General features: G+C 72.3%; 52 protein-coding genes, 1 tRNA gene and 2 pseudogenes (2 of these 55 running past the window's edge). 20 read left to right on the top strand and 35 right to left on the bottom strand.

Annotated features, from left to right (window positions below):
• A protein-coding gene (glmU, locus tag LRS07_RS03765; protein ID WP_260500674.1) for a bifunctional UDP-N-acetylglucosamine diphosphorylase/glucosamine-1-phosphate N-acetyltransferase GlmU crosses the window boundary here: on the top strand, nt 1-99 show its final stretch. The gene continues 1,266 nt to the left of window position 1, outside the view; the window shows 99 of its 1,365 coding nt (coding positions 1,267-1,365); the start codon falls outside the window, past its left edge; the stop codon is at nt 97-99.
• Between the two features lie 83 nt (nt 100-182).
• Here the strand turns inward: glmU and LRS07_RS03760 are convergent, their stop codons facing one another.
• Genes LRS07_RS03760 through tsaB form a run of 3 tightly spaced genes read right to left on the bottom strand, consistent with a single transcriptional unit; the run spans nt 183 to nt 2,348 of the window.
• Nucleotides 183-1,016 carry a uracil-DNA glycosylase gene (locus LRS07_RS03760; RefSeq protein WP_260500673.1) on the bottom strand — a complete coding sequence of 278 codons (834 nt, stop codon included), beginning with the start codon at nt 1,014-1,016 and terminating at the stop codon, nt 183-185.
• 22 nt (nt 1,017-1,038) lie between these two features.
• A complete protein-coding gene (gene rimI / locus LRS07_RS03755) occupies nt 1,039-1,596 on the bottom strand; it encodes a ribosomal protein S18-alanine N-acetyltransferase (RefSeq protein ID WP_312028351.1) in 558 nt (185 codons plus the stop codon).
• Nucleotides 1,593-2,348: a tRNA (adenosine(37)-N6)-threonylcarbamoyltransferase complex dimerization subunit type 1 TsaB gene (gene tsaB / locus LRS07_RS03750; protein ID WP_260500672.1), complete on the bottom strand. Its 756-nt coding sequence runs from the start codon at nt 2,346-2,348 to the stop codon at nt 1,593-1,595. The genes rimI and tsaB overlap by 4 nt, the downstream gene beginning before the upstream one ends.
• A 179-nt stretch (nt 2,349-2,527) precedes the next feature.
• On the opposite strand from tsaB, the gene dacB reads away from it, so the two are divergent.
• Nucleotides 2,528-4,123: a D-alanyl-D-alanine carboxypeptidase/D-alanyl-D-alanine endopeptidase gene (dacB, locus tag LRS07_RS03745; RefSeq protein ID WP_260500671.1), complete on the top strand. Its 1,596-nt coding sequence runs from the start codon at nt 2,528-2,530 to the stop codon at nt 4,121-4,123.
• Here the strand turns inward: dacB and LRS07_RS03740 are convergent.
• From LRS07_RS03740 to purE, 4 genes and pseudogenes are all read right to left on the bottom strand, one after another.
• Nucleotides 4,014-5,060, bottom strand: coding sequence for an SGNH/GDSL hydrolase family protein (locus LRS07_RS03740; protein ID WP_260500670.1), 1,047 nt, complete (start codon nt 5,058-5,060; stop codon nt 4,014-4,016). The genes dacB and LRS07_RS03740 overlap by 110 nt on opposite strands.
• Nucleotides 5,061-5,094: 34 nt before the next feature.
• Nucleotides 5,095-6,079 (bottom strand): annotated as a pseudogene (locus LRS07_RS03735) (L-threonylcarbamoyladenylate synthase).
• A gap of 10 nt (nt 6,080-6,089) precedes the next feature.
• Entirely contained in the window at nt 6,090-7,277 is a 1,188-nt protein-coding gene (locus LRS07_RS03730; protein ID WP_260500669.1) for a 5-(carboxyamino)imidazole ribonucleotide synthase, read from the bottom strand.
• Entirely contained in the window at nt 7,274-7,795 is a 522-nt protein-coding gene (purE, locus tag LRS07_RS03725) for a 5-(carboxyamino)imidazole ribonucleotide mutase (RefSeq protein ID WP_260500668.1), read from the bottom strand. The genes LRS07_RS03730 and purE overlap by 4 nt, the downstream gene beginning before the upstream one ends.
• A gap of 39 nt (nt 7,796-7,834) precedes the next feature.
• Here purE and LRS07_RS03720 point away from each other — a divergent pair, with 39 nt between their 5' ends.
• Nucleotides 7,835-8,776, top strand: a complete 942-nt coding sequence (locus tag LRS07_RS03720; RefSeq protein ID WP_260500667.1) for a tetratricopeptide repeat protein — start codon at nt 7,835-7,837, stop codon at nt 8,774-8,776.
• A gap of 7 nt (nt 8,777-8,783) precedes the next feature.
• Here LRS07_RS03720 and LRS07_RS03715 read toward each other — a convergent pair whose 3' ends face one another.
• Nucleotides 8,784-9,692, bottom strand: a complete 909-nt coding sequence (locus tag LRS07_RS03715) for a phosphoribosylaminoimidazolesuccinocarboxamide synthase (protein WP_260500666.1) — start codon at nt 9,690-9,692, stop codon at nt 8,784-8,786.
• 79 nt (nt 9,693-9,771) lie between these two features.
• Nucleotides 9,772-10,836: a class II fructose-bisphosphate aldolase gene (gene fba, locus LRS07_RS03710; RefSeq protein WP_260500665.1), complete on the bottom strand. Its 1,065-nt coding sequence runs from the start codon at nt 10,834-10,836 to the stop codon at nt 9,772-9,774.
• A 279-nt stretch (nt 10,837-11,115) separates the two neighbouring features.
• Between fba and LRS07_RS03705 the strand changes: the two genes are divergently transcribed.
• On the top strand, nt 11,116-12,135 hold the full coding sequence (locus LRS07_RS03705) for an STAS-like domain-containing protein (protein WP_260500664.1): 1,020 nt from the start codon (nt 11,116-11,118) through the stop codon (nt 12,133-12,135).
• A gap of 25 nt (nt 12,136-12,160) precedes the next feature.
• Here LRS07_RS03705 and pyk read toward each other — a convergent pair whose 3' ends face one another.
• The 7 genes from pyk to htpX all read right to left on the bottom strand — a co-directional run bounded on the left by pyk (nt 12,161) and on the right by htpX (nt 19,906).
• On the bottom strand, nt 12,161-13,591 hold the full coding sequence (pyk, locus tag LRS07_RS03700; RefSeq protein ID WP_260500663.1) for a pyruvate kinase: 1,431 nt from the start codon (nt 13,589-13,591) through the stop codon (nt 12,161-12,163).
• A gap of 102 nt (nt 13,592-13,693) precedes the next feature.
• The gene (locus LRS07_RS03695) at nt 13,694-16,000 is read right to left on the bottom strand and encodes an NADP-dependent malic enzyme (protein WP_260500662.1); all 2,307 of its coding nucleotides are present in this window, start codon (nt 15,998-16,000) and stop codon (nt 13,694-13,696) included.
• Nucleotides 16,001-16,167: 167 nt separating this feature from the next.
• The gene (locus LRS07_RS03690; protein WP_260500661.1) at nt 16,168-17,361 is read right to left on the bottom strand and encodes a phosphoglycerate kinase; all 1,194 of its coding nucleotides are present in this window, start codon (nt 17,359-17,361) and stop codon (nt 16,168-16,170) included.
• An 88-nt stretch (nt 17,362-17,449) separates the two neighbouring features.
• A complete protein-coding gene (locus LRS07_RS03685; RefSeq protein WP_260500660.1) occupies nt 17,450-17,788 on the bottom strand; it encodes an AzlD domain-containing protein in 339 nt (112 codons plus the stop codon).
• A complete protein-coding gene (locus LRS07_RS03680) occupies nt 17,785-18,531 on the bottom strand; it encodes an AzlC family ABC transporter permease (protein ID WP_260500659.1) in 747 nt (248 codons plus the stop codon). Before LRS07_RS03680 ends, LRS07_RS03685 begins: the two co-directional genes overlap by 4 nt.
• 37 nt (nt 18,532-18,568) lie before the next feature.
• Complete coding sequence (locus tag LRS07_RS03675) at nt 18,569-18,955, bottom strand: hypothetical protein (RefSeq protein ID WP_260500658.1); 387 nt, start codon at nt 18,953-18,955, stop codon at nt 18,569-18,571.
• Nucleotides 18,956-19,051: 96 nt separating this feature from the next.
• Entirely contained in the window at nt 19,052-19,906 is an 855-nt protein-coding gene (gene htpX / locus LRS07_RS03670; RefSeq protein WP_260500657.1) for a zinc metalloprotease HtpX, read from the bottom strand.
• Nucleotides 19,907-19,996: 90 nt separating this feature from the next.
• Here htpX and LRS07_RS03665 point away from each other — a divergent pair, with 90 nt between their 5' ends.
• Complete coding sequence (locus tag LRS07_RS03665; RefSeq protein WP_260500656.1) at nt 19,997-20,506, top strand: cupin domain-containing protein; 510 nt, start codon at nt 19,997-19,999, stop codon at nt 20,504-20,506.
• A gap of 3 nt (nt 20,507-20,509) precedes the next feature.
• Here LRS07_RS03665 and fmt read toward each other — a convergent pair whose 3' ends face one another.
• Together fmt and def are read right to left on the bottom strand one after the other, a co-directional pair.
• Complete coding sequence (gene fmt / locus LRS07_RS03660) at nt 20,510-21,463, bottom strand: methionyl-tRNA formyltransferase (RefSeq protein ID WP_260500655.1); 954 nt, start codon at nt 21,461-21,463, stop codon at nt 20,510-20,512.
• Between the two features lie 9 nt (nt 21,464-21,472).
• Nucleotides 21,473-21,991 (bottom strand): peptide deformylase, encoded by a 519-nt coding sequence (gene def / locus LRS07_RS03655; protein ID WP_260500654.1) that lies wholly within the window; start codon nt 21,989-21,991, stop codon nt 21,473-21,475.
• Between the two features lie 240 nt (nt 21,992-22,231).
• On the opposite strand from def, the gene LRS07_RS03650 reads away from it, so the two are divergent.
• The 3 genes and pseudogenes from LRS07_RS03650 to LRS07_RS03640 all read left to right on the top strand — a co-directional run bounded on the left by LRS07_RS03650 (nt 22,232) and on the right by LRS07_RS03640 (nt 25,033).
• Nucleotides 22,232-23,401, top strand: a complete 1,170-nt coding sequence (locus tag LRS07_RS03650) for a LysM peptidoglycan-binding domain-containing protein (protein WP_312028350.1) — start codon at nt 22,232-22,234, stop codon at nt 23,399-23,401.
• Between the two features lie 19 nt (nt 23,402-23,420).
• Nucleotides 23,421-24,532 (top strand): annotated as a pseudogene (gene dprA / locus LRS07_RS03645) (DNA-processing protein DprA).
• Between the two features lie 51 nt (nt 24,533-24,583).
• Nucleotides 24,584-25,033: a Smg family protein gene (locus tag LRS07_RS03640; RefSeq protein WP_260500653.1), complete on the top strand. Its 450-nt coding sequence runs from the start codon at nt 24,584-24,586 to the stop codon at nt 25,031-25,033.
• 118 nt (nt 25,034-25,151) lie between these two features.
• Here LRS07_RS03640 and LRS07_RS03635 read toward each other — a convergent pair whose 3' ends face one another.
• The 4 genes from LRS07_RS03635 to yajC all read right to left on the bottom strand — a co-directional run bounded on the left by LRS07_RS03635 (nt 25,152) and on the right by yajC (nt 31,077).
• Nucleotides 25,152-27,647, bottom strand: a complete 2,496-nt coding sequence (locus LRS07_RS03635) for a DUF1631 family protein (protein ID WP_260500652.1) — start codon at nt 27,645-27,647, stop codon at nt 25,152-25,154.
• A 43-nt stretch (nt 27,648-27,690) separates the two neighbouring features.
• On the bottom strand, nt 27,691-28,728 hold the full coding sequence (secF, locus tag LRS07_RS03630) for a protein translocase subunit SecF (protein ID WP_260500651.1): 1,038 nt from the start codon (nt 28,726-28,728) through the stop codon (nt 27,691-27,693).
• Between the two features lie 86 nt (nt 28,729-28,814).
• Nucleotides 28,815-30,686 carry a protein translocase subunit SecD gene (secD, locus tag LRS07_RS03625; protein ID WP_260500650.1) on the bottom strand — a complete coding sequence of 624 codons (1,872 nt, stop codon included), beginning with the start codon at nt 30,684-30,686 and terminating at the stop codon, nt 28,815-28,817.
• 61 nt (nt 30,687-30,747) lie between these two features.
• Nucleotides 30,748-31,077: a preprotein translocase subunit YajC gene (gene yajC, locus LRS07_RS03620; RefSeq protein ID WP_260500649.1), complete on the bottom strand. Its 330-nt coding sequence runs from the start codon at nt 31,075-31,077 to the stop codon at nt 30,748-30,750.
• Between the two features lie 161 nt (nt 31,078-31,238).
• On the opposite strand from yajC, the gene LRS07_RS03615 reads away from it, so the two are divergent.
• From LRS07_RS03615 to LRS07_RS03605, 3 genes are all read left to right on the top strand, one after another.
• Nucleotides 31,239-32,345, top strand: a complete 1,107-nt coding sequence (locus LRS07_RS03615; RefSeq protein ID WP_260500648.1) for a GGDEF domain-containing protein — start codon at nt 31,239-31,241, stop codon at nt 32,343-32,345.
• A 64-nt stretch (nt 32,346-32,409) separates the two neighbouring features.
• Nucleotides 32,410-33,597, top strand: coding sequence for an acetyl-CoA C-acyltransferase family protein (locus LRS07_RS03610; protein WP_260500647.1), 1,188 nt, complete (start codon nt 32,410-32,412; stop codon nt 33,595-33,597).
• A gap of 11 nt (nt 33,598-33,608) precedes the next feature.
• Nucleotides 33,609-35,978: an ATP-dependent DNA helicase gene (locus LRS07_RS03605; RefSeq protein ID WP_260500646.1), complete on the top strand. Its 2,370-nt coding sequence runs from the start codon at nt 33,609-33,611 to the stop codon at nt 35,976-35,978.
• Nucleotides 35,979-36,042: 64 nt separating this feature from the next.
• Here LRS07_RS03605 and LRS07_RS03600 read toward each other — a convergent pair whose 3' ends face one another.
• The 5 genes from LRS07_RS03600 to LRS07_RS03580 form a co-directional block, all read right to left on the bottom strand.
• Entirely contained in the window at nt 36,043-37,329 is a 1,287-nt protein-coding gene (locus LRS07_RS03600) for a spinster family MFS transporter (RefSeq protein ID WP_260500645.1), read from the bottom strand.
• A gap of 2 nt (nt 37,330-37,331) precedes the next feature.
• Nucleotides 37,332-39,797, bottom strand: coding sequence for a TonB-dependent receptor (locus tag LRS07_RS03595; protein WP_260500644.1), 2,466 nt, complete (start codon nt 39,795-39,797; stop codon nt 37,332-37,334).
• Nucleotides 39,798-39,872: 75 nt separating this feature from the next.
• On the bottom strand, nt 39,873-41,357 hold the full coding sequence (locus tag LRS07_RS03590; RefSeq protein ID WP_312028349.1) for an aldehyde dehydrogenase family protein: 1,485 nt from the start codon (nt 41,355-41,357) through the stop codon (nt 39,873-39,875).
• On the bottom strand, nt 41,357-42,481 hold the full coding sequence (locus tag LRS07_RS03585) for an amidohydrolase family protein (RefSeq protein ID WP_260500642.1): 1,125 nt from the start codon (nt 42,479-42,481) through the stop codon (nt 41,357-41,359). Before LRS07_RS03585 ends, LRS07_RS03590 begins: the two co-directional genes overlap by 1 nt.
• 17 nt (nt 42,482-42,498) lie before the next feature.
• Complete coding sequence (locus LRS07_RS03580) at nt 42,499-42,990, bottom strand: DUF3237 domain-containing protein (RefSeq protein WP_260500641.1); 492 nt, start codon at nt 42,988-42,990, stop codon at nt 42,499-42,501.
• 221 nt (nt 42,991-43,211) lie between these two features.
• On the opposite strand from LRS07_RS03580, the gene LRS07_RS03575 reads away from it, so the two are divergent.
• From LRS07_RS03575 to LRS07_RS03535, 9 genes are all read left to right on the top strand, one after another.
• On the top strand, nt 43,212-44,684 hold the full coding sequence (locus LRS07_RS03575; RefSeq protein WP_260500640.1) for a carotenoid oxygenase family protein: 1,473 nt from the start codon (nt 43,212-43,214) through the stop codon (nt 44,682-44,684).
• A 36-nt stretch (nt 44,685-44,720) separates the two neighbouring features.
• Entirely contained in the window at nt 44,721-45,290 is a 570-nt protein-coding gene (locus LRS07_RS03570; RefSeq protein ID WP_260500639.1) for a fumarylacetoacetate hydrolase family protein, read from the top strand.
• Entirely contained in the window at nt 45,287-45,634 is a 348-nt protein-coding gene (locus LRS07_RS03565) for a fumarylacetoacetate hydrolase family protein (RefSeq protein WP_260500638.1), read from the top strand. Before LRS07_RS03570 ends, LRS07_RS03565 begins: the two co-directional genes overlap by 4 nt.
• 55 nt (nt 45,635-45,689) lie before the next feature.
• The gene (locus tag LRS07_RS03560) at nt 45,690-46,517 is read left to right on the top strand and encodes a MotA/TolQ/ExbB proton channel family protein (protein WP_260502030.1); all 828 of its coding nucleotides are present in this window, start codon (nt 45,690-45,692) and stop codon (nt 46,515-46,517) included.
• Between the two features lie 24 nt (nt 46,518-46,541).
• Nucleotides 46,542-46,967 (top strand): ExbD/TolR family protein, encoded by a 426-nt coding sequence (locus tag LRS07_RS03555; RefSeq protein ID WP_260500637.1) that lies wholly within the window; start codon nt 46,542-46,544, stop codon nt 46,965-46,967.
• Nucleotides 46,968-46,971: 4 nt separating this feature from the next.
• The gene (locus tag LRS07_RS03550) at nt 46,972-47,409 is read left to right on the top strand and encodes an ExbD/TolR family protein (protein ID WP_260500636.1); all 438 of its coding nucleotides are present in this window, start codon (nt 46,972-46,974) and stop codon (nt 47,407-47,409) included.
• The gene (locus LRS07_RS03545; RefSeq protein ID WP_260500635.1) at nt 47,406-48,107 is read left to right on the top strand and encodes an energy transducer TonB; all 702 of its coding nucleotides are present in this window, start codon (nt 47,406-47,408) and stop codon (nt 48,105-48,107) included. The genes LRS07_RS03550 and LRS07_RS03545 overlap by 4 nt, the downstream gene beginning before the upstream one ends.
• A gap of 124 nt (nt 48,108-48,231) precedes the next feature.
• The gene (locus LRS07_RS03540) at nt 48,232-48,942 is read left to right on the top strand and encodes a TetR/AcrR family transcriptional regulator (protein ID WP_260500634.1); all 711 of its coding nucleotides are present in this window, start codon (nt 48,232-48,234) and stop codon (nt 48,940-48,942) included.
• Nucleotides 48,939-49,931 (top strand): MBL fold metallo-hydrolase, encoded by a 993-nt coding sequence (locus tag LRS07_RS03535; RefSeq protein ID WP_260500632.1) that lies wholly within the window; start codon nt 48,939-48,941, stop codon nt 49,929-49,931. The genes LRS07_RS03540 and LRS07_RS03535 overlap by 4 nt, the downstream gene beginning before the upstream one ends.
• A gap of 136 nt (nt 49,932-50,067) precedes the next feature.
• On the opposite strand, the gene LRS07_RS03530 is transcribed toward LRS07_RS03535, so the two are convergent.
• The 8 genes from LRS07_RS03530 to rpsM form a co-directional block, all read right to left on the bottom strand.
• Nucleotides 50,068-50,144 (bottom strand) — tRNA-Met (locus tag LRS07_RS03530).
• A gap of 44 nt (nt 50,145-50,188) precedes the next feature.
• Nucleotides 50,189-50,974: an ABC transporter permease gene (locus tag LRS07_RS03525; protein WP_260500631.1), complete on the bottom strand. Its 786-nt coding sequence runs from the start codon at nt 50,972-50,974 to the stop codon at nt 50,189-50,191.
• Nucleotides 50,975-50,994: 20 nt separating this feature from the next.
• Entirely contained in the window at nt 50,995-51,918 is a 924-nt protein-coding gene (locus tag LRS07_RS03520; protein WP_260500630.1) for an ATP-binding cassette domain-containing protein, read from the bottom strand.
• A 93-nt stretch (nt 51,919-52,011) separates the two neighbouring features.
• Nucleotides 52,012-52,413: a 50S ribosomal protein L17 gene (rplQ, locus tag LRS07_RS03515; protein WP_260500629.1), complete on the bottom strand. Its 402-nt coding sequence runs from the start codon at nt 52,411-52,413 to the stop codon at nt 52,012-52,014.
• A 72-nt stretch (nt 52,414-52,485) separates the two neighbouring features.
• Nucleotides 52,486-53,472, bottom strand: a complete 987-nt coding sequence (locus LRS07_RS03510; RefSeq protein WP_260500628.1) for a DNA-directed RNA polymerase subunit alpha — start codon at nt 53,470-53,472, stop codon at nt 52,486-52,488.
• A gap of 140 nt (nt 53,473-53,612) precedes the next feature.
• A complete protein-coding gene (gene rpsD / locus LRS07_RS03505; RefSeq protein WP_260500626.1) occupies nt 53,613-54,236 on the bottom strand; it encodes a 30S ribosomal protein S4 in 624 nt (207 codons plus the stop codon).
• A gap of 170 nt (nt 54,237-54,406) precedes the next feature.
• Complete coding sequence (gene rpsK, locus LRS07_RS03500) at nt 54,407-54,811, bottom strand: 30S ribosomal protein S11 (protein ID WP_260500625.1); 405 nt, start codon at nt 54,809-54,811, stop codon at nt 54,407-54,409.
• A 39-nt stretch (nt 54,812-54,850) separates the two neighbouring features.
• Nucleotides 54,851-55,147, bottom strand: the 3' portion of a protein-coding gene (gene rpsM, locus LRS07_RS03495) for a 30S ribosomal protein S13 (protein ID WP_260500624.1). The gene runs 69 nt beyond the window's last position; only the last 297 of its 366 coding nucleotides appear in the window; its start codon lies off the right edge, out of view; the stop codon is at nt 54,851-54,853.

The following is a 55,147-nucleotide window of genomic DNA, read 5'->3' as shown; positions in this document are numbered from 1 at the left end:
GGCGGCTCCACGATCGCCAAGGACGCGCCGGCCGGCGAGCTGACGGTGGCGCGGGCGCGGCAGGTGTCGCTCAAGGGCTGGAAGCGGCCGAAGAAATGAGGCCCCCGGCCCCGGAGTACCGGGACCGCCCCCCGCGGGGGCGCTCGGCCGGCTTGGGGCGGCCCGGCGCCGGCCGAGACACGCTAAGGGGCTGAGGCGCCCTGCTGTTCGGCGACCGCCGCCGCCAGGCACAGGTCGTCCCAGGCCTTCGCTTTCTCCAGCGGCGAGCGCAGCAGGTAGGCCGGGTGGTAGGTGACGATCAGCGGCACGCCCTGGTAGTGGTGCACCCGGCCGCGCAGGCGGCCCACCGGCTCGTCGGTCTTGAGCAGCGTCTGCAGGGCGAAGCGGCCCATGGCGAGGATGAGCTTCGGCCTCAGCAGCGCGATCTGGCGCTGCAGGTAGGGCTCGCAGCGCAGCAGTTCCTCCGGCGACGGGTTGCGGTTGCGCGGCGGCCGGCACTTCAGCGTGTTGGCGATGTAGACGCCACGGCCGGCCGGCGCGTCGGCGGCGCGGCTGCGGCCCAGCGCGGCCAGCATGCGGTCGAGCAGCTGGCCCGACGGTCCGACGAACGGCTCGCCCTGCAGGTCCTCCTGCTCGCCGGGCGCTTCGCCGACGACCAGCCAGTCGGCCTGGCGCGGGCCGACGCCGAACACCGGCTGGGTGCGGCTCTCACACAGCGCGCAGGCGCGGCAGCCGGCGACGGCGGCTTCGAGTTCGGGCCAGTCGAGCGAGGCGGCGGCGCCGGCCGGCACTGCCACCGGCGCCTCGGCCACCGCCGGCGTCGTGACGGGGGCCGACGGCCTGACGGTCGCCGGTGGCGGCGTGGGCCGCGTCGGGGCCTTGGCCGCGGGCCGGTCCGCGGCCGCGGGCGGCACCTCCACCGTCGGCACCGTCGGCACCGCGGCGGCGTCGGGGGCCCACAGCCGCAGTCCCATCTCGGCCAGCATCGCCTGCTGGCGCGGGTCCCAGCGGGTCATGTCGCCCCCTGGCTCGGGTGCGTCATGTCCCGCCCTGCTCGTCGACCGCGGCCGCAGGTCCGCTTGCGCCGCGCCCCAGGTCGAGGCTCATCACCATCGCGTCCTCGCGTTCGCCCAGCGGTGCCGGGTAGTAGCCGCGGCGCACGCCGATGGCGCGGAAGCCGCGCTGCTCGTACAGCCGGCGCGCCGGCTCGTTGCTGCCGCGCACCTCCAGCCACAGCGTGCGCGCGTTGAGCTGCCGGCCGCGGCCGATGATGCGTTCCAGCAGCGCCCGGCCGTGGCCCTGGCGCTGGTGGGCCGGCGCGACGGTGATGTTCAGCAGGTGCAGCTCCTCCACCCCCGGCATGGCGACGTAGTAGCCCACCGGCAGCGCCAACGAGTCGCCGAGCAGCACCTCGCCGAGGTACCCGGCGGCCAGGCTGTCGACGAAGTTGCCGCGGCTCCAGGGAAAGGCATAGGCCGCCTGCTCCACCGTCGCCACGCCGTCGAGCAGGGCCACGGTCATCGGCCGCAGCGTGAGGCCGGTGGCCGGCATGGCGCGCAGCGGCGCCGGGGGGCGGGACCACAGGCGGCTGCTCATGACGCGGTCGGCGCCGCGGCGCCCGCGGTGGCCGGGGCGGGGCGCTGCGCCCGCTCCGCGGTGGTCAGCGCCACCTTGTCGCGCAGGTACAGCGGCAGGGCCTGTTCGGCGGGCACGGCCTCGCCGAGGGCCCAGCGCTCGAGGGCCAGCGTGGCCAGCGCCTCGGCACGGCGGGCGTCGCCGTCGACGGCGCGCGCGGGCGACGGCAGCCGGCCGGCGAAGCGCGACAGCGCGTTGCCGGCGGCGACGGCGGGCGCATCGGCCCGCCAGCGCGCGGCCAGGGCGTCGGCGGCGTACAGCGCCGGCGCGGCGATCACCTGCCAGGCACCGGCCCGGCGGCCATACGCAGCGGCGTAGATCTCGTCCATGCGGGCGTCCACCGCGGCCCAGCAGGCAAAGTCCTCGCCCGGTGGAGCCGCAAGGCGGGCGGGGTCGCCCGCCGCGGCCTCCAGCCGCGCGGCCTCGGCGACCAGCATCAGGCAGTCCAGCGGCAGCAGGGGGCGGTCGAGCCCGAAGCCCAGGCCCTGCGCCACCGAGCAGGCGGTGCGCAGGCCGGTGAAGGCGCCGGGCCCGCGGCCGAAGGCGATGCCGTCGAGCCGGGCCCAGGTCAGGCCGGCGGCGTCGAGCAGGCCGCGCGCAACGGGCAGCAGGCGGGCGGAGGCGCGGGGGCCGCCGGCCTCGTCATGCCAGCGCCGGGCGCCGGACGGCTCGCACAGCGCCACGCACAGGCGCTCGCCGGCGGTGTCGAGCACGAGGAGGCAGGGCGCAGGGGCGGGCGGCACGGGCGGGCAGACGGCGGGGCAGGGGCGGCGAAGGCGCCGCGGACGACCGCCGGGGGGCGGCAGTGTAGCCGTGCCATCATGCCGCGGGCCCGGCGCCCCCGTTGGCCCGTTCCCGTTCCCGTTCCGCTTCCGTGCACGCCCGACACCCGATGCGACGCCCCCACCCGCCAAGCCGGTGGTGGGCCGGCCCTGCCGCCGTCCTGCTGCTGCTCGTCGCCCAGGCCCTGCCGGCCACGACAGCGCGCGCCCAGGCGCCCGCCGCGCTGCCCCCCGAGGTACTGACCGCCCTGCGCGACGCCAAGGTCCCGCCGGAGGCGCTGTCGGTGCTGGTGCAGGACGCCGCGGGCAGCGCGCCGCCGCGGCTGGCCTGGCGCACGCGGCAGCCGGTCAACCCGGCCTCGCTGTTCAAGCTGGTGACGACGGCGGCGGCGCTCGACCTGCTCGGCCCGGCGCATGCGTGGACCACGCCGGTGTGGGTCCAGGGACCGGTCGAGGGCGGCGTGCTGCGCGGCGACCTGGTGATCAAGGGCCAGGGCGATCCCAAGCTGGTGCTGGAACGCGTGTGGGCGCTGCTGCGCCGGGTGCGGGCGCAGGGCGTGCAGGAGATCCGCGGCGACATCGTGCTCGACCGCAGCGCCTTCGCCGCCGAGGACGGCTCGCCGGCCGACTTCGACGGCGAGGGCCTGAGGCCCTACAACGTGCGGGCCAACGCGCTGCTGCTCAACCAGCGGTCGGTGCTGCTGGGGCTGATCCCGCAGCCCGGTGCCGGCGTGGCGCTGTTGCAGGCCGAGCCGCCGCTGGCCGACGTGCAGGTGGACGCCAGCGTGCCGCTGGCCAGCGGCCCCTGCGACGACTGGCGCGGTGCGCTGCAGCTGCAATGGGCCGACCCCAACCGGCTGCGCCTGGCCGGCCGCTACCCGGTGGCCTGCGGGGAGCGGCAGTGGCCGCTGGCACCGCCCGACCCCGCGGCCTACGACGGCCGGCTGCTGCGCGCGCTGTGGCGCGAGCTCGGCGGCAGCCTGAGCGGCGCGGTGCGCGACGGTGCCGCGCCGACGACGACGCCGAGCTTCGTGGTCAGTTCGCCGTCACTCGCGGAGGTGGTGCGCGACGTCAACAAGTTCAGCAACAACCCGATGGCGCAGCAGCTGTTCCTCAGCCTGGCGCTGCCACCCGCCGACGCCGCCGGCGTCGTGGCCGGCGCCCCGGCGACGAGCACGGCCGCCCGCGAGCGGCTGCGCCAGTGGCTGGCCCTGCGGCTGGGCGCCGAGCTGGCGCAGGAGGTGGTGGTCGACAACGGCTCGGGGCTGTCGCGCGACCAGCGGGTCAGCGCGGCGCTGCTCGGTCGGCTGCTGCAATGGGCGTGGGCGTCGCCGGTGATGCCGGAGCTGATGGCCTCGCTGCCGGTGGCCGGGCTGGACGGCACCGCCCGCCGCAGCCGCGGCGCGGTCGGCCGGGCGCACCTGAAGACCGGGTCGCTGCGCGACGTTGGCCGCGGTGGCCGGCTACGTGCTCACCCGCGGCGGCCAGCGCCAGGTGCTGGTGGCGATCATCCAGCACCCGAACGCCAACGCGGCACGGCCGGCGCTGGAGGCGCTGCTGCAGTGGACGCTGGACGACGCGCGCCTGGCGCGTTGATCAGAGGGGCAGGACGGCCAGCAGGTTCTGGACGCGCAGCCCGATGCGCGCGTGCATCTGCGGCCCCAGCGTCACCGCGCCCGACCACAGGTAGAGGTTCACGTTGGTGATGCCGGCACGCGGTGTCACGCAGGCGGGCAGGTCGGGGTCGGTGGGGTCCGGGTTCGCCGGGTTGAGCGTGGCCGTGGAATTGGCACACAGCGGCGTCGTCCAGTCGCCGATGCCCACGTTGGCGCGCGCCGTGCCGTTCTCGACCACCTGTTGCACCTCGCTGGCGGCGTCGTACCAACCGACCTTCCGACCGTCCAGGCCCGCGCCCTGGAAGGTGATGGCCGCCTGGATGTTGAACGACTCGGTCAGGGCCCGCAGCACCCCCGCGACGTCGACGCCGGGATTGGCGTTGCGCTGCGCCTGACCCCACGGGCTGTACACCGGGTTGAACGTGGTCACGACCAACACCCGGACACCGGCGTTGGAGAGCCTGACGATCTGCTGCCCGAGTTGCTGGCCCCGCACCTTGGCCTGCTCGTTGGCCTGCGCCAGCGACAACCGGCCGTCGCGCACTTCGACGTAAAGGTCGATCAGGTCCCAGGTGCCTGCCATGACCGTGGCGAGCATGCGGTCGGTGGGACCGGTCGCCAGGTAGGCGTCGACCTGGGCGGCGACGTCCGCCAACCGGGCCCGAGGCCGGGCCTTCATGCCGCCGGCGGTGACCGCGGTGTTGGCCGGCGCGCATTCGGCGAACGAGTAGCCGCGCACCCGCAGGAGGTACTGCGTCCACAGCTCGCTGGCGCTGCAGTTGTCACCCACGTTGTAGCCGTACTTGCGTCCCGTGGGGTACGTCGCCCCGGTGGCCGGGTCGGTGGTCCCCAGCACGAGACTCTGTTCGTCGCCGAAGACGACGAAACCGGCGGGCACGAAGGCCTGCTCCAGGCTGCCGCCGCCGCAGCTGGCCAGCAGGGCCAGCGCGCCGGCCGCCAGGGCGGCGCGCCAGCCGCGGGCGATGGCGATGGCGGCCGCGGGTGCCCGGTTCGGATTCACGTTCACTTGCTTCTCCATCTTCGTTTGCCTTGGTGGCCCGTCAGGCGGCCGCGCGCTGCAGGCGGTCGCGCACCCCGTCCCAGTCGGCGTCGGCCGGCGGGGCCTGGACCCAGATCTCGGTGGCCCCGTCGGCGTCGAGCGCGCGCAGGGTGTCGAACAGCTGATGCGCCGCCGCCGCGGCGTCGGTGGGCATCTGCCGCGCCCAACCCGGCGCCGCCGGCAGGGTCTGCGGGGCGCGGGAATATACCGCCACGGTCCGCCGCGCCGCGGCCGGCAGGTTCTGCAGCGCCTCGGCGAGGGCCGGCCCGTCGGCGAACAGCCGCAACCGGGCGCGCGGCGCGTAGTGCGAGGCCAGCGTGCCGGACGCGCGCGGCGCCCCGGCATCCGGCGCCAGCAGCGGTGCGCCGAGCACCGCCTCGATGGCGTCGCGCCCCAGCCCGCCCGGTCGCAGCAGCACGGCGCGGCCGCGCGACAGGTCGACGATGCTCGATTCGATGCCCACCGCGCAGGCGCCGCCGTCGAGCACGGCGAGCGCCGGGCCGAACTCGTCGACCACGTGGGACGCCCGGGTCGGGCTGAGGCGGCCGAAACGGTTGGCGCTGGGCGCCGCGACACCGGTCACGCCGAGCCGCTGCGCGGCGATCAGCAGGGCGTGCGCCACCGGGTGCGCCGGGCAGCGCAGGCCCACGCTGGACTGGCCGCCGGCGCGCCACCGCCACGCCGTCGCGCCGCGGCAGGATCAGCGTCAGCGGGCCGGGCCAGAAGGTGGCCATCAGCCGCTCGGCGGCGGCCGGCAGGGCGGTGGTGAAGGCAGCGGCCGCGGCGGCGCCGGTGACGTGCACGATCAGCGGGTGGTCGGCCGGCCGGCCCTTGGCGGCGAAGACGGCGGCCACCGCCGCGTCGTCGTCGGCCCGGGCGCCCAGGCCGTAGACCGTCTCGGTGGGAAAGGCCACCAGTTCACCGGCGGCCAACCGCTCGGCGGCCTGCTGCACCGACCGCCCCTCGTCGCCCGACCACACCGGCATGGCGCTGGCCCTACGGCGGCGGCAGGCCGAGCGCGACCGCCGCCCGGGCCGCCACCGCACGGGCGGCGGCCGCGTCGGCGGCGGTGACGGTCAGGTGGCCCATCTTTCGGCCACGCCGCGCCTCGGCCTTGCCGTACAGGTGCAGGTGCACGCCGGGCAGCGCCAGCACCGCGTCCCACGGCGGCGTGCGCGGCGCGCCGTCGGCGCCGAACCAGAGGTCGCCGAGCAGGTTCAGCATCAGGGCCGGGGAATGCAGCCGCGGCGCCGTCAGCGGCAGCCCGGCCATCGCCCGCACCTGCAACTCGAACTGCGAGACGTCGCAGGCGTCGAGGCTGTGGTGGCCGGAGTTGTGCGGCCGCGGCGCCATCTCGTTGGCGACCAGGCGCTGTCCGCCCTGGCCGTCGGCGACGACGAAGAACTCGACGCACAGCACGCCGACGTAGCCGAAGCCGTCGGCCAGCCGCAGCGCACCCTCGCGGGCCTGGCGCTGCAAGTCGGGCGAGGCATCGGGCGCCGGCACCTCGGTGACGGCGAGGATGCCGTCACGGTGCAGGTTCTGCTGCACCGGCAGCGACACCATGTCGCCGTCGCGGCCGCGGGCGACGACCACGCTCAGCTCCAGCAGCAGCGGCAGGCGCTGCTCCAGCACGCAGGCCACGCCGCCGAGCGTCGCCCAGGCGGCGGCCAGCGCCGCGCGGTCGGCCACCCGCACCTGGCCCTTGCCGTCGTAGCCCATGCGGGTGGTCTTCAGGATGCCCGGCAGCAGGTCGTCGGGCACCGCGGCCAGGTCGGCCTCGCGCTCGATCACCGCATGCGGCGCGCAGGGCACGCCGCAGCGTTGGAAGTGGGCCTTCTCGGCGGCGCGGTCCTGGCACACCGCCACCGCCTCGGCCGCGGGCGACACCGGCAGCCGCTGTGCCAGGCGCTGCAGCGCCGCGGCGGGCACGTTCTCGAACTCGGTGGTGACGGCGGCGGACATCGACGCCAGCCGGTCCAGCGCCGCGGGGTCGTCGTAGGCGGCCCGAAGGTGGTGGTCGGCGGCCTGGCCGGCGGGGCTGCCGGCGTCGGGTTCGAGCACCGCCACCGCGTAGCCCATCGCCTGCGCGGCATGCACGAACATGCGGCCCAGCTGCCCGCCGCCCAGCACGCCGAGCACGGCGCGCGGCGACCCGTTCGGCAGCAGCGGTGACCCGTTCACGTGAGGTCCGCGCTCATCGCGCGGGCGGCCTCGGTCTGCCGCTGGCGGTAGGCGTCGAGCTGGGCGCGCAGCGCGGCGTCGTGGTTGGCCAGCATGGCCACCGCGAACAGCGCCGCGTTGGCCGCGCCGGCCGTGCCGATGGCGAAGGTGGCCACCGGGATGCCCTTGGGCATCTGCACGATGCTGTGCAGCGAGTCCACGCCCTGCAGGTGGCGCGAGGCCACCGGCACGCCCAGCACCGGCACGGGGGTCTTGGCGGCCAGCATGCCCGGCAGGTGCGCCGCGCCGCCGGCCCCGGCGATGATGGCCTGGAGGCCCCGACCGGCGGCCGCCTCGGCATAGGCGAACATCTCGTCCGGCATGCGGTGCGCCGACACGACCCGTGCCTCGTGCGGGATGCCGAACTCGGCGAGAATCCGGGTCGCGTGCTGCAGGGTCTCCCAGTCGCTGGACGACCCCATCACCACGCCGACCACGGGGGGCTGTTCGGGCGTCACGTCCTGAGGCTCCGGTGGCATGCAGTAAACCTTGAATTGTAGGCGGCGCACTCCCTTCGCATGATCGACATCACCCTGCAGAACTTCGAGAGCGAGCTGCTCCAGGCCTCCATGCGCCAGCCGGTGCTGCTGGACATCTGGGCGCCATGGTGCGGCCCGTGCAAGGCGCTGGGGCCGCTGCTGGAAAAGCTGGAGGTGGCCTATGCCGGTCGCTTCCTGCTCGCCAAGCTGAACAGCGACGAGCAGCCGGAGATCGCCGGCCAGCTGAGCCAGGCCTTCGGCGTGCGCTCCATCCCCTTCTGCGTGCTGTTCGACCGCGGCCAGCCGGTGGACGGTTTCGTCGGCGCGCAGCCCGAGGCGCAGATCCGCGCCTTCCTCGACAAGCACGTGCCGACCGCCGACGAGATGGAGGCCGAGGCCGAAGCGGAGGAAGCCGCCGAACTGGCGGCCGAGGGCGATGCACAAAGCGCCGTCGAGCGGCTGCAGCAGGCGGTGGCGCTGGACCCGGGCAACGACGCGCTGCGCAGCGACTACGTCAAGCTGCTGCTGGAGACCGGCGCGGTGGGCCCGGCCCGCGCGGCGTACGAACCGATTGCTGGCAAGGCGCTGGCCGACGCACGCATCAGCGCCCTGGGCCTGTGGCTGGACGCCAGCGAGAAGGCCGCGTCCGCCCGCAGCGCCGACGCCCTGGCCGCGGCCATCGCCGCCAACCGGCGCGACTTCGACGCCCGCTACGAACTGGCGCAGACCCACTTCGCCGCCGGCCGCTTCACCGAGGCCATGGACGAGCTGCTGGAGATCGTCATGCGCGACAAGGGCTGGAACGACCAGCTCGCCCGCAAGGCCTACGTCGCCATCCTGGAGCTGATGACCAAGCCGGCGCCGAAGCCGGCGGCGGAGCAGGCCAAGGGCACGCTCGAACTCACCGGCAAGGCGGCCGTTCAGCCGGCCGACCCGGTGGTGGACCAGTACCGGCGCAAGCTCAGCATGGCGCTGTTCTGACGGCGCCTCAGCCGGTCAACCGGTCGAAGGCCTCCCGGTACTTGGCCGCGGTCTTCTCGACCACTTCGGCCGGCAGCGCGGGCGCCGGCGCCTTCTTGTTCCACGGCTGGCCGTCGACCCGGGCCTGTTCCAGCCAGTCGCGCACGAACTGCTTGTCGTAGCTGGGCGGGTTGGCGCCCTGGGCGCGGGCGGCCTCGTAGCCCTCCACCGGCCAGAATCGCGACGAGTCCGGCGTCAGCACCTCGTCCATCAGCACCAGGCGGTCCTGTGCGTCGAGGCCGAACTCGAACTTGGTGTCGGCGATCAGGATGCCCTTGCTCAGCGCGAAGTCGGCGGCGCGGCGGTACAGCTCGATGGCGACGCGCTTGACTTCCTCGGCGCGCGCGCGGCCGACGATCGAGGCGGCGCGCTCGAAGTCGATGTTCTCGTCGTGGTCGCCCATCGCGGCCTTGGTGGCCGGCGTGAAGATGGGCTCGGGCAGCTTGGCCGCGTTGCTCAGGCCGGCCGGCAACGGCACGCCGCAGACCGAGCGGGTCTGCTGGTACTCGGCCCAGCCGGAGCCGGCCAGGTAGCCGCGCACCACCGCCTCGATCGGCAGCGGCGTCAGCCGCCGGACCAGCATCGAGCGGCCGCGCACCTGGGCCACCTCGTCCGGCGCCACCACGCCCTCGGGCGCTTCGCCGGTGAGGTGGTGGGGCACCACGTCCTTCAGCTTGTCGAACCAGAACAGCGCCATGCGCGTCAGCAGCTCGCCCTTGCCGGGGATGGGCTCGCCCATGACCACGTCGAAGGCCGACAGCCGGTCGCTGGCCACCATCAGGATGCGGTCGTCGCCCACCGCGTAGTTGTCGCGCACCTTGCCGCGGGCGAGCAGCGGCAGGGAGTGGAGGGACGAGGTGAGCAGCGGCGAGGTCATGGGCGATCGGGGCGCAGGAAACAAAACGGCCGGCATGGCAGCCGGCCGTCATGGTGACACGGGCGCGGTCAGGCGAACGTCAGGCGACGACCTGCGCCAGTTCGCCGCTGGCGTAGCGGCGCGCCATGTCCTGCAGCGGCACCGGCTTGATCTTGGCGCCCTGGCCCTCGCAGCCGAACTGCAGGTAGCGCTCCTTGCAGATCAGGCGGGCCGCCTCGCGCGCCGGCTTCATCCACTCGCGCATGTCGAACTTGTCCGGGTTCTCAGCCTGGAACTTGCGCACCGCGCCGGTCATCGCCAGGCGGATGTCGGTGTCGATGTTGATCTTGCGCACGCCGTGCTTGATGGCCTCCTGGATCTCCTCGACCGGCACGCCGAAGGTCTCCTTCATCTTGCCGCCGTACTGGTTGATGATGGCCAGCAGGTCCTGGGGCACCGACGACGAGCCGTGCATCACCAGGTGGGTGTTGGGGATGCGGCGGTGGATCTCCTTGACCCGGCTGATGGCGAGGATGTCGCCGGTGGGCTTGCGGCTGAACTTGTAGGCGCCGTGGCTGGTGCCGATGGCGATGGCCAGCGCGTCGAGCTGCGTCGCCTTGACGAACACCGCCGCCTCCTCGGGGTCGGTGAGCATCTGGCTGTGGTCGAGCTTGCCCTCGGCGCCGATGCCGTCTTCCTCGCCGGCCTCGCCGGTTTCGAGGTTGCCCAGGCAGCCCAGTTCGCCCTCGACCGTGACGCCGACGGTGTGCGCCATCTGCACCACCTTGCGCGTCACGTCCACGTTGTAGTCGAAGGACGCCGGGGTCTTGCCGTCCTCCTTCAGCGAGCCGTCCATCATCACCGAGCCGAAGCCCAGCTCGATGGCGCCGGCGCAGATGGCGGGCGTCTGGCCGTGGTCCTGGTGCATGACCAGCGGGATGGTCGGGTAGGCCTCGACCGCCGCCTGGATCAGGTGCTTGATGAACGCCTCGCCGGCGTACTTGCGGGCACCGGCGCTGGCCTGCAGGATCACCGGCGCGCCGGTCTCCTTGGCGGCTTCCATCACCGCCTGGACCTGCTCCAGGTTGTTGACGTTGAAGGCCGGGATGCCGTAGCCGTGTTCGGCGGCATGGTCCAGCAGCTGGCGCATCGAGACGAGGGGCATGGTGAAGTCCTGCTGAGTGGTTGTTCGTGGCGCCGCATCCGGCAAGCGCCCGCCGCCCGGGCGGCATGTTGGGAAGATTGTAGGTGTCGCCCCCGGGCGGGCGGCCCTGCGGACCCCTCGGCTGGAGGGCCGCCGCCTGCCCCTGCGGCGGACATTCGTCACGCCCCGGTCGGCGAATTGCGCGCGATAGAGGGCACTTTTCGTGCCCATGCGCCGGGCGGCCCTGCTCAACACTGGCGCGACCTTCCACTGCCGGCGCCTCCTCGGCGCCTGCCGGCCATGCCCACAATCGCCGACGCCGTCCTCCTGCGCTCCCTCAGCGCCGACGCCCTGTTGCACGGCGGCAGCCTGCCCGACGTGCTGGCCGGCCGCCACGGCATGAGCCGCCGCACCGTGGTGCAACGGCTGAACCGGCTGGCCGCCGCCGGCTGGTTGGTCAAGGAAGGGCTGCGCCGGCCCCGTTGGCAGCCCGGAGTGCTGCGCCAGGTGAGCCAGCGCTACCCCCTGCACGGCTTGCAGGAACACCTGGTCTGGCAGCGCGATTTCGCGCCAGTGCTGGACCTGCCGGCCGCCGCCGGCAGCCTGGCCGAGCACGCCTTCACCGAACTGGTCAACAACGCGGTGGACCATTCCGGCGGCCAGTTCGTCGACGTCTCGCTGCGCCGGGACGGGCAGCGCCTGCAGTTGCTGGTCGCCGACGATGGCTGCGGCGTGTTCGCCCGCGTGCACCAGACCTTCGGCATCGAGGACGCGCAGGAGGCCCTGCTCGAACTTGGCAAGGGCCGGCTGACGACGCAGCCCGACCGCCATCTCGGCCAGGGCCTGTTCTTCACCTCCCGGCTGGCCGACCTGTTCGACCTGCACGCCAACGGTCTGACCTACCAGCACCGGCTGTGGCAGCGCCGCGACTGGCTGCGCCAGGCGCCGCAGGCCGGCCGGGGCACGGTGATCTTCATGAGCGTGGCGCTGGACACCACGCTCAGCCTGGCGCAGGTGATGGCCGAGCACGGGCGCGACGGCCTGCCCGGCCGGCTGGCGCGCACGGTGGTGCCGCTGCGCCTGCTGTCGGGGCCGCACCACCCGCTGCTGTCGCGTTCGCAGGGGCGCCGCGTGGTCACCCGGCTGACCGAGTTCCTCGAGGCCGAGCTCGACTTCGAGGGCGTGCCGGAGATCGGCCATGCCTTCGCCGACGAAATCTTCCGCGTCTTCGCGCAGCTGCACCCGCAGGTGCGGCTGTCCCCGCGCAACATGGCGCCGGGCGTGGCGCGGGTGATCGACGCGGTCAGAGCGGGCGCCTGAGAAGAACCGTCGCGCAGCAGGTTCTTCAGGCGACCTCGACCACCTTCAGCATGTTGGTGCCCCCCGGATAGCCCATCGGCTCCCCGCAGGTGATGGCGTAGGTGTCGCCGGGCTTGAGCAGCCCGCGCTCCTTGAGCAGCGCCTCGGCCGCGGCCAGCGCCTTGTCGCGGTCGTCGAAGCTGGGCAGCGACATCGGGGTGACGTTGCGGTACAGCGCCATGCGGCGCTCGCTGGCCGCCTGCGCGGTGAGCGCGTAGATGGGCACGTCGGCGCGGTAGCGGCTCATCCACAGCGCGGTGGAGCCGCTTTCGGTGAGCGCGATGATGGCCTTGCAGTCCAGGTGGTGGGCGGTGAAGAGCGCGCCCATGGCGATCGACTGGTCGATGCGGCCGAAGTGCTTGCCCATGAAGTCGGCGTCGAGCGCGGCCTGCTCGGCCCGCTCGGCCTCCAGGGCGATGGCGGCCATGGCCTCCACCGTCTCGACGGGGTAGCGGCCGGCGGCGGTCTCGGCCGACAGCATCACCGCGTCGGTGCCGTCGAGCACCGCGTTGGCCACGTCGCTCACCTCGGCGCGGGTGGGCACCGGGTTGACGATCATCGACTCCATCATCTGCGTCGCGGTGATGGCGATCTTGTCCATCGCCCGGGCCATGCGGATCATGCGCTTCTGCAGCGCCGGCACCGCCGCGTTGCCCACCTCCACCGCCAGGTCGCCGCGCGCCACCATGATGCCGTCGCTGGCCTTCAGGATGGCGTCGAGCACCGGGATGGCCTCGCTGCGCTCGATCTTGGCGATCATGCCCGGCTTGTGGCGCCAGGGCTCCCCGGCGACGTTGGCCAGCTGCCGCGCCATCTCCATGTCGGTGGCGTTCTTCGGGAAGCTGACCGCCAGGTAGTCGCACTGGAAGGACATGGCGGTCTTGATGTCCTCCATGTCCTTGGCGGTGAGCGCCGGGGCAGTCAGGCCGCCGCCCTGCTTGTTGATGCCCTTGTTGTTGGACAGCTCGCCGCCGACCTTGACGGTGCAGTGCACCGCGGCGCCCTTGACCGCCTCCACCGTCATCACGATGAGGCCGTCGTTGAGCAGCAGGGTGTCGCCGGGCTTCACGTCGCGCGGCAGATCCTTGTAGTCCAGGCCCACGCCGTCGCCGTCGCCGGGCGTGGTGCGGGCGGCGTCGAGGACGAAGGGCTGGCCGTTGGCCAGCTGAACCTTGCCCTCGGCGAACCGGCCGACGCGGATCTTCGGGCCCTGCAGGTCGGCCATGATGGCCACCGTCTTGCCGCAGGCGGCGGCGGTCTCGCGCACCAGCTTCGCGCGGTCGATGTGGTCCTGCGCGCTGCCGTGCGAGAAGTTCAGCCGCACCACGTCCACCCCGGCGCGGATGATCCGCTGCAGCACCTCGGGCGAGGAAGAGGCGGGACCGAGGGTGGCGACGATCTTGGTCTGGCGGGGCATCGGGCGGTTCGGTGTCGGCGAGGCCGCCAGTATGTCTGTGCCGAGCCCCCCTCGGGGGCGGCCGCCGGCATGCCGGCGGCCTGTCGGTGGGCGATCCCCGCTTCAGCGCAGCGCCGCCACGTCCGCCACCGCCAGCGCCGTCATGTTCACCACCCGCCGCATCGTCGCCGCCGGCGTGAGGATGTGCGCCGGCTTGGCGGCGCCCAGCAGGATGGGACCCACCGTCACCCCCTGGCCGCCGGTCATCTTCAGCACGTTGAACAGGATGTTGGCCGCGTCGAGGTTGGGCAGCACCAGCAGGTTGGCCTCGCCCTTGAGCGTGCTGCCGGGCAGGAAACGGTCGCGGATCTCCTCGGACAGCGCGGCGTCGCCGTGCATCTCGCCGTCGCATTCGACGTCCGGCTCCATGCGGCGGAAGAGGTCGGCCGCCAGCCGCATGCGCTTGGCCGACGCGCGGGTGCTGGCGCCGAACATCGAGTGCGAGACGAAGGCCACCTTCGGCGGCAGGCCGAAGCGCTTCAGCTCGTCGGCGGCCATGGAGGCGATCTCGGCCAGCTGCTGGGCGCTCGGCTCCTCGTTGACGAAGGTGTCGGTGATGAAGAGGGTGCGCGTGGGCAGCAGCAGCGCGTTCATTGCCGCGAAGCCGCTGATGCCGGTCGCCAGGCCGATGACCGAGCGCACGTGCTCCAGGTGATGCTCGTAGCGGCCGACCAGGCCGCACAGCAGCGCGTCGGCATCGCCCCGGCGCACCATCATCGAGGAGATCAGCGTGTTCGACCGCCGCAGCGCCGACTTGGCCATCGCCGGGGTGATGCCCTCGCGTCCCATCACGCGGTGGTAGTCCTCCCAGTACTCGCGGAAGCGCGGGTCGTCCTCGGGGTCGATGACCTCGAAGTCCACACCGGGCTTGAGCTTCAGCCCGGTGCGCTGCACCTGCAGCGCGATCACGCCCGGGCGGCCGACCAGCACCGGCTGCGCCAGCCCTTCGTCCAGCACCACCTGCACCGCACGCAGCACACGCTCGTCCTCGCCCTCGGCGTAGACCACCCGCGCCGGCCGCGCCTTGGCCAGCGAGAACACCGGGCGCATGACCATGCCGGTCTGGTAGACGAAGCGGGTGAGCGACTGGCGGTAGGCGTCCAGGTCCTGGATCGGTCGCGTCGCCACGCCGCTGTCGGCCGCCGCCTGCGCCACCGCCGGCGCGATCTTCAGGATCAGGCGCGAGTCGAAGGGCTTGGGGATGATGTAGTCGGGGCCGAACTTCAGCTCCTGGCCCTGGTAGGCGGCGGCCACCTCGTCGCTGAGCTCGGCCTTGGCCAGGGCGGCGATCTCGCGCACGCAGGCCAGCTTCATCTCCTCGGTGATGCGGGTGGCGCCGCAGTCCAGCGCGCCGCGGAAGATGTAGGGGAAGCAGAGGACGTTGTTGACCTGGTTCGGGTAGTCGGACCGGCCGGTGGCGACGATGCAGTCGGGCCTGGCCTGCTTGGCGAGTTCGGGCCGGATCTCCGGCTCCGGGTTGGCCAGGGCCAGGATCAGCGGCTGGGCCGCCATGGTCCCGACCATCTCGGGCGTCAGCACGCCGGCGGTGGAGCAGCCGAGGAAGACGTCGGCGTCCTTCATCACGTCGGCCAGGGTGCGGCCCGCCGTCTTCTGGCAGTAGCGCTGCTTCGATTCGTCCAGCTTGCCGGCCGCCGCGTCGGCGCGCTCGTGCTGGATCACACCCTTGGAATCGACGACGAAGATGTTCTCGCGCCTGACGCCCAGGCCGACCATGATGTCCAGGCAGGCGATGGCGGCCGCGCCGGCGCCGGAGGCGACCAGCTTGATCTCGCCGATGCGCTTGCCGACCAGCTCCAGCCCGTTGAGCAGGGCCGCGCCGGAGATGATGGCGGTGCCGTGCTGGTCGTCGTGGAAGACCGGGATCTTCATCCGGTCCTTCAGCGCGCGCTCGATGTAGAAGCACTCCGGCGCCTTGATGTCCTCGAGGTTGACGCCGCCCAGCGTGGGTTCGAGCGCGGCGATGATCTCGATCAGCTTGTCCGGGTCCTTCTCGGCCAGCTCGATGTCGAAGACGTCGATGCCGGCGAACTTCTTGAAGAGGCAGCCCTTGCCCTCCATCACCGGCTTGGCCGCCAGCGGGCCGATGTCGCCCAGGCCGAGCACGGCGGTGCCGTTGGTCACCACGCCGACCAGGTTGCCGCGGGAGGTGTACTCCGCGGCCATCAGCGGGTCCTGCTCGATGGCCAGGCAGGGGTAGGCCACCCCCGGCGAGTAGGCCAGCGACAGGTCGCGCTGGTTCGACAGCGCCTTGGTCGGGGTGACGGAGATCTTGCCCCGCGTCGGTGCGCGGTGGTAGTCGAAGGCGGCTTCGCGCAGCGCCTGCTCGGCGGGCGACAGGGTGTCGGCCATGGTGCGGCTCCCGGTGTGTGGGCTGGAGATGAGCCCAGCGTACTGCGCGGCATCGCCGCACCCGATCAGCACTTGCCACACGTTGCGCAGGCACGCCGGCTGCGCCAGGCCCCTCGGGCGGACACGACGACGGGGCCCGCAGGCCCCGTCGCGCCGTGGGCCGACCGTCAGCCGGCCGCGCGCTTCTCCAGGATCTCGAAGGCCGGCAGCGTCTTGCCTTCCAGCACCTCGAGGAAGGCGCCGCCGCCGGTGGAGATGTAGCCCACCCGGTCCTCGATGCCGTATTTGGCGATGGCGGCCAGGGTGTCGCCGCCGCCGGCGATGCTGAAGGCGGGGCTGTCGGCGATGGCACGGGCGATGGCTTCGGTGCCGTTGGCGAAGACGTCGAACTCGAACACCCCCACCGGGCCGTTCCAGACGATGGTGCCGGCGGCCTTCAGCTGCAGCGCCAGCTTGGCCGCGGTCTTGGGGCCGATGTCGAGGATCAGGTCGTCCTCGGCGACGTCGGCGGCCGCCTTGACGGTGGCGTGGGCGTGCGGCTTGAACTCCTTGGCCGTCACCACGTCCTCCGGGATCGGCACCTCGGCGCCGCGCGCCTTCATCGCGTCGATCACCGCACGCGCCTCGGCCACCAGGTCCGGCTCGGCCAGGCTCTTGCCGATCGGCAGGCCGGCGGCCAGCAGGAAGGTGTTGGCGATGCCGCCGCCGACGATCAGGCCGTCCACCTTCGACGCCAGCGCCTGCAGGATGGTCAGCTTGGTCGACACCTTGGAGCCGGCGACGATGGCCAGCAGCGGCCGCTTCGGGTTGGCCAGCGCCTTGGCGATGGCGTCGATCTCGGCGGCCAGCAGCGGGCCGGCGCAGGCCACCTTGGCGAACTGCGCGATGCCGTAGGTCGAGGCCTCGGCCCGGTGCGCGGTGCCGAAGGCGTCGTGCACGAAGATGTCGCACAGCGCGGCCAGCTTGCGCGCCAGGGCCTCGTCGTTCTTCTTCTCGCCCTTGTTCAGGCGGCAGTTCTCCAGCAGCACCACCTCGCCGGGCTGGACCTCGACGCCGTCGACCCAGTCGGCCTTCAGCGGCACCGGCACGCCGAGCAGGTCGGACAGCCGCTTGGCCACCGGTTTCAGCGAATCGGCGGGCTTGAACTCGCCTTCGGTGGGCCGGCCGAGGTGGCTGGTCACCATCACCGCGGCGCCGGCGTCCAGCGCCATGCGGATGCAGGGCACCGAGGCGCGGATGCGGGTGTCTTCGGTGATGCGGCCGTCGTCGTCCTGCGGCACGTTGAGGTCGGCGCGGATGAACACGCGCTGGCCGCGCACCTTGCCTTGGGCGACCAGGTCGGAGAAGCGGATGACGTTCATGGAATCGGATGGCCTCGGGCGAGGCGGTTGGAGGGTGGGAAGGGGAATCGGTTGATTCTATGAACCGCCTCCCGCCGCCCGCTCCGGCTCACCAGCCCAGCCCGAGGCGCAGCGCGAGGAACACGGCCGTGCCGCCGAGGATGGTCAGCAGCAGGTCGCGCCGCCAGGCGTAGAGCGCCACGGCGGCGACGGCGGCGAAGGGCCGGGCGTCGGCCCAGTGGTCGATCAGGCCGCCGCCCTGGCCGAGCACCTCGGGCGCCACCACGGCGACCAGCGCCGACAACGGCGCCACCTTCAGCCCGCGGTCGAGCCACGCCGGCAGCGGCAGTTCGCGATCGGCGATGAGGAAGAAGCTGCGGGTGACGACGGTCACCAGCGCCAGCGCCAGGATGGCCAGGGCGGCATACCCGGGGTCGATGCGGTTCATTGCAGCCCCCGGTCGGCGGCTGGCCCACGCCGCAGCAGCCGCTCGATCAGCAGGCCGGCAACCACCGCCGCGGCGATGGCGGCGACCAGGTTCAGCCGCAGCGGCAGCGCCTGCGCGGACAAGGCGACGGCCGCAGCGACCGCGGCACAGGCCACCGCGAGCCGGTCGCGCACCAGCGCGCAGGCCACCGCCAGCAGCGACAGCGTGCCGGCGAACTGCAGGCCCCAGGCGGCGGGGATGGCCTCGCCGAGCAGGATGCCGGCGATCGACGCCCCCTGCCAGGCCGCCCAGTTGACCGCCCCGCCGCCGACGAAGTAGGCCACCTGGGTGGCGTTCGCCGGCTGGTCGCGGTACCGCGCGGTGAACAGCGCCAACATGTTGTCGGTGGCCAGGTAGGCGAGGCCGATGCGCTGCCGACGCGGCAGCCCGCCCAGCAACCGCCGCCACTGCACGCTGAAGATGACGAAGCGCAGGTTGACGCAGAACGCGGTGGCCGCGATCAGCCACACCGGCGCGCCGGCCACCAGCAGCGGCAGCGCGGTGAGCTGGGCGCTGCCGGCGTAGACCAGCAACGTCATCGCCAGCGCCAGCGGCAGGCCGAGGCCGCTCTTGGTCATCGCCACGCCGGTCACCAGGCCCCAGGCGCCGAGGCCGGCGGCCGCCACCGCCATGTCCCGGGCGCCGAGGCGGCACGCGGGATCGCGCCAGACCGAGCCCGGTCCGCGCCACTGCACAGGATTCATTGGGCGGATTCTGCCGCCCGCACGAGGCGGGCGCCGGTCAGGACTCGCGCGGCTTCTTGGCGGCCTTGGCGGCCGGCTTGTCCGCCGCCTTCTCGGCCGGCAGCTCGGCCGCGGGCGTGGCGGCCACCTCGGTGGGCGGTGCCTTGCCCAGCTGCGGCGCCACCGTCTCGAGCTTGTTCTCGCGCATGTAGTCGTTCATCTCGCGCCAGCCGGCGAAGACGGCGGCCTTGTCGGCCTTGCGGTTCAGGCTGTAGCAGTCCTCGATCGCCCGGCCCGCATGGCGGCAGGCGCCGCCGATGGCCCGGCCCTCGGCCTCGCGCCGCTCGGCGACGGCCTGCGTCGACTCGATGCCCAGTTGCTCGCAGCCGGCCAGCAGGGCGCAGGCGGCAAGCAGGGGCGCGGCGAGGCGGCGAAGCGATGACATGGCGGGACGGCGCTGTGGCGGGTCCTCTGCATATCGGCCGGCCGGCCGCCGCACTTGAGGGCCCGAGGGCGGCGGCGCAGCCGCCCCGAGGACCGATCAGTACCGACCGCCGGCCATGGCCATCAGGCGCGCCACCCGCTCCTCCGTGGAGGGATGGGTGGAGAACAGGCCGCGCAGGCCGCCGCCGGACAGCGGGTTCATGATCATCATCTGCGCGGTGGCGGGGTTGCGCTCGGCCGCCTCCATCGGGATGCCGCCGTGGGCGTAGCGGTGGATCTTCTGCAGCGCCGAGGCCAGCGCGGCCGGGTCGCCGGAGATCTCGGCGCCGCCCCGGTCGGCCTCGAACTCGCGGGCGCGGCTGATCGCCATCTGGATCAGGCCGGCGGCCACCGGCGCGAGCATCGCCACCAGCAGGCCGGCGATCGGGTTGGCCGGGCGGCCTTCCGAATCGCGCCCACCGAAGAACATCGCGAAGTTGGCCAGCATGCCGATGGCACCGGCCATGGTGGCGCTGATGGTGGAGATGAGGATGTCGCGGTGCTTCACATGCGCCAGCTCGTGCGCCATCACGCCGCGGATCTCGCGCTCGGACAGCAGCCGCAGGATGCCGGTGGTCGCCGCGACGGCGGCGTTCTCCGGGTTGCGGCCGGTGGCGAAGGCGTTGGGCGCGTTCTCCTCGATCAGGTAGACGCGCGGCATCGGCAGGCCGGCGCGCTGGCTCAGCTCCTGCACCATGCGGTAGAAGTGCGGCGCCGAGGTGGCGTCGACCTCCTGCGCGTTGTACATCTTCAGCACCAGCTTGTCGCTGTACCAGTAGCTGAAGAAGTTCATCGCCAGCGCGACCACCAGCGCCAGCACCATGCCCTGCTGTCCGCCCAGCATGGCGCCCAGCGCCATGAAGAGGGCGGTGATGGCCGCCATCAGCACGGCGGTCTTCAACAGATTGAACATGCGTCGGGTCCTTTGTGGGCGCCGCACCGCGGCACCCGCGGTAGATGCGGACGCCGGCCGGGAAGTTCAACCACCGCGGCACACTGCGCCATGCCCACCCCTGCCCTGCCCGACGAGCCGCGCGCGGCCGAACTGGTCGCGCTGCTGCAGCTGCAGCCGCACCCCGAAGGCGGCTGGTACCGCGAGACCTTCCGCGCCGCCGCCCAGGTGCAGCCGGCCGATGGCCGACCGGCGCGCAGCGCGATCACGACCATCGACTTCCTGCTGGCGCGCGGGCAGGCCTCGGCCTGGCACCGGGTGGTGTCCGACGAGGTGTGGCACCTGCTCGAAGGCGGGCCGCTGGTGCTGTGGCTGATGCCGCCGTCGCGGGACCGGGTGGACCGGGTGGTGCTGGCGGCGGCCGATGCGCAGGGGCGCCGGCCCTGCCACACCGTGCCGGCCGGCTGGTGGCAGGCGGCACAGCCCGAGGAAGGGTATGCCTATGTCGGCGCCACGGTGGGCCCGGGCTTCGACTTCGCGGACTTCGCCTTCCTGCGCGGTGATGCCGCCGGCGAGGCCGCGCTGCGCCGGCTCGCACCGACACTCGTCTCGCTGCTGTAGGTCTTAGGCCAGCCGCCGGCCGACCTCGAGCGGCCGCGCCTGCAGGAACTCGGCTGCGGCGACGCGCCGCCCGCCCGGCCGCTGCAGCTGACGGAGCAGCAGGGCCCCGCCCTCGCCGCAGGCGATGGCGCGCTCGCCGGCGCCGGCATCGAGCACCTCGCCCGGGGCGCCGTGCAGGTCGGGCCGCAGCGCCGCCTGCCAGAGCTTGACGACCTCGCCGTCGAGCGCGAAGGCCGCGCCGGGGAACGGGTCGAAGGCCCGCACCCGGCGCTCGAGCACCGCCGCCGGCTGCCGCCAGTCGAGCGCCGCCTCGGCCTTGTCGACCTTGTGGGCGTAGGTCACGCCCGCGGCGGGCTGCGGCGTGCGGGGCAGCGCGTCGACCGGCAGGGACTGCAGGCCCTGGACCACCAGCCGCGCGCCGAGGGCGGCCAGCCGGTCGTGCAGCGTGCCGGTGGTGTCGTCGGGCCGGATCGGCTCGCGCGCGATGAGCAGCATGTCGCCGGTGTCCAGCCCCTCGTCCATCTGCATCAGCGTGATGCCGGTCTCGGTGTCCCCCGCCTCGATGGCGCGGTGGATGGGGGCGGCGCCGCGCCAGCGCGGCAGCAGCGAGGCATGGATGTTGAGGCAGCCGTGGCGCGGCAGCGTGAGCACCCAGGCTGGCAGGATCAGCCCGTAGGCGGCGACCACCATGGCGTCCAGGCCGGCCACGGCAAGCACCTGCTGGGCCGCGCGGGCGTCCTCGGGGTGCTTGCCGTCCAGCCGCAGGCTGCGCGGCTGCAGCACCTCGGCGCCGGCCGCCAGCGCGCGCTGCTTGACCGGCGACGGCTGCAGCTTCAACCCGCGGCCGGCGGGCCGGTCGGGTTGCGTCAGCACCAGCGGGATGTCGTGGCCGGCGGCCAGCAGCGCATCGAGCGCCACGGCGGCGAAGTCCGGCGTGCCGGCGAAGGCGAGTCGCATCGGCGAGCGTCAGCGCGTCGCCGGCTGTTCGTCGCGCTGCTTCTTCAGCATGCGGGTCTTGATGCGGTCGCGCTTGAGCGAGCTCAGGTACTCGACGAACACCTTGCCCAGCAGGTGGTCCATCTCGTGCTGCACGCACACCGCGAGCAGGCCGTCGGCGTCGAACTCGTAGGGCTCGCCGTCGCGGCCCAGGGCCCGCACCCGCACGCGGGCATGGCGTTCGACCTTGTCGTAGACCTGCGGCACCGACAGGCAGCCCTCGTCGGCGACCACCCGCTCCTCGCTGCGTTCCAGGATCTCGGGATTGATCAGCACCCGCGGCGTGTCACGCCCCTCGGAGGTGTCGATGACGATCACCCGCTCGTGCACGTCGACCTGCGTAGCGGCGAGGCCGACCCCGTCGGCCGCGTACATCGTCTCCAGCATGTCGTCGACGAGCCGGCGGATGCGCTCGTCCACCTGCTGCACCGGCTTGGCGACGGTGTGCAGGCGGGGATCGGGGTAGCGCAGGATGGGCAGCAGGGCCATGGTGGTGACGACCTCGTTCACCCTTTGACACGACCGCTACAGCGCCGGCACCAGCCGCCGACCGATCGTGTGACCAGGTTCTCGCGCGGGCGTGCAACGGGCCGTTTTGTTTGCGGCGTCAGGGGCTTATCGGCAGAATCTATTGAACTGGCTGAGCATTTTCGCCGAAGCACCCAACGCCATCGGCCCCTCTTGGCCAAGCCCTTCGGGCCAGGTCCTTATTCCGTGAAAGCCCCGACGATGATGCACCGCCTGCGCCGCCCGCCCGCCTTCCGCGCCGTTCTGCTGGCCTTGGCGGCGACCGCTGCAGCGGGGTCGGCCACCGCCACCGACTACCCCATCACCCCCGGTCAGCGGGCCACCGCCCAGCAGGTGGCCCAGGCCGGCGTGCCGTTGTCCGAGCTGGCGCCCAACGCGCCCGACAGCCACACCGTCAAGCCCGGCGACACGCTGTGGGACATCTCGCAGCTCTTTCTGCGCAGCCCGTGGCGCTGGCCAGAGCTGTGGGGCATGAACCTGGACCAGATCCGCAACCCGCACCTCATCTACCCCGGCCAGGTGCTGGTGCTGGAGAAGGTGGACGGCCGCGCCCGGCTGAGGATGGGCGCGGCGGTGGGCAGCGGCGGCGAGCCGCCGGTGGTCAAGCTGTCGCCGCGGGTGCGCAGCCAGGCGCTGCCGGGGCCGATCGCGTCGATCCCGATGCACCTCATCGCCGCCTTCCTCGACGAGGCGGTGGTGCTGGACACCAACAGCCTGGCCGCCGCGCCGCGCATCGTCGCCGGGCCCGAAGGCCGGGTGGTGATGGGCACCGGCGACACCGTCTACGCCCGCGGCGAACTGGAGGGTGTGCGCAGCTTCCGCCTCTTCCGCGAGCCGCGCCCGTTGCGCGACCCGGCCACCGGCCAGGTGCTGGGCTGGGAGGCGCGCTACGTCGGCCGTGCCGAGCTGCAGCAGCCCGGCGGCACGATGACGGTGTCGGCCAAGGACAAGCCGCTGGAGCAGGCGGCCAGCCTGCGGGTGATCAGCAACCGCATGGAGGTCAGCCTGGCCGACCGGCTGGCCCCGGTGGTCGCGCAGGATTTCAGCGCCTATGCGCCGCACCCGCCCGCCGCGCCGCTGTCGGGCCAGATCGTCGGCCTGTACGGCGACGCGCTGAACGGCGGGCAGAACCAGATCGTCTCGCTGAACCGCGGCAGTGCCGACGGCGTGGAGCGCGGCCATGTGCTGGCGCTGTGGCGCAGCGGGGCCGTCACGGTCGACCGCACCGATCCCAAGCGCGAGCGCATGAAGCTGCCCGACGAGCGGCACGGCCTGCTCTTCGTCTTCAGCGTCTTCGAGCGCGTGTCCTACGCGCTGATCCTGCAGGTCCAGCAGCCGGTGGTCGCCGGCGACCGCTTCACCCAGCCCTGAGGGTCCCGCCCCGGCGGCCATGGACGCCGAACGCACCGCCTGGCTGCGCCTGGTGCTGAGCCCCGGCCTGGGCCGGCGGCGTGCGCGCCGGCTGCTGGCGGCGTTCGGCAGCGCGCAGGCGGTGCTGCAGGCGGACCCACCGGCCGTTGACGCCGTGGCCGGCGCCGCGGCCGTCGAGGCGCTGCGCCACCCCCGCCCGACTGGCCACGGCCCGCCGACGACGCCGCCCGCTGGCTGGCCGGCGACGGGCACCGCTCGCTGGTGCTGCTCGGCGAAGCCGACTACCCCGCGCTGCTGCTGCAGACCGCCGACCCGCCGCTGCTGCTGTTCACCGAGGGCCGGCTCGACCTGCTGCAGGCCCGGTCCGTCGCCATCGTCGGCAGCCGCCGGGCGACGCCGGGCGGCCTCGAGACCGCCCGCGAGTTCGCCGGCGCGCTGGCCGCGGCGGGCTGGACGGTGGTGTCGGGCCTGGCCGAAGGCATCGACGGCGCGGCGCACGAGGGCGCGCTGGACCGGCCGGGGTCGACCGTGGCGGTGGTGGGCACCGGACTCGACCTCGTCTACCCGCCGCAGCACGCCGCACTGGCCCGCCGCATCGCCGCGCAGGGGCTGCTGATCAGCGAGTACACGCTCGGCACCCCGCCGAGGGGCGAGCACTTCCCGGCGCGCAACCGGCTCATCGCCGGCCTGGCGCGTGGCACGGTGGTGGTCGAGGCGGCGCTGCGCTCGGGGTCGCTGATCACCGCCCGGCTCGCCGCCGAGATGGGGCGCGACGTCTTCGCCGTGCCCGGCTCCATCCGCGCGCGCAGTGCCGAAGGCTGCCACGCGCTGCTGCGCGACGGTGCCGTGCTCGCCACCTCGGCCGACGACGTGCTGGCGGAACTGCAAGGGCTGGGCGCCGCACGACCGACCGCGGTGCCGGCGGCCGAGGTCGAGCCGGCACCGGCCGACGCGCCCGATGCCGACCCGCTGCTCGCCGCCCTCGGCCACGACCCGGTGTCGATGGACGCGCTGGTCGCGCGCACCGGCGAGCCGGCCGCCCGGCTGAGCGTCCGGCTGCTCGCGCTTGAACTCGACGGTCGGGTGGCGCGGCTGCCCGGCGGCCTCTTCCAGCGGCAGGACCGCGCGTGACGGCCGGCGGCGGCGGCTTGCCGAGCCAAGCCCCTCGGTTATAGTGGTCCGATGTTCGATGTGCTCGTCTACCTCTACGAGAACTACTGGAGGCCCGACGCCTGCCCGGACCACGACCAGCTGACCCGCAAGCTGTCGGCCGTGGGCTTCGAGTCCGACGAGATCGAAGAAGCGCTGAGCTGGCTCGACGGCCTGGCCAGCGCCGCCGAGTCGCATGCCGGCGAGCAAGGCGAGGCCAGCCGCCGCGTCTACCTGCCCAGCGAACTCGACCACCTCGGGGCCGACTCCATCGGCTTCATCAGCTTCCTCGAAGCCGCCGGCGTGCTGCCGCCGCCGATGCGCGAGATGGTGGTCGACCGCGCCAACGCGCTGCCGGGGCCGGTCGAGCTGGAGGACCTCAAGATCATCGTCCTGATGATCTTCTGGAGCCTGGGCGAGGAGCCCGACGCGCTCATCCTCGACGAGCTGTTCGTCGACGCCGAAGACCGCCTCATTCATTGACCACCCCCGTACCGCCTGACGGCGGCCCCCTCAAGGGGGCGCAACCGACGGCCCGGCAAAGCCGGATCCGTGGTTGCCGCTTGAAGGACGCCGTGCGCTAAGGCGCGACGGCTTCCACTCAGTTGACGAGTCGGCCCGGGTCGACGTCCAGCTTGGCCAGCGCGGTGCGCGTGGCGCGCACAGTCAGCGCCTCGTCCTGGGCCGGCAGCAGCAGCCCCGCCTGAAGGAACGACGCCAGCCGGTGCTGCTGGAACAGCACCGCCCGGCCGTGCGGGTTGACGAACAGCGACAGCCGCCGGCGCATGCCCTGCCAGGCCAGCTGCACCGCCTCGTTGCGGTTGCGGTAGTCGAGCATGAACCAGGCGCCGACCTGCAGCTCGCGCGCCCAGGCCAGCATGGCGGCGGTGGGCATCGAGCCGCCCTCGCCCACCACCTCCAGCGCCTCGCTCTCGTGGTCGGCCAGGTTGGGCACCAGCGAGTCGTCGATGTCCAGCTCCGCGCCGTCCGGCAGCATCGCCTCCAGCGCTTCCAGCCGTCGCGTCAGCTCCTCCAGCCGCTCCTGCGGGATGGCGGCGGCCTTGGCGCTGAAGGCCGCGGCGAGCGAGTTGTTCAGCGCCTGGATGTGCTCGTCCTGCTTGTCGGCGGCCACGCCGGCGGAGGCCATGCCCTCGCGCAGCGTCTTCAGCAGCGGCGGCAGCCGGCGCAGCACCTCCGCGCGCTCCTCGCGGGAGACCTTCGCACCGGCCGACCAGATGAGGTCGGCGGCCGCACGCTTCATCGCCCGGGTCTCGTCGCCCTGCGCCCCATGGCGCAGCGCGGTGGTGGCCAGCACGTCGGCCCAGACCTGGAACAGGAACTGGCGCACGCCGTCCTGCACCGGCACCTCGTCGAGCATCTTGCGCAGCTCGATGGTGTACTGGATGGCCAGCGTCTCGCGCTGCTCGACCTGCTGGGCCAGCGAGACGCCACGCTTGCTGGCCTCGTTCTCGTGGCGGAAGTAGTGCTCGAGGAAGGTCTCGAACTCGGTCAGCACCGTCTGGAACACGCGGCGGCCGGTGTCGGGGTAGGCCTCGACCACCTGCACCACCCGCTTGATCTCCTTCTCCAGCGCATCGCCGATGGCGCGCGCGGCGTCGAAGCCCATGACGCAGGCGCCCATGCGGTCGATCAGGCGACGGGCCGGGTGGTCGAGCGTCGCGAAGAAGTCGGGCTCCACGATGGCCACCCGCAGCACCGGCATCTGCAGCCGGGCGAACCACACCCGCACCGTGGCCGGGATGCGGTCCTCGGTGAGGATGCTCTGGAACAGCAGCGCGACGATCTCGATGGTGGCGCGCTCGACCGGCGTCTCGGCGGCGTTCTTCAGCGCCTGCTTGTTGCGGTGCAGTTCGTCCAGCAGCACCGGCGCGGTGGGCGGCGCCAGGCCCTGCTGGCCCTCGTGCTCCAGCCGCTGGCGCAGGCTGACCTGCACGGCGTCCATCGCCTGGCGCAGCGCCGGCGACGCCGGCCGGGTGGTGCGCGCCGCATCGCCGAAGCCGGGCAACTGGCGTCCCACCAGTCGGTTGAGGCGGCCGAGCACCTCGCGCGCCTGTTCACCGATCGGCGACGCGGTCGGGCCGCTGCGTGTCATCAGGCGGGTCTCGTCCTGCACGCCGACCCGGCCCGGCACGGTCCGGCTGCCGAGCAGGCCGCCGCTGCGGGTGGTGGCGCCGGGCGAGAGCACGCTGGGCTGCGTGGTGGGCACGTCGCCACCGCGGGTCGACGGGCGGCCACCCGCGTGGCCGGTGTCCGCGGCGCCGCCGCCGCCACGGCCGAAACCCGAGGCGCCGAAGCCGCCGGCCGCGCCACCGCCGGCGCCACGCGCCAGACCGCCGAAGCGGCTGTCGCCCCCAGGACCGATGGCGGGGTCGCTGCCGTGGCGGGTCGTCGTGCCGCCCGCGCCGGTGTCCCGGCTGCGGCGGATGAGCGGCCGCAGGTCGACCTCGGGCAGCACGCCGCGCTCCTTCAACCAGCGGTTGGTCTCGTGGTAGGTCTCCTCGACCAGCGCCGCGAACTCCTGGTGCAGCGCCGGCTGCAGCTCGCGCCAGGCGGCCAGCGGCAGCTCGGCGGCACGCCAGGCCTCCACCGCCAGCCGGGCCAGGACGTGCGCGCGCAGCAGGTCGTGCGGCTCGAGCTCGCCGCGCGACTCCAGGGCGGCGACGCGCGAGCGCAGGTCGGTGAACTCCCACGCGGCGCGGTCCATCACGGCGAGGGCCAGCCGTGAACCGAGGATCTCGCGCTCGATGGTGTCGTCGTCGACCAGCGCCAGGCCGGGTGCCGCGCGGCTGGCGCCCGGCCAGGGCAGGTCGTCGAAGCGGGTGGCGGAGCCGCCCGCGGCCAGCGCGCGTTGCAGGGCGTGGACCAGCGTGTCGTGCCACACGCCGGTGCGGCGCGGCACCTCGATGGCCACATCGCGACGGCGCTGCATCACCGCATGCTCGGCCGGGCGCTCCAGCAGTGCCAGCGCCGCGGAGTTCACCGCCTGCACGATGGCCGGCAGCTGGCGCACCACCTCCTCGGTGTAGCGGCGGCGCGCCTGCTGGGCCAGGTTCAGGTTGGCGGCGCCGGTCGCCATGGAGGGGGTGGACTGTGGGGTGGGCCGGGGGGGTCGAACGACTCTACACCACCGCCCCGGCGTTGGGGTCCGCCGGGTCGCCGGGTTTGGCGGCGCTGCCCGGCTTGACCAGGTCCTCCCGCTTGACGCCCAGCCACATGGCGATGGCCGCGGCGACGAACACCGACGAATAGATGCCGAACAGGATGCCGATGGTCAGCGCCAGCGCGAAGTAGTGCAGCGTCGGCCCGCCGAACAGCAGCATCGACAGCACCATCAGCTGCGTCGAGCCGTGAGTGATGATGGTGCGGCTCATCGTGCTGGTGATCGCGTGGTCGATCACCTGCGGCGTGGTCATCTTGCGGTACTTGCGGAAGGCCTCGCGGATGCGGTCGAAGATGACGACGGACTCGTTGACCGAATAACCCAGCACCGCCAGCACCGCCGCCAGCACCGACAGCGAGAACTCCCACTGGAAGAAGGCGAAGAAGCCCAGGATGATGATGACGTCGTGCAGGTTGGCGACGATGGCCGCCACCGAGAACTTCCACTCGAAGCGCAGCGCCAGGTAGACCATGATGCCGAGGATGGTCATGCCCAGCGCGAGCGCGCCGTTGGTGGCCAGCTCCTCGCCGACGCTCGGGCCGACGAACTCGCTGCGGGTCAGGTGCAGCGGCTCGGCGCTGCCGGCGACGCAGGCCGCGCGGCTGACCTGCTCGCCCTTTTCGGTGGTGTACTGGCGGTCCTCCACCCGGCCGTTCTCGGCGGCGCACAGCGCCTGCACCACCCGGGCGGTCAGCGTGGCCTGCTGCTCGCCGGGGCGCACCGGCACCCGGATCAGCACGTCGCGCGAGCTGCCGAAGTTCTGCACCTGCACCTCGCCGAAGCCCAGGCCCTCGACGGTGGTGCGCACCTTCTCCAGCGGCGCCGCCTCGGCGTACTGGACCTGGATCAGCGTGCCGCCGGTGAACTCGATGGACAGGTGCAGGCCGCGGGTGGCGAGGAAGAACACCGCGGCGAGGAAGGTGACCAGCGAGATCGCGTTCAGCACCAGCGCATGGCGCATGAACGGGATGTCGCGGCGGATGCGGAAGAACTCCATGGCGTGGTCCTCAGGTGGCGGCGGTCAATGGACCACCCTGCGCGCAATGCGCTGCGGGATTCGCCCTTGGGAGCGGCCCGGCGTGCTCATGCCTTGTTCGGTGCGCCGTCCGGCCGCCACACCTGGCCGATGGACACGCCCTTGAGCTTGCGTTGGCGGCCGTACCACAGGTTCACCAGCCCGCGCGAGAACATCACCGCCGAGAACATCGACGTCAGGATGCCCAGGCAGTGCACCACCGCGAAGCCGCGCACCGGGCCCGAGCCGAAGGCCAGCAGCGCCAGGCCGGCGATCAGCGTGGTGATGTTGGAGTCGAGGATGGTGGCGAACGCCCGCTCGTAGCCGGCGTGGATGGCGGTCTGCGGTGCGCTGCCGTTGCGCAGCTCCTCGCGCACCCGCTCGTTGATCAGCACGTTGGCGTCGATGGCCATGCCCAGCGTCAGCGCGATGGCGGCGATGCCCGGCAGCGTCAGCGTGGCCTGCAGCATGGACAGCACCGCCACCAGCAGCAGCAGGTTGAACGCCAGCGCCAGCGTGGAGAACAGCCCGAACAGCAGGTAGTAGGCGCACATGAACACCGCGATGGCGGCGAAGCCGTAGAGCAGGCTGTCGAAGCCCTTCTCGATGTTGTCGGCGCCCAGGCTCGGGCCGATGGTGCTTTCCTCGATGATCTCCATCGGCGCGGCCAGCGAGCCGGCACGCAGCAGCAGCGCGGTGTCGCTGGCCTCCTGCGTGGTCATGCTGCCCGAGATCTGCACCCGGCCGCCGGAGATCTCGCTGCGGATCACCGGTGCGGTCACGACCTCGCCCTTGCCCTTCTCGAACAGCAGGATGGCCATGCGCTTGCCGACGTTCTCCCGCGTCACGTCGCGGAAGATGCGCGAGCCCTTGGCGTCCAGCGTCAGGTGCACCGCCGGTTCCTGGGTCTGGCCGTCGAAGCCCGGCTGGGCGTCGGTCAGGTTCTCGCCGGTGAGGATGACCTGGCGCTTGACGATCAGCGGCGCGCCGCCGCGCTCGACGTAGCGCTCGGTGCCGAAGGGCACCGCACCGCCGGCCAGGGCGCCTTGCGCCTCGGCGCTGTCGTCGACCAGGCGCACCTCCAGCGTCGCGGTGCGGCCGATGATGTCCTTGGCCTTGGCGGTGTCCTGCACGCCGGGCAGCTGCACCACCACCCGGTCGGCGCCCTGCTGCTGGATCACCGGTTCGGCGACGCCGAGTTCGTTGACCCGGTTGTGCAGGGTGGAGATGTTCTGCTTCAGCGCCGCGTCCTGCACCCGGCGCGCGGCCTCGGGCTTGAGCACGCCGACCAGGCGCAGCTCGCCGTCGCCGCCCGCCGGCGTCCACGTCAGGTCGGGCAGCTGGTCGGTGAGCAGGTTCAGCGCCGCGCTGCGCTGGGCCTCGTCGCGGAAGCGCACGTCCACCGCGTCGCCGTTGCGGGCGATGCCGGCGTGGCGGATCGACTTGTCGCGCAGCAGCTGGCGCACGTCGCCGGCCAGCGCCTCGGCGCGTTTGGTCAGCGCCGCCTTCATGTCCACCTGCATCAGGAAGTGCACGCCGCCGCGCAGGTCCAGGCCCAGGTACATGGGCAGCGCGCGGATGCCCGCCATCCACGCCGGCGAGCGCGACACCAGGTTCAGCGCCACGATGTACGACGGGTCGGCCGGGTCGGGGTTGAGGGCGCGCTGCAGCGCGTCCTTGGCCTTGAGCTGGATGTCGGTGTCGGCGAAGCGCGCGCGCACCGAGTTGCCGTCGAACTGGACGTAGTCGGCCGGCAGGCCGGCCTCCTTCAGCACCGATTCGACCCGCGGCACCAGGCCGGCGTCGACCTTCAGCGTGGCCTTGCCGCTGGACACCTGCACCGCCGGCGCCTCGCTGAAGAAGTTGGGCAGGGTGTAGAGCAGCCCGATCAGCAGCGCAACGCCGAGGATCGCGTACTTCCACCAGGGATAGCGGTTCATGGAGGCTCCTCGGGCGCCGGGGGCGGTCACGGCCGGCCCGCCGACGGGCCGGCCGCAGGCCTTACTTCAACGTGCCCTTGGGCAGCACCTGCGAGACGGCGCTGCGCTGCACCTGCAGTTCGACGCCGTTGGCGACCTCGATGTGGACGAAGGTCTCGCCCAGGCGGGACACCTTGCCCAGCACGCCACCGGCGGTGACCACCTCGTCGCCCTTGGCCAGGGCTTCGATCATGGCCTTGTGCTCCTTCTGCCGCTTCATCTGCGGGCGGATCATGATGAAGTACAGCACCACGAACATGAGCACCAGCGGCGCCATGCTGAGCAGGGTGGATTCGGTGCCGCCGGTCGCGGCCGGGGGGGCCGCTTGGGCAAAGGCTTCGGTGATGAACACGGCAGGCGTTTCCTGGTGACCCAAAGCCGCCGATTGTAGTCGCCGACCCTTGGCAGACGGATTGCCCCTGGCGTCCCGCCGGACGGGGCGCCCGCACCGGGCGGCGGCGCCGTTCAAGTCGGGCCGCAGGGCGACCGATATTGCCGGCAACGAGCCGTGCCATGACTGCGCCCACGACCGATCTGCCGCCCGCGGACGACGACCCGCGTCAGCGGCACTTCGTGACCCAGTCCCTGCTCGGGCTGGTGCTGTATGGCGGTTACTCGCTGACCACCACCATCGCCGCGCTGGCGGGGCTCCTGCCCCTGTCGCATGCGCTGCTGATCTCGGGGCTGATGCTCGGCGGCGGGGCGCTGGCCTACGCGGCGATGCGCGCCGGGCTGAACCGGCACTCGTCCAGCGATCCGTCGCTGACCATGCCGCAGTGCATCTGGGGCCTCTGCTGCACCGGTCTGGGCTACGGCCTGCTCGGCGACGCCCGCGGCGCCGTGCTCACGCTGCTGCTGCTGATCCTGGCGTTCGGCATGTTTTCGCTCACCCCCCGGCAGTCGCGGCTGCTGAGCGTCATCGCGGCGATCACGTTGGGCCTGGCGACGGGCCTCACCGCCTGGCGCGACCCCGATGCCCCGCTCGCCCTCGAGGGAACGCACCTGCTCTTCGGCGCCACGGCGATCTGGGGCATCACCGTGCTGTCCGAGCGCATGAGCGGCCTGCGCTCGCACCTGCGCCAGCAGAAGGCCGAACTGCGCGAGGCGCTGGCACAGATCCGCCGCCTGGCCACGCAGGACGAACTGACCGGGCTGCACAACCGCCGCCACATGCGCGAGCTGATGGCCCGCGCCTGCGGCGAGGGCCGCACCATGAGCCTGGCGCTGATCGACATCGACCATTTCAAGCGCATCAACGACGGCCACGGCCACGCGGCCGGCGACCGGGTGCTGGCGGCCTTCGCGACGGCGGCACGCCAGGTGTTGCGCGACGGGGACGTCGTCGCGCGCTGGGGCGGCGAGGAGTTCCTCGTCATGCTGCCGGCCACGCCGGTCGATGCCGCCGAGCGGGTGCTGCAGCGGCTGCGCGAGCGGGTGGCGGCGCTGTCGCTGGCCGGCGTGCTGGACGAGCGGTGCCTGACCTTCTCCGCCGGCCTGGTCGCCTGCGGCCGCGGCGAGACGCTGGATGCGGCCATCGAGCGCGCCGACCGACTGATGTACGAGGCCAAGCGGGCCGGCCGCGACCGATTGGCGGTCGACCCGGCGGCCGCGGCCGCCTGAGGGCGCAGCCGCCGCTGACCGCATACTGCCGGCCCCGGCCGACCTCGCGGCCGCAGGAGTCCGCATGCAGCAGCGAGAGATCGTCGTCACCAGCGGTGTGCGCACCGCCATCGGGTCCTTCGGCGGCAGCCTGAAGGACCTCACCCCCAGCCAGCTCGGCGCGCAGGTGCTGCGCGAGGCGCTGCGCCGCTCGTCGGTGGCCGGTGCCGACGTCGGCCACGTGGTCTTCGGCCACGTCATCAACACCGAGCCGCGGGACATGTACCTGGGACGCGTCGCGGCGTTGGAGGGCGGCTGCCCGGCCGAGACGCCGGCGCTGACGGTGAACCGGCTGTGCGGGTCGGGCCTGCAGGCGGTCGTCAGCGCCGCGCAGGGCCTGCTGCTGGGCGAGTACGACATCGCGGTGGCCGGCGGCGCGGAGAGCATGAGCCGCGGGCCGATGAACCTGCCGGCGGCGCGCTGGGGCACCCGAATGGGCAACGCCACCCTGGTGGACATGATGATCGGCGCGCTGCACGACCCCTTCCACGCCATCCACATGGGCGTGACGGCGGAGAACGTCGCCCGCGAGCACGGCATCTCGCGCGCCGAGCAGGACGCGCTGGCCGCCGAGAGCCACCGCCGCGCGGCCGCGGCGATCGCCGAGGGCCGCTTCGCGTCGCAGGTGCTGCCCGTCGAGCTGAAGACCCGCAAGGGCACGGTGCGTTTCGCCACCGACGAGCATGTGCGCGCGGACACCACGGCCGAGCAGCTCGCCGGCCTGAAGCCGGCGTTCCAGAAGGAGGACGGCACCGTCACCGCGGGCAATGCCTCCGGCATCAACGACGGCGCCGCCGCGCTGGTGCTGATGGAGCGGCGCGAGGCCGAACGCCGCGGCCTGCAGCCGCTGGCCCGGCTGGTGAGCTACGCGCATGCCGGCGTGGACCCGAAGACCATGGGCATCGGCCCGGTGCCGGCCTCGCGCAAGGCACTGGACAAGGCCGGCCTGAAGGCGCGCGACCTCGACGTCATCGAGTCCAACGAGGCCTTCGCCGCCCAGGCCTGCGCGGTGGCGCGGGCGCTGGACCTCGACCCGGCGAAGGTGAACCCGAACGGCTCGGGCATCTCGCTCGGGCACCCGGTGGGCGCCACCGGCGCCATCATCACCGTCAAGGCGCTGTACGAGCTGCAGCGGGTGCAGGGCCGGCATGCGCTGGTCACGATGTGCATCGGCGGTGGACAGGGCATCGCCGCGGTGTTCGAGCGGCTCTGAGCGACGACGCCGTGTCCGCCGGCCGCTACACCGTGGCGGTGCGCGCGCTGTGCGAGTTCGCCGCCAAGGCCGGCGACCTGGACCTGCGCTTCACGCCCTCACCCACCGCCGAGGAGGGCCAGGCCGGCCATGCGCTGGTGCGGCAGCGCCGCGGCGCGGGCTGGCAGGCCGAGCTGCCGCTGCAGGCCGACCACCACGAGCTGACCGTGCGCGGCCGCGCCGACGGCTTCGACGCCGCGCGCGGTCGGCTGGAGGAGGTGAAGACCTTCCGCGGCGACCTGGCCCGGCAGCCCGAGCGCCACCGCGCGCTGCACTGGGCCCAGGCCCAGGTCTACGGCGCGCTGCTGTGCCGTGAACGCGGGCTGGCATCGGTCGAACTGGCGCTGGTCTACCTCGACCTCGGCTCGGGCCGCGAGACGGTGATCGCCGAACGCCACGACGCGGCCTCGCTGCAGGCCCGGTTCGAGGCGCTGTGCGACCGCTTCCTGGCCTGGGCGCGGCAGGAGCTGGCGCATCGGCAGGCCCGGGACGAGGCGCTGGCCGCGCTGGCCTTTCCCCATCCCGGCGGCTTCCGCCGCGGCCAGCGCGAGCTGGCGGAGTCGGTCTTCCGGGCGGCGCGCGGCGGGCGCACCCTGCTGGCCCAGGCGCCCACCGGCATCGGCAAGACCGTGGGCACGCTGTTCCCGCTGCTCAAGGCCATGCCGCACCAGTCGCTGGACCGGGTCGCCGTGCTGACCGCGCGCACGCCCGGCCGGGCCCTCGCCCTGCAGGCGGTCGCCACGCTGCACGCCACCCGACCCGGGCTGCCGCTGCGCACGCTGGAACTGGTCGGCCGCGACACCGGCTGCGAACGGCCCGACGCCGCCTGCCATGGCGAGTCCTGCCCGCTGGCGCGCGGCTTCTACGACCGGCTGCCGGCGGCGCGCCAGGCCGCCGTCGCGCTGCCGATGTGGGACCGCCCCAGCCTGCGGGCGCTGGCGCTGGCGCACGAGGTCTGCCCGTACCACCTGAGCCACGAACTGGCGCGCTGGGCCGATGTGGTGGTCGGCGACTACCACCACTGGTTCGACGGCCACGCCCTGCTGCACGCCCTGGCGCAGCAGCAGGGCTGGCGCATCGGCCTGCTGGTGGACGAGGCGCACAACCTGGTCGAGCGCGCGCGCGGCATGTACTCGGCCATGCTCGACCCCGCCACGCTGGGTGCGGCACGCCGTCAGGCCACCGGGCCGGTCAGGCGATCGCTGTCCCGGCTGGCGGCGACGCTCAAGGCCGTGCAGCGCGCGGCCGATGCGGCGCCGGGCGGCGGCTGGGCCGAGGCCGATGGCAGCGGCGGTTGCTACCGCCTGCTGCCGCCGCCGGACGGCGCGCTGCTGCAGGCGCTGCAGGCGGCGGCCGGCGCCGTGAGCGAGCACCTGGCCACCCCGCCGGCCGAGCGCAGCGGCACGGCCGAGGCGCGGCCGGGGCCGGGCGAACCGGCGGTCACCGAGGCCGACCTGCAGGCGCTGCTGTTCGACCTGCTGGCGTTCGCCCGCCGGCTGGAGGACTTCGGCGACCACGCGCTGTTCGACGAGACGGCGCAGCGCCAGGGCAGCCGGCTGACCGTGCGCAACGTGGTGCCGGCGCCCTTCGTCGCGCCCCGCCTGGCGGCGGCCCACAGCGCGACGCTGTTCTCGGCCACGCTGGCACCGACGGACTACCACCGCCGGCTGCTCGGGCTGCCGGCCGACACGGTGGAGGTGGACATCGCCTCGCCCTTCGACGCCGCACAGCTGGCGGTGCACGTGGCGCCGCTGTCCACCCGGTGGCAGCACCGGTCGGCGTCGATCGGGCCCATCGTCTCGCGCATCGCGGCGCAGTACGACCGCCAGCCCGGCCACTACCTGGCCTTCTTCAGCAGCTTCGACTACCTGCAACGGGTGGCCGACGCGCTGGCCGAGGCGCGGCCGGACGTGCCGCAGTGGTGCCAGTCGCGCGGCATGCCGGAGGACGCGCGCGAGCGCTTCCTGGCGCGCTTCGTGCCCGGTGGCCGGGGCATCGGCTTCGCGGTGCTGGGCGGCGCCTTCGGCGAGGGCATCGACCTGCCGGGCGACCGGCTGGTCGGCGCCTTCGTCGCCACGCTCGGCCTGCCCCAGGTCAACCCGGTCAACGAGCAGATCCGGCTGCGGCTGCAGGCCTGGTGCGGCGACGGCTTCCGCTACGCCTACCTCTACCCGGGCGTGCAGAAGGTGGTGCAGGCCGCCGGCCGGGTGATCCGCACGCCGCAGGACCGCGGCGTGGTGCACCTGCTGGACGAGCGCTTCGCCCGCGGCGAGGTGCGCGCGCTGCTGCCTCGGTGGTGGCCGGCGCCCGCCGTGGCGGACGGTGCCTTGCGCTCGCCGTGAAGCATCTGCCGTCAATGGCCGGGGCCGGGTGAGCGCCCTTGAGGAGCGGCCATCGTCGGCGGGGTCAGCGCGACGCCGTCTCGATGTCGGCCGGCAGGTGGCGCGCGGCGCGCTGCGCCAGCCAGGCGCCGGCCAGCAGCACCACCGGGCCTGCCAGCAGCGCGACGCGCAATGCCTGATCCTGCAACGCGGGCGTCAGCGCATCGCTGAGCAGGCCGACCACCAGCGGCCCCAGACCGAACCCCAGCATCGTGGTGGTGGCCATGTTGAGCGCACCGGTCAGCGCGCGCAACCGCGGCCGGGTGGCCGACTGCAGGGCCGCGACGAAGGGGCCGATCTGGAAGCCCGAGCACAGCGTGGTCAGGGCCAGCGCGGCCAGCGCCAGGCCAGGTGTCGGGGCGAAGCAGAACAGCACCATGGCAGGCGCCGCGACCAGCAGCGAGATGGCGTTGGCCCACAGCGTCCAACGCATGTCGCGCCGCGACAGACGGGTCATCAGCGCTGCGGCCAGCAGGCCGCCGGCGATGCCCGCGCCGCCGAGGATGGGCCCCACCGTCAACCCGGCCTGCAGGTTGGACAGGCCGTGCACCCGCTGCAGCAGCGGCGCCACCCAGGCCATGATGGCCCCACTGGCGAACGAGGCGCAGCAGAACGCCAGCGTGCCCAGCACGATGCTGCGCCGGGCGCGCAGGAAGGCCAACGCCTCGTGCAGCGGCACCACCTCGGCGCGGGCGGCGGGGCGTGGGGTCTCGCGCACGGTCAGCGCGAACAGCAGCGCCAGCAACAGCCCGGGCAGGCCCACCATGATGAAGGCCATGCGCCAGCCGTGGGCCTTGTTGATGGCGCTGCCCAGCACGAAGGCAAGCGTGACCCCGAGGAAGGTGGCGGTGGACAGCAGTGACATCGCGCGGGCCCGCTTCTCCTTGGGAAACACGTCGGCCAGCAGCGCCTGGCCGGGGCCGCCGCTGCCCGACTCGGCCACGCCCACGACGCAGCGCGCCAGCACCAGTTGCAGGGCGCTGCCGGCCAGGCCGCAGACGGCGGTCATGGCGCTCCACACCGCCAAGCAGCCGCTGATCACCGGCACCCGTCCCGCACGATCGGCCAGCCGCGCCAGCGGCAGGCTGGCCAGCACGTACAGCGTGGTGAAGCCGATGCCGGACATGAATCCCAGCATCGTGTCCGACAGCTCGAACTCCTGCTTGATCGGCTGCAGCAGGACGTTGAGGATGTTGCGGTCGATGAAGTTGACCGCATAGGTCAGCGTGACCAGCAGCAGCACGTAGTTGGCACGTGCCGCGCTGGCCGGCACGGCCAGCGGCGGGGTGAGGGGTTGGGGGGCGGCGATCATGGTCAGAAGCGGAAGGTCGCCGTGACGCCGTACGTGCGCGGGTCGGCAATGTTGGCGTAGTGCGCCGGCGCCGAGCCGCCGGCCCCGCCGCCCACCGCGCCGCGGGTGATCACCGCCACGTTGGTGACGTTGCGTACCCAGCCGTTGAGCGAGAACCTGCCGCTCTGCGAGGTGTAGCCCAGCCCCAGGTCGCCGCGGAAGTACGCCGGCTGGCGCTGCGGGTCGTACAGGTGGTAGTTGACGTAGGACGCGGTCTCGTAGTGGCCGTCGATGGTGAAGGTGACGATGGCGCCGTCGCTCAGGTCGAAGTAGCGGGTGTAGCCCAGATTGAGCTGCAGCGTGGGCGAGAACGGCAGCGTCCGGCCCGACACGTCGGTGGCGGCCTCCAGCGGCACGTACAGGCTGCTGGAGGGTCCGGTGGGGATGACAAACTGGGTGGCGTTGATCTTGAAGCTGCCGTTGCGCGCCCGTAGCAGCGCCAGCGAGGCGTTGATGCGGTCGTTGTTGGTGACGGCGAAGGCGGCGTCGAGGTCGATGCCGGTGATCTTGGACGGGCCGGGGTTGTTGATGAACAGCAGGTTGGCGACGGGCGAGGCTGCGCCGGTGCCGCTGCGGTCGAACTGGTCGACGATGGCCACCTGCTGGTCGCGGTACAGCCAGTGGAACAGCTCGGCGCTGTACTGCAGCCGGCCGTCCAGCGCGCGGCCCTTGCCGCCCATCGACAGCGCGGTCAACTTCTCGGGCTTGAAGCGGGCCCGGCTGTCGGCGAGGCCGTTGTCGGGCATGAAGTTCAGGCCGCCCGACTTGTAGCCGGTGGACACCGCGGCGTAGACCATGGTGGACTTGTCCAGGTCGTAGTCCAGGCCGACCTTGTAGTTCACCGCGCTGTCGCCGAACGTGGTGGCGACCGGGATGTTGGCGTTGGCGTAGGGCGCCCACAGGCCGGCGCAGTTGGCGCCGCTGCCATCGGTGGCGATGGCGCTGCGGCAGTAGATGTTGCCGTTCTGGTCCTTGTCGTCACGGGTGTAGCGCAGCCCGGTGGTCAGGCGCAGCGATTCGGTGGCCGCCCAGGTGGTCTGGCCGAACAGCGACTTCGACACCGCGTGCACCCGCGACATGCTGGTGTAGGTCGAGGTGCCGGTGGTCAGCGTGGCGCTGTTGGGCGAGCGGGCGATCTGCGTGGTCGGTGCGTTCTCGTCGATCCAGAAACCGCCGACCAGCCAGCGCAGCCGGCGGGCCGCCGCCGAGGCCAGCCGCACCTCCACAGAGCGCTGCTCCTGGTCGATGATGCTGTAGGCCGGGATCAGCAGGTTGCCGCTGGTACCGCTCTGGTTGGCGACGTAGCTGCGGCGCCAGGCCGGCAGCACCGTCAGCGTGGCGCCGCCGAGGTCGGCGTTGACCTCCAGCGCGGCGCCGTCGTTGGCGATCTTCAGCCCGCCGTTGGGTGGCTCGGCATGGCCGGTGCCGGCATGGTTGGCGCTGTTGAGGCCGGTGGTGGCGGGGGCGTTGTAGCAGCCGGGCGTGGTGCAGGGCGTGGGCACCACCGGCGTCAGCGTCCAGGGGTTGCCGCTGTCGCGCGCCGGTGTGTGCACCTGGGTGTCGGCATTGGTCCAGGGCACCGCCGGGTTCACCCGCGGCGTGCCGTTGGCGTTGAAGTTGGCGATGGTGCCGGTGAAGATGTTGCCGCCGCCGTTGCCACCGCGGTGGTAGTGGTCCAGCGTCAGCAGCGCCGAGAAGCCCTTGTTCGGCTCCAGCAGCAGCTTGAAGCGGGCGGCCTCGTCATCGGCGTCGTTGTAGCCGTCGCTGAGGTAGCCGTCGCGCTTGACCTTCTGCGCCGCCAACCGCATGCGCAGCATGTCGTTCAGCGGCACGTTGACCGCCGCCATGCCACGCCGCAGGTCATAGTTGCCCACCTCCACCGTGACCTCGCCCTCGAGACGGCTGGTCGGACGACGGCTGATGACGTTGACCGCGCCGACGGTGGCGTTGCGGCCGTACAGCGTGCCCTGCGGCCCCTTGAGCACCTCCACCCGCTCGAGGTCGAAGAAGGAACCGAAAGCGCTGCCGCCGCGCGACTGGTAGACCCCGTCGAAGCTGAGCGCGACGCTGGGGTCGATGTTGCCGCCGCCCGGGTTGGAGCCCACGCCGCGGATCTGGATCGACGCCGCCGGGCCCTGCTCGACCACGGCCACGCCGGTCACCGCCTCGCGCAGCTTGACGGCGTTGTTGATGCCGCTGGCCTGCAGGTCGTCGCCGCCGATGGCCGACACCGAGCCGGGAATGCGCAGCGGGTTCTCCACGGTCTTCTGCGCGGTGACTTCCACCGTCTGCAGGGTGGCGCGGCCGCCGCTGCCGGCGGAGCCGGCCGCCGCCGGCTCGGGCTGGGCATGGGCCTGGTGCAGGACCAGCAGGCCGGCGGCAGCGGCCGTGGCGCTCAGGCGCAGCCGGCGCGGGGATCGGGCGTTCATCGGTGTCTCCTTGTTGTGGGCTCGGGTGTGGGCTCGGGTGTGGGCTCGGGTGTCGGGATGGGTGTGGGGGGTGGGTCAGGCGGGTGGCAGCAGGTCGTTCAACGCCGCCCATGTCGGAATCTCGCCGCGCCCGGACGGACGCCTCAGCGTGCGCAGGTAGGCGAACTCGCGCAGCGTGTGCACGCAGTGCTCGCGGCCGTAGCCGCTGGCCTTGGTGCCGCCGAAAGGCGAGCCCATGAAATTGCGGTTGTAGTTGTTGACCAGCACGAGGCCGGCGTCCAGCCGCGCGGCAACGCGATCGGCGCGTGCGGCATCGCGGCTGAACACCGCGGCCAACAGGCCGAAGTCGGTGTCGTTGGCGATGGCCGACGCCTCGTCCTCGTCGTCGAAGGGGATGGCGCAGGTCACCGGCCCGAAGATCTCCTCGCGCGCGACGCGCATCGCCGGGGTGACGTCGGCGAACAGCGTCGGCGGCACGAAATACCCGCCGGCCAGCGCAGGGTCGGTGGGCAGCGGCGCCTGTGCGGCCAGCCGTGCGCCCTCGGCCACGCCGATGGCCAGGTGGTCCAGCACGCGGGCCTGCTGCTCGCGGGAGACCAGCGGCCCGACGTGGGTGGCGCCGTCCAGGCCATGGCCCACGCGCAGGCGCATCACCGCCGGTGCCAGTCGCTCGAGGAAGCGTGGGTACACGCCGCGCTGCACCAGCAGGCGCGAGGCGGCCGTGCAGGCCTCGCCCTTGTTGAAGAAGGCGCCCTCCAGCGCGGCGGCCACCGCGGCGTCGAGGTCGGCGTCGTCGAAGACGATGAGGGGGTTCTTGCCGCCCAGTTCCATCAACGCCGGCGTGTGGCGCGGCGCGATGGCGGCCAGCACGCGTGCGCCGGTGGACGGCGCCCCGGTGAACGACACCTTGCGCACCAGCGGGTGGGCGACCAGCGCCTGCCCGGTCGGGCCGCGGCCGGGCACCACGTGCAGCACGTCGTCGGGCAGCACCTCGGCGCACAGCTCCGCCAGCCGCATCACCGTCAGCGGCGCCTGCTCGCCGGGCTTGAGCACCAGCGCGTTGCCCATGGCCAGCGCCGGCGCGGTCTTGGCCCCGAAGTGGATGGGCGGCCAATTGAAGGGCAGCACGCCGGCCACCACGCCGTACGCCACCCACTGCTCCTCGCTGTCGATGGGACCCAGTGCGCGGCGCGCGCCTTCGAAGGCTTCGAGCTGGCCGGCGAAGAACTCGAACGAGCCGATGCAGGCCTCGATGTCGGCGAAGCGCGCCTGCCCGAAGGGCTTGCCGTTCTCCCGCGTCTCCAGCGCCGCCAACGCGTCGGCCTCGGGGCGCAGCCGCGCGGCGATGGCGCGCAGCACCGCGGCCCGGTCGGCCGCCGTGCGCCCGGCCCACCGTCGCTGCGCGGCGTGGGCGGCCCGCACGGCGGCGTCCACCTCCGCCGCGGTGCTCGCCTGCACCTCGCTCAGCACGGCGCCGGTGGCGGGGTCGTGCACGGCGAAACTCTCACCGTCGGCGGCGCACGCCCATCGCGTGCGGCCATGGGGCACCACATCAGCCATCACTGCGTCTCCATGCGGAAGGGCCGGCCGGCCAGGCTGAGCAGGCGTTCGGCGTTGCCGGCGTGCAGGGCCAGCCGATCGTCGTCGCTCAGCCCGGGCACGGCGTCGATGAGGCCGTGAACGTCGTAGTGGCCCATGTCGAAGGGGTAGTCGGTGCCCACCACCACCTGCCGCACGCCGACGTGCTCGATCAGGGCGGCCAGTTGCCGGGGCTCATAGACCAGGCAGTCGTGCACCACCCGGCGCAGGTAGTGGCTGGGCGGCTCGGGGGTGCGGCGGGCCTCGGGGCGCACGCGCCAGGCGTGGTCGGTGCGGCCCCAGTACGCGCCCAGGTAGCCCCCGCCATGGCAGGCGCACAGCTTCAGCCCGGGGTGGCGCGCGAGCACGCCGTCCAGCGCCAGCTGGGACAGCGCGATGGCGGTTTCCAGCGGCTGGCCGACGGCGTTCCAGAGGTAGTTCGACGCCAGGCGCGTGCCCATCTGCGTGCCCAGCGGGTGGATGAGCACCACGCAGCCCAACTCGGCGGCGCGCGCCCACAGCGGCTCGAAGGTGGGATCGGACAGCGGCCGGCCGCCGACCTGGGTGGACACCTCCACGCCGCGCAGGCCGAGGCGGCCCACCGCCTCGTCGAGTTGCACCAGCGCCAGCCGCGGGTTCTGCAGCGCCAGCGTGCCCAGCCCGGCCAGGCGGTCGGGCCGCTGCGCGCACAGCGCGGCGATGTGCTCGTTCTGCAGCCTCACCAGCCGCTCGGCCAGGTCGTCCTCGGCCCAGTAGTGGTACTGGTTGGGCGCTGGGCTGAGCACCTGCACGTCCACGCCCATGGCGTCCATGTCGGCCAAGCGCTGATCCAGCCGGGTGAGCCGGCGGCCGGCTTCGGCCAGCATCGTGCGGTTGTGGGCCACCGACGCCGCACCCTGCGCGGCGTCCATCGCCTCCTGCTCGTCGCGCCTGCGCGGATGGCCAGCCACCAGCGCCTCCACCGCCGGGCACAGCGCGTGGCAGTGCATGTCGACGGTGCGCCGGCGCGTGCCACGGGCACCGGGCCTGGCGCCCGTCACCGCGTCGGGGATCGGCAGGCCGCAGGTGAACAGCGGTGCCACCAACGGGTCGGACGCGGAGTCCAATGGAGCCGGGGTCGGGCTCACAGCAGCTGGTAGTAGCGGGTGAGGTTGCCCTGCTGCAGGCGCTCGCCGATGCCGATGAAGACATTGCGCGCGAGCCAGTCGTAGGGTCCGGCCTCGACCTCGAAGCGCGTGGACACGCGCATGTAGACCTGCGACGGGTCCACCGGCTCGCCGCGCTTCAGGCGCTCGGCCACTTCCGGCGCGCTCCACCGGTAGCCGCGGCTTTCCAGGTAGATGAGCACACCGTCATCGGTGCGCAGCATGTAGCGGGCGTCGAAGTCCAGCACGCCGTCGGGACGCAGCGCGGCGTAGTCCCCGCCGCTGGCGCCCACCACCTCGCCTCGCACGCGCGGACCCTCGAAGCGGCCGTGGGTGACGAAGACGCCCGCGCGCTCGCGACCGATCTGGTGGCTGCGCACGATGTGCGGCGGCGTCAGCGTGGTATGTGCCGCGAAGGCGAACTCAAGCCGCGGCTCGGGACGGGGTTCGTTGAACGGTGAGGACGACATGGACGCATTTATTGTTTGGTCGAACGTATGATAAGTAGCCGACCTTGAGCCTGCCAATGGGCGAAGGCCTCATTGCAGCTAGGAAACTTACCTACGGGATATCGCTGAATTGAAGAGGGCTGACGCTGCCAATGCGCCGCATCTACAATTTGGTCGATCGTATGACATCAGGCCTGTCCAAGCCTGTCTTCACCGTCGACACCGCGTCCATGCCCATGCCCATGCGTTTCCCTGACTCACCGGTCTTCACCGGCTACCAGGCGCCCTCGCGCGTCGAAAGCGATATCGGCGATCTGGAGGTGCTGGGCACCCTGCCCCCCGAGTTGCGCGGCACCTTCTATCGGGTGGGTCCGGACCCGCAGTTCCCGCCGAAGCAGGGCAACGACATCTTCTTCAACGGCGACGGCCTGGTGCACATGCTGCGGTTCGCGGACGACGGCCGGGTGGACTACCGCTCACGCTACGTGCGCACCGACAAGTTCGTCGCCGAGCGCCGCGCCGGCCGCGCGCTGTTCGGCGCCTACCGCAACCCGTACACGGACGACGACTCGGTCAAGGGCATGGTGCGCGGCACCGCCAACACCGGCGTCTGCCTGCATGCCGACAAGCTGTGGGCGCTGAAGGAGGACTCGCCGCCGGTGCTGATGGACCCAGAAAGCCTGCAGACCCTGGGCTACCACACCTTCGACGGTGCGCTGAAGAGCAAGACCTTCACCGCGCACCCGCACTTCGACAGCGAGACCGGGGAGATGTTCGCCATCGGCTTCGCCGCCAAGGGCGAGGCGACGCCGGACATCGCCTACTACGTCATCGACAAGGACGGCCGGATCACGCACGAAGCGTGGATCAAGGCCCCCTACTCGGGCATGGTCCACGACTTCGCGGTCACGAAGGACTACGTCGTCTTTCCCATCGTGCCCATCACCAGCAACGAGGCGTGGCTGCGCCAGGGCCGGCCGCACTACCACTGGGATCCGCGGGTGCCGGTCTACATGGGCGTGATGCCGCGCTACGGCCGTGCCGAGGACCTGCGCTGGTTCAAGGGCCACAACCGCTACAGCACGCACATCTTCAACGGCTGGAACGAAGGCCGGCGCATCTTCGTCGACACCGCCGTGGCCAAGGGCAACCCCTTCCCCTTCTTCCCGGACATCACCGGTGCACCGTTCGACCTGGGCGCCTCCGCGCCGCATGTGTCGCGCTGGATCATCGACCTGGACCGCACGGACGACGGCTTCGACGAGGAGTGCTACGACCACGAGGTGTGCGAGTTCCCGCGTGTGGACGACCGCCTGCAGACGCGCCGCCACCGCTACGGCTACATCAGCAGCCTGGACGTGTTCAAGCCCTGGACCCGCTCGGTGGCCACCGAGCGGCCGATGATGATGTTCAACAGCATGAGCCGCTTCGACTTCGAGGAGAAGAAGCACGAGCGCTGGTTCATCGGCGAAGCCAGCACGCTGGAGGAAGTTCAGTTCGTGCCGCGCAGCCGCGACGCTCCGGAGGGCGACGGCTTCCTCATCGCGCTGCTGCTGCGCCACGGCCAGCCCCACACCGACCTGGCGGTGCTGGACGCGATGAACGTGACGGCAGGTCCGCTGGCCCTGGTGCGCATCCCGGTGCGCCTGCGCCCCGGCCTGCACGGCACGTGGGTGCCGCACTGGAAGCGGCCCGCCAACCCGCTGCGCCGTTGACCAGACCCCGTCTCCATCCCCCCACGACCGAACCCCATGAAATTCGTCACCTTCAAGACCGACGCCGGACGCACCTCGCCCGGCGTGCTCACCGACTCGCTCGACGGCGTCGTCGACCTCGGCGACCGCTTCCGCGACATGCTGTCGCTGATCGACGGCGGCGCCCCGGCGCTGGCGCAGGCCGAGGCGCTGCGACGCTCGCCGGGCCGCGTGCACCCGCTGTCGCAGGTGACGCTGCTGGCGCCGTTGCCCAACCCGCGCCGGCTGCGCGACTGCTCGGTGTTCGAGGAGCACATGCAGGGCGGAGTCAACTTCGTGCGCAAGATGGGCATCGACCCGAACGCCAAGATCCCCGACGTCTGGTACCAGAAGCCCATCTACTACAAGGGCAACCACCTGTCGGTGGCCGGGCCCGAGGCGGAGATCGTGCGCCCCTGCTACGGCGAAAAGCTGGACTACGAGCTGGAGATCGCCTGCATCACCGGCAAGCGCGGCACCACGATCCCGCGCGAGCAGGCGCACGAGCACATCTTCGGCTACACCATCTTCAACGACGTCTCGGTGCGCAACACCGCCGCCGGCGAGCTGCAGGGGGGCTGGGCATGAGCAAGAGCAAGGACTTCGACGGCGGCAACGTGCTCGGCCCCTGGATCGTCACGCCGGACGAGATCCCCGACGTCTACAACCTGAAGATGGTGGCGCGGCTGAACGGTGAACCCATGGGCCGCGGTGGCAGCAACACCAGCGGCATGTACCACCGGTGGGACGCCATCCTCGCCTACGCCTCGGAGGGCGAGACCCTGTATCCCGGCGAGGTGATCGGCTCCGGCACCGTGGGCGGCGGCACCCTGGTCGAGACAGGCCGCTTCCTGGCCGACGGCGATCTGATCGAGCTGGAGATTGAGCACCTGGGCGTGCTGCGCAACCGCGTCGTCGCGGCCACCGCCTGAGGGCGGACGACCGCGCCCGCCGCAACAACCTGCACCCTCATTGGAGACAAGGATGATGGGCCTGTTGAATCCGCTGCGTCGTGCCTGCGCCCTGCGCGCACTGGCGTTGTGTCTCGCCGCGGCCGCGCCCGCGGCCTTCGCTCAAAACGGCGCCGCGCCGGCCCCGGCCGCCACCGCGCCTGCGCCGTCGACCGCGCCCGCCGCCAAGCCGGCCGCGGTCAAGGTCGACAACCCCTACGGTCTGGACGCGCTGTGGACGCAGAGCGATGCGGTGGCCAAGGCGGTCCTGCTGATCCTGGCCGTCATGAGCATGGGCAGCTGGTACGTCATCGTCACCAAGCTGCTGGAGCAGGGGCGCATGGGACGTCAGGCGGGCAAGGCGGAGCGCGACTTCTGGAACGCCGGCTCGGTGCAGGCCGGCGCCGAGCGGCTGGCCGAGAGCAGCCCCTACCGCTTCATCGCCGAGGCGGGGCTGCAGGCAAGCAAGAAGCACGGCGGCCTGCACGCCAAGGTGGACTTCGCCGACTGGGTGGACCTGTCCATCCACCGCGCCACCGAGCGCGTGCAGCGCCGCCTGTCCGGCGGCATGAGCCTGCTGGCCACGGTGGGCTCGACCAGCCCCTTCATCGGCCTGTTCGGCACGGTCTGGGGCATCTACCACGCGCTGACCGCGATCGGCATCGCCGGCCAGGCCAGCATCGACAAGGTGGCCGGCCCGGTCGGCGAGGCGCTGATCATGACCGCCATCGGCCTGGCCGTCGCGGTGCCCGCGGTGCTGGGCTACAACTGGCTGCTCAGGCGCAACACCAGCGTCATGGACGACGTGCGCGACTTCAGCAACGAACTGCACTCGGTGCTGCTGGCCTCGGGCCAGCCGGCCTGACCGCCGCACCCCGCGGAGCGTTCCATGGCCATGCAACTGCCCGCCGCCGGCGGCGAGGACGAGGTCGTCTCGGCCATCAACACCACGCCGCTGGTCGACGTGATGCTGGTGCTCCTGATCATCTTCCTCATCACCATCCCGGCGGTGAACTATTCGGTGCCGGTGGAGCTGCCCAAGGAGCGCAACCAGGTGCGCGAGACCAAGCCCGAGGACATCGTGATCTCGGTCGACGGCCGCGGCGGCGTCTTCTGGTTCGACGCCCGCGTCAAGGATCAGGAGCAGCTGATCGAGCGGCTGAAGAAGGTCGGGGCGATGGACCCGCAGCCCGAGGTGCACATCCGCGGCGACTGGAAGAGCGATTACGAACCGGTCGGCCGCATCCTCTACGCCTGCCAGCGCGCAGGCATCACCAAGGTCGGCTTCATCACCGAGCCGCCCGCCCGGCCGTAGCCCCATGCGCCGCCACTCCCCGAAGGCCCACCGCGGCCCCGCCCGCGACGACGCCCCGCTGGTGGACATCAACACCACGCCGTTGATCGACGTGATGCTGGTGCTGCTGATCATGCTGATCATCACCATCCCCATCCAGTTGCACTCGGTCAACCTCAACATGCCCACCGGCAGCCCGCCGCCCAGCGCCCTCAAGCCGGAGGTGCTGCGCATCGACGTCGACGCGGCGAGCGTGGTGCTGTGGGACGGCGAGGCACTGACCACGCGCGAGGAACTGGAGCGCCGCATGGCGCGCGAGGCCGAGCGCGCCGTGCAGCCCGAGGTGCACCTACGGCCCGACCGCAAGGCGCGCTACGAGGTGGTGGCCGCGGTGCTGGCCTCGGCCCAGCGGCTGGGGCTGTCCAAGATCGGTGTGGTCGGCTCGGAGCAGTTCGTTCGATGAGCACCCCCGCCGTGACCCTGCGCGGACCGACCGCCGTGCACCGCAAGGCGTTCGCCCCGCGCAGCCGGTTCGCGCCGGCGGGCGTGGCGGTGATGGTGGCCTTCCACGCCCTGGTGGGCTGGGCGCTGTGGTCCGGGCTGGGCCAGCACGCCATCCAGATCGTCAAGAAGCCGCTGACGGCGACCCTGGTGGAGGAGGTCAAGCTACCACCACCACCGCCGCCACCGCCGCCACCCAAGCAGGTCGTCAAGCAAGAAGTGCCCAAGCCGCAGGCCCCGCCGCCGCCGGCCTTCGTGCCGCCGCCGGACGTGACCCCGCCGCCCGCGGCCAACCCGGCCCCCGCCCTCACCGCGGTGCAGAGCACGCAGCCGGTGGCCCCACCACCGGCTGCACCGCCGTCCCCACCGGTGGTTGAGGCGCCGAAGCCGCGTCCGGACCGGCTGGAGGTCGGCGTGGCCTGTCCCGGCTACCAGGACACCCTGCAGGGTTCGCTGTCCAGCCTGTACGAGCGGGTGGGCGTGGCGGGCACGGTGAAGGTGCGCTTCGTCGTGCGGCACGACCGCGTGGCCGACGCGCAGGTGTTGTCCGGCCCGCGCGACTACCAGCGCGCCGTGCTGGCCGCGGTCCGCCGCTTCGAATGCCGGCTCGACGGCGTGGACGAGGTGGCGGTGGAGTTCGACATCAGCTTTCGCGAATGAGGCCCGTCTCGTGCCATCGGTGCGCTTTGCTAGCATCGATCGAGCGTCCGCCATGCGCGCGGCGGGCAGCCCGTCGCCGAAGGCCGGACCTGTGAACAGGCCCCCATACGCCTTGATGACGACCATGACCACCGCCGCCAAGACCGCACGCCGTGCCCGTCCCGCCGAAAGCGCGCGTGCGCGGTTCCTCGACGCCGCCGAACGGCTGTTCAGCGAGCGTGGTTACGACGGCACCTCGGTGCGCGCCATCGCCGAAGCCGCCGGCGCCAACCTGGGCGCGCTGCACTACTACTGGGGCTCCAAGGAGGCGCTGCTCGAGGAGATGTGCGAGCGCCGGCTGCGGCCGGTGGCCGAGGAGCGCATCCGCCGGCTCGACGAGTGCCTGGTCCGCGCGGCCGGGGGCGTGCCCGACCTGCGCGAGGTGCTGGAGGCCTTCCTCGCCCCGGCGCTGCTGCACGAGGACCAGTCCGAGCAGGAGCGCCAGCAGGTCGGCCGCCTGCTCGCCTGCCTGAACACCAGCGCCGCACCGGAGGTGCTGCGGGTGCGCGCGAACCTCATCGACGAAACCTCGCTGCGCACCGTTCGGCTGCTGCGGCAGGCCTGCCCGCAGCTGGACGACGAGTCGTTCTACTGGCGGCTGCACGCGGTGTTCGGCACCTTGCAGCATGCGGTCAGTAGCCGCGACCGCCTGCAGCGGCTGTCGCGCGGCGCCTTCGACGGACTGGACCAGCGCCGCGGCCTGGACGAGTTGATCGCCGGCCTGTGCACCCTCATGAGCGCGCCGCCACAGCGCACCTCCCGTCCGTCCGCACGCAAGAACAGGAACACCGCATGACGACCTACACCAAGGGCCTGCACGAGTTGGGCAACGGCGCCTGGGCCTGGCTGCAGCCCGACGGCGGCTTCGGGTTGTCCAACGCCGGCCTCATCACCGACGGCGACGAATGCCTGCTGGTGGACACGCTGACCAACCTGCCGCTGACGCAGGAGATGCTCGACGGCATGCGCGCCCAGATCCCGGCGGCGCGCCACATCGGCACCGTGCTCAACACCCATGCCCATCCGGACCACACTGCGGGCAACCTGCTGCTGCAGGAGGCCGAGATCATCGCCTCGGTTGAGGCCGCCGCCGAGATGCTCTTCATCGACGGCCCCGACAATCCGATGAAGCAGATGCTGCAGCACTGGCAACGCTTCGGCGAGGCCGGGCAGTACATGCACGAGGTGATGGGCCGCTTCGGCGTGCACACCACCGAGCAGCGGATGCCCACCCGCACCTTCGACCAGACCTTGACGCTCAGCGTCGGCAACAAGACGGTGGAACTGATCAAGGTCGGCCCGGCGCACACCCGCGGCGACGTGGTGGCCTATGTGCCCGCCGATCGCCTGGTCTTCACCGGCGACGTGCTCTTCCACGAGGTGCACCCGCTGCTTTTCCCGGGCGGTGTGGACAGCTGGCTGGCCGCCTGCGATCGCATCCTGTCCTGGGACGTGGAGCAGGTGGTGCCGGGCCACGGGCCGCTCACCGACAAGCGCGGCGTGCAGGGCCTGAAGGACTACATCGCCTACTTCCGCACCGAGGCTCGCAAGCGCTTTGACGCCGGCCTGCCCTACGAGGAGGCGGCCCGCGACATCGCGCTGGACGCCTTCGGCGGCTGGGCCGACGAGGAGCGCATCCTCGGCAACGTTCACACCTTCTACGTCGAGTTCGGCGCCACGCCACGGCCGCTGCTGGAGGTGATGGCCGAGTCGGGGCGGTACCGGCGCCTGAAGCTGGCCGGCTGCGCACGGCACGGTGCGCACTGCCCGCATCCCCACGACTGACGCGGTCCGCTCACGGCGGCAGGGCCACTCCCGCGAACCGTCGGCGGCAGAAGCCCAACGCCACCTTCATGCGGACCTTGAATGGCAAAGGCCCGCCGACGGTCGTTTGCCATCGGCGGGCCTTTGCTTCTGAAGCTGGTTGCGGGGGCAGGATTTGAACCTGCGACCTTTGGGTTATGAGCCCAACGAGCTACCAGACTGCTCCACCCCGCGACTGAAGGATGGGACTATAACACAGCGCGTCGTCGCGCACGGCCTCAACGCAGGAAGCGACGTCGCGTGAGGGCGAGCGCCAGCCCATAACCCAGCACCGCATAGGCCACCAGCACGGCCAGGGGTCGTGCCACCGCGGCGGGCGATTCGCCGATGACCAACGGCCGCACGAGCTCCACCGCCGCACCCAGCGGCAGCCAGGGCGCCAGGCCCTGGAGCCAGCCGGGCAGCTGCGCCACCGGGAAGTACACGCCGGAGACGAAGCTCATCGGCGTCAGCACCAGGGTGAAGTAGTAGGTGAAGAAGTCGTAGCCCTTGGCCAGCGCGTTGAAGACCAGCGCGATGGCCGCGAAGCTCAGGCCGGTGAGGAACAGCACCGGCAGCGCCAGCAGCAGGCCGGGCTCGCGGCTGACGCCCAGCACCGCCAGCACCAGGGCGATGGCGGTGGCGCTGAACAGCGCCTTCAGGCCGGCCCACAGCAGCTCGGCCAGCACGATGTCGTCCAGCGACACCGGGGCGTTGAGGATGCCCTCCCAGGTCTTCTGCACCTGCATGCGCGAGAAGGCCGAGTACATGGCCTCGAACGACGCCGCGTACATGGTGCTCATGCAGATGCTGCCCGAGGCCAGGAAGAGGATGTAGGGCAGCCCGCTGACCTCGCCGATCAACGGGCCCAGTCCGTAGCCGAAGGCGACCAGAATGATCAGCGGCTCGGCGATGTTGCCCAGCAAGCTGGGCAGCGCCAGCTTGCGCCACACCAGCAGGTTGCGCCGCACCACCGGCCAGGCGCGGCGTGTCGGTCGGGGCAGGACGAGCAGGGAGGTGGCCATGGTCAGCGCTTTCAACCGGTTCAGGCGTCGTCGCGGATCTGCCGGCCGGTGAGCTTGAGGAACAGGTCCTCGAGGTTGGAGGGCCGGTGCAGGGTGCGCAGCGACGGCTGCCGGCCCAGTTCACCGAGCAGCGGCCCCGAATCGCGCAGGTAGAAGAAGGCGGTCTCGCCGCTGACCTCTACCCGTTGCGCCAGGCCGCGGTGGGCCTCGGCGGCCGCCAGGGCGCCATCGCCGAAGACTTCGACCACCTCGGGTTCGAGGTGCCGCGCAATCAGCGCCCGCGGCTCGCCCTCGGCGATCTTGCGGCCCTGGTCGAGCACCAGCAGCCGGTCGCACAGCCGCTCGGCCTCGTCCATGAAGTGGGTGGTGAGCAGGATGGCCTTGCCCCGCTGCAGCAGCAGCTTCAGCCGCTCCCACATCAGGTGGCGGGCCTGCGGGTCGAGGCCCGTGGTGGGCTCGTCGAGCAGCAGCAGGTCTGGGTCGTTGACCAGCGCGCGGGCCAGGCTCAGCCGTCGCTTCATGCCGCCGGACAGCTCGCCCGGCTTGGCGTTCGCCTTCGACTGCAGGGCCGCGAACTCGAGCAGCTGCGGCACCCGCTCGGCCAGCACCGCGCGGCCGAGGCCGAAGTAGCGGCCATAGACCTGCAGGTTCTCGGCGCAGGTGAAGTCGGGGTCGAGGCTGTCGAACTGGCTGACCACGCCGAGCCGGGCCTTGGCCTCGCGCACCTTCTGCGGCAGCGGCAGGCCGAAGGCCTCGATGCGGCCCTCGTCGGGCGCGGTCAGCCCGAGGCACATGCGCAGCGTGGTGGTCTTGCCCGCGCCGTTGGGCCCGATGACGCCGAGGCATTCGCCGGCGCGGATCTCGAACGACAGGCCGTCGACGACGGTGTGGTCGCCGTAGCGCTTGCGCAGGTCGGTGACGTCGAGCAGGGCGGCGGCGGTCATGGTCGAAGGGGACTTGGCAAGAAAAAAGCCGGCCCTCGGGCCGGCTTTGTTGCGAGCGCTACCGGCAGCACCGGTGGGCGCGTCGTCACGAGCTCACTCGGCCGAAGCCGTCGCCTCGCCGTCGGCGGCCGCCGGCTCCGGCCGGTCGACCAGTTCGACGAAGGCCATGGGCGCGTTGTCGCCGACGCGGAAGCCCATCTTCAGGATGCGGGTGTAGCCGCCCGGGCGCGCGGCGTAGCGCGGGCCCAGCTCGTTGAAGAGCTTGCTGACGATGTCGCGGTCGCGCAGGCGGTCGAACGCCAGCCGGCGGTTGGCGAGCGTCGGCTCCTTGCCGAGGGTGATCAGCGGCTCGACGACGCGGCGCAGTTCCTTGGCCTTCGGCACGGTGGTCTTGATGGCCTCGTGCTGGAGCAGGGAGACGCACATGTTGCGCAGCATCGCCAGGCGATGCGAGCTGGTGCGGTTGAGTTTGCGGAGTCCGTGGCGGTGACGCATGGTGCTTTCCTTTCCTTCGTTGTTCCCCCGGCCGTGTCAGGTACCGGGGGTTGCACCTGCCGAGCGTTCAGCTCAGCGCTTGTCCAGGCCCTGCGGGGGCCAGTTCTCGAGGCGTGCGCCCAGCGTGAGACCACGCGAGGCCAGCACTTCCTTGATTTCGTTGAGCGACTTTCGGCCCAGGTTCGGCGTCTTCAGCAGCTCGGTCTCGGTGCGCTGGATGAGGTCGCCGATGTAGTAGATGTTCTCGGCCTTCAGGCAGTTGGCCGAGCGCACCGTGAGCTCCAGTTCGTCGACCGGGCGCAGCAGGATGGGGTCGAACTGCGCGGCGCGCTGCGCCGGCTGGTCGAAGGCGGCGATCTCGCTGCCCTCCAGCTGCGCGAAGACGGCCAGCTGCTCGACCAGGATCTTGGCCGAGGCGCGGATGGCCTCTTCGGGGCTGATCGCGCCGTTGGTCTGGATCTCCATCACCAGCTTGTCGAGGTCGGTGCGCTGCTCGACGCGGGCGCTCTCCACCGTGTAGCTGACGCGCGAGACCGGCGAGAACGAGGCGTCCAGCACGATGCGGCCGATCGCCTTGGTTGGCTCGTCGCCGTAGCGGCGCAGGTTGCCCGGCACGTAGCCGCGGCCCTTCTCGACCTTGATCTGCATGTCGAGCTTGCCGCCATGCGCCAGGTTGGCGATGACGTGCTCGGGGTTGATGATCTCGACGTCGTGCGGCGTCTGGATGTCGGCGGCCGTCACCGGGCCCTCGCCTTCCTTGCGCAGCACCAGCGTGACCTCGTCGCGGTTGTGCAGGCGGAAGACCACGCCCTTGAGGTTGAGCATGATGTGGACGACGTCTTCCTGCACGCCGTCGACGGTGGAGTACTCGTGCAGCACGCCGGCGATGGTCACCTCGGTCGGCGCATAGCCGACCATGGACGACAGCAGCACGCGGCGCAGCGCATTGCCCAGCGTGTGGCCGTAGCCGCGCTCGAAGGGCTCCAGCGTCACCTTCGCGCGGTGGCCGCCCAGCGGCTCCACATGGATGGCCTTGGGTTTCAGCAGATTGGTTTGCATTGGATCGTGTTCCTCTCAATACCCTCGGCTCGTTACACCGATAAGGCTGATGGACCCGGGTGGTGGATACGGTGCCCCGCGCCCGGTACGCGTGGCCAACTCATACGAAACAGCGGAGCCGCCGCGCGGCCCCGATCCGCTTAGCGCGAATACAGTTCGACGATCAGCGATTCGTTGATCTCGCTGCCGAACTGGTCGCGGTCCGGCGCCTTCTTGAAGACGCCTTCCATCTTGGTGGCGTCGACCTGCACCCAGTCGGGCATGCCGATGGACTGGGCCAGCTTGAGCGCGTCCTGGATGCGCAGCTGGGCGCGCTTGTTCTCACGCACGGCGACGGTGTCGCCGGCCTTGACCAGGTAGGAGGCGATGTTCACCACCTGCCCGTTGACCGTGATCGCCTTGTGCGACACCAGCTGGCGCGCCTCGGCCCGGGTCGAGCCGAAGCCCATGCGGTAGACCACGTTGTCCAGGCGCGACTCCAGCAGCTGCAGCAGCGTGGCGCCGGTGTTGCCCTTGCGGCGCTCGGCCTCGGCGAAGTAGCGGCGGAACTGACGCTCCAGCACGCCGTACATGCGCTTGACCTTCTGCTTTTCGCGCAGCTGCAGGCCGAAGTCGCTGGTGCGCGAGCCGGAGGTGCGGCCGTGCTGGCCCGGCTTGGTGTCGAACTTCGCCTTGTCGGCAATCGCCCGACGGGCGCTCTTCAGGTAGAGGTCGGTGCCTTCACGGCGGGAGAGTTTGGCCTTGGGGCCGAGGTAGCGTGCCACTTGCGGTTCCTTGGTTGAATCTGACGGCCGGCCCTGTCCGTACCAGGGGCCTGGCCGCGAGTCCTTGCGGGTGTTGTTGGAAGGCCGGCCGGGCGCTCATCGCGCCCGGTCGCCCGCCGCTTCGGACAGTGGGCTGGTGAAATGTCGGCGGCCTGCGCCGCCGGCGCCGATCAGATGCGGCGGCGCTTCTGCGGCCGGCAGCCGTTGTGCGGCACCGGCGTCACGTCGGAGATCATGTTGATGCGGATGCCGAGGGCGGCCAGGGCCCGCACCGACGACTCGCGGCCGGGGCCGGGGCCCTTGATGCGCACGTCCAGGTTCTTGATGCCCTGTTCCTGCGCGGCACGGCCGGCCACCTCGGCGGCAACCTGGGCGGCGAAGGGCGTCGACTTGCGCGATCCCTTGAAGCCCTGGCCACCGGACGAGGCCCACGACAGCGCGCCGCCCTGCCGGTCGGTGATCGTGATGATGGTGTTGTTGAACGACGCGTGCACGTGCGCGATGCCGTCCGCAACGTTCTTGCGGACCTTCTTGCGCACGCGCTGCGCGGCGGTGTTCTGCGGTGCTTTAGCCATGTTGACCTTCTTTCAATCGTCGTCGACGCCGTCAGCGCATCACTTCTTGATGGCGGCGCCGGACTTGCGCGGGCCCTTGCGGGTGCGCGCGTTGGTGCGGGTGCGCTGACCACGCACCGGCAGGCCACGGCGGTGGCGGAAGCCGCGGTAGCAGCCGAGGTCCATCAGCCGCTTGATGTTGATGGACATCTCGCGGCGCAGGTCGCCTTCGATCGTCAGGCGGCCGACTTCCTCGCGGATGCGCTCGAGGTCGGTGTCCGTCAGGTCCTTGATCTTCTTCGACAGCGGGATGCCGGCCGCCTCGCAGATCTTCTGCGCGGTGGGGCGGCCGATGCC

It is taken from the genome of Aquabacterium sp. J223 (genome assembly GCF_024666615.1).
Classification (GTDB): Bacteria; Pseudomonadota; Gammaproteobacteria; order Burkholderiales; family Burkholderiaceae_C; genus J223.
The sequence above is the reverse complement of the archived record's forward strand: the minus strand, read 5'-3'. Positions and strand labels throughout refer to the sequence as shown.

Bases quoted from the DNA above. Each gene is read 5' to 3' on its own strand.
- LRS07_RS03760 (WP_260500673.1), bottom strand. From the start codon at position 1,016: ATGACCCGCTGGGACCCGCGCCAGCAGGCGATGCTGGCCGAGATGGGA.
- rimI (WP_312028351.1), bottom strand. From the start codon at position 1,596: ATGAGCAGCCGCCTGTGGTCCCGCCCCCCGGCGCCGCTGCGCGCCATG.
- dacB (WP_260500671.1), top strand. From the start codon at position 2,528: ATGCGACGCCCCCACCCGCCAAGCCGGTGGTGGGCCGGCCCTGCCGCC.
- purE (WP_260500668.1), bottom strand. From the start codon at position 7,795: ATGCCACCGGAGCCTCAGGACGTGACGCCCGAACAGCCCCCCGTGGTC.
- LRS07_RS03720 (WP_260500667.1), top strand. From the start codon at position 7,835: ATGATCGACATCACCCTGCAGAACTTCGAGAGCGAGCTGCTCCAGGCC.
- LRS07_RS03715 (WP_260500666.1), bottom strand. From the start codon at position 9,692: ATGACCTCGCCGCTGCTCACCTCGTCCCTCCACTCCCTGCCGCTGCTC.
- fba (WP_260500665.1), bottom strand. From the start codon at position 10,836: ATGCCCCTCGTCTCGATGCGCCAGCTGCTGGACCATGCCGCCGAACAC.
- LRS07_RS03705 (WP_260500664.1), top strand. From the start codon at position 11,116: ATGCCCACAATCGCCGACGCCGTCCTCCTGCGCTCCCTCAGCGCCGAC.
- pyk (WP_260500663.1), bottom strand. From the start codon at position 13,591: ATGCCCCGCCAGACCAAGATCGTCGCCACCCTCGGTCCCGCCTCTTCC.
- LRS07_RS03695 (WP_260500662.1), bottom strand. From the start codon at position 16,000: ATGGCCGACACCCTGTCGCCCGCCGAGCAGGCGCTGCGCGAAGCCGCC.
- LRS07_RS03690 (WP_260500661.1), bottom strand. From the start codon at position 17,361: ATGAACGTCATCCGCTTCTCCGACCTGGTCGCCCAAGGCAAGGTGCGC.
- LRS07_RS03685 (WP_260500660.1), bottom strand. From the start codon at position 17,788: ATGAACCGCATCGACCCCGGGTATGCCGCCCTGGCCATCCTGGCGCTG.
- LRS07_RS03680 (WP_260500659.1), bottom strand. From the start codon at position 18,531: ATGAATCCTGTGCAGTGGCGCGGACCGGGCTCGGTCTGGCGCGATCCC.
- LRS07_RS03675 (WP_260500658.1), bottom strand. From the start codon at position 18,955: ATGTCATCGCTTCGCCGCCTCGCCGCGCCCCTGCTTGCCGCCTGCGCC.
- htpX (WP_260500657.1), bottom strand. From the start codon at position 19,906: ATGTTCAATCTGTTGAAGACCGCCGTGCTGATGGCGGCCATCACCGCC.
- LRS07_RS03665 (WP_260500656.1), top strand. From the start codon at position 19,997: ATGCCCACCCCTGCCCTGCCCGACGAGCCGCGCGCGGCCGAACTGGTC.
- fmt (WP_260500655.1), bottom strand. From the start codon at position 21,463: ATGCGACTCGCCTTCGCCGGCACGCCGGACTTCGCCGCCGTGGCGCTC.
- def (WP_260500654.1), bottom strand. From the start codon at position 21,991: ATGGCCCTGCTGCCCATCCTGCGCTACCCCGATCCCCGCCTGCACACC.
- LRS07_RS03650 (WP_312028350.1), top strand. From the start codon at position 22,232: ATGATGCACCGCCTGCGCCGCCCGCCCGCCTTCCGCGCCGTTCTGCTG.
- LRS07_RS03640 (WP_260500653.1), top strand. From the start codon at position 24,584: ATGTTCGATGTGCTCGTCTACCTCTACGAGAACTACTGGAGGCCCGAC.
- LRS07_RS03635 (WP_260500652.1), bottom strand. From the start codon at position 27,647: ATGGCGACCGGCGCCGCCAACCTGAACCTGGCCCAGCAGGCGCGCCGC.
- secF (WP_260500651.1), bottom strand. From the start codon at position 28,728: ATGGAGTTCTTCCGCATCCGCCGCGACATCCCGTTCATGCGCCATGCG.
- secD (WP_260500650.1), bottom strand. From the start codon at position 30,686: ATGAACCGCTATCCCTGGTGGAAGTACGCGATCCTCGGCGTTGCGCTG.
- LRS07_RS03615 (WP_260500648.1), top strand. From the start codon at position 31,239: ATGACTGCGCCCACGACCGATCTGCCGCCCGCGGACGACGACCCGCGT.
- LRS07_RS03610 (WP_260500647.1), top strand. From the start codon at position 32,410: ATGCAGCAGCGAGAGATCGTCGTCACCAGCGGTGTGCGCACCGCCATC.
- LRS07_RS03600 (WP_260500645.1), bottom strand. From the start codon at position 37,329: ATGATCGCCGCCCCCCAACCCCTCACCCCGCCGCTGGCCGTGCCGGCC.
- LRS07_RS03595 (WP_260500644.1), bottom strand. From the start codon at position 39,797: ATGAACGCCCGATCCCCGCGCCGGCTGCGCCTGAGCGCCACGGCCGCT.
- LRS07_RS03590 (WP_312028349.1), bottom strand. From the start codon at position 41,357: ATGGCTGATGTGGTGCCCCATGGCCGCACGCGATGGGCGTGCGCCGCC.
- LRS07_RS03580 (WP_260500641.1), bottom strand. From the start codon at position 42,990: ATGTCGTCCTCACCGTTCAACGAACCCCGTCCCGAGCCGCGGCTTGAG.
- LRS07_RS03575 (WP_260500640.1), top strand. From the start codon at position 43,212: ATGCGTTTCCCTGACTCACCGGTCTTCACCGGCTACCAGGCGCCCTCG.
- LRS07_RS03570 (WP_260500639.1), top strand. From the start codon at position 44,721: ATGAAATTCGTCACCTTCAAGACCGACGCCGGACGCACCTCGCCCGGC.
- LRS07_RS03565 (WP_260500638.1), top strand. From the start codon at position 45,287: ATGAGCAAGAGCAAGGACTTCGACGGCGGCAACGTGCTCGGCCCCTGG.
- LRS07_RS03560 (WP_260502030.1), top strand. From the start codon at position 45,690: ATGGGCCTGTTGAATCCGCTGCGTCGTGCCTGCGCCCTGCGCGCACTG.
- LRS07_RS03555 (WP_260500637.1), top strand. From the start codon at position 46,542: ATGGCCATGCAACTGCCCGCCGCCGGCGGCGAGGACGAGGTCGTCTCG.
- LRS07_RS03550 (WP_260500636.1), top strand. From the start codon at position 46,972: ATGCGCCGCCACTCCCCGAAGGCCCACCGCGGCCCCGCCCGCGACGAC.
- LRS07_RS03545 (WP_260500635.1), top strand. From the start codon at position 47,406: ATGAGCACCCCCGCCGTGACCCTGCGCGGACCGACCGCCGTGCACCGC.
- LRS07_RS03540 (WP_260500634.1), top strand. From the start codon at position 48,232: ATGACCACCGCCGCCAAGACCGCACGCCGTGCCCGTCCCGCCGAAAGC.
- LRS07_RS03535 (WP_260500632.1), top strand. From the start codon at position 48,939: ATGACGACCTACACCAAGGGCCTGCACGAGTTGGGCAACGGCGCCTGG.
- LRS07_RS03525 (WP_260500631.1), bottom strand. From the start codon at position 50,974: ATGGCCACCTCCCTGCTCGTCCTGCCCCGACCGACACGCCGCGCCTGG.
- LRS07_RS03520 (WP_260500630.1), bottom strand. From the start codon at position 51,918: ATGACCGCCGCCGCCCTGCTCGACGTCACCGACCTGCGCAAGCGCTAC.
- rplQ (WP_260500629.1), bottom strand. From the start codon at position 52,413: ATGCGTCACCGCCACGGACTCCGCAAACTCAACCGCACCAGCTCGCAT.
- LRS07_RS03510 (WP_260500628.1), bottom strand. From the start codon at position 53,472: ATGCAAACCAATCTGCTGAAACCCAAGGCCATCCATGTGGAGCCGCTG.
- rpsK (WP_260500625.1), bottom strand. From the start codon at position 54,811: ATGGCTAAAGCACCGCAGAACACCGCCGCGCAGCGCGTGCGCAAGAAG.